The organism is Citrobacter freundii complex sp. CFNIH9, assembly GCF_002903305.1.
Lineage (GTDB): Bacteria > Pseudomonadota > Gammaproteobacteria > Enterobacterales > Enterobacteriaceae > Citrobacter > Citrobacter portucalensis.
In genome coordinates, this window is the sequence record NZ_CP026242.1 from 57,672 (window position 1) to 111,600 (window position 53,929).

At 48.9% G+C, this 53,929-nt stretch carries 71 protein-coding genes and 4 pseudogenes (2 of these 75 only partly in view); 27 read left to right on the top strand and 48 right to left on the bottom strand.

The genetic code is table 11. The features are described 5' to 3' along the window. The 6 genes in view from mobH to C2U43_RS27535 are tightly spaced (at most 12 nt apart) and all read left to right on the top strand, a layout consistent with a single transcriptional unit that may run on beyond the window. Positions 1-1,244, top strand: partial view of a MobH family relaxase gene (mobH, locus tag C2U43_RS27510; protein ID WP_103286030.1) — the final stretch only. 1,792 nt of this gene lie to the left of the window's left edge; the window shows 1,244 of its 3,036 coding nt (coding positions 1,793-3,036); its start codon lies off the left edge, out of view; its stop codon occupies positions 1,242-1,244. Further along, positions 1,244-3,328: a conjugative transfer system coupling protein TraD gene (gene traD / locus C2U43_RS27515; protein ID WP_040113316.1), complete on the top strand. Its 2,085-nt coding sequence runs from the start codon at positions 1,244-1,246 to the stop codon at positions 3,326-3,328. Before mobH ends, traD begins: the two co-directional genes overlap by 1 nt. Next, complete coding sequence (locus C2U43_RS27520) at positions 3,328-4,431, top strand: hypothetical protein (RefSeq protein ID WP_015063006.1); 1,104 nt, start codon at positions 3,328-3,330, stop codon at positions 4,429-4,431. Before traD ends, C2U43_RS27520 begins: the two co-directional genes overlap by 1 nt. After that, positions 4,418-5,080, top strand: coding sequence for a DUF4400 domain-containing protein (locus C2U43_RS27525; protein WP_015063007.1), 663 nt, complete (start codon positions 4,418-4,420; stop codon positions 5,078-5,080). The genes C2U43_RS27520 and C2U43_RS27525 overlap by 14 nt, the downstream gene beginning before the upstream one ends. A gap of 12 nt (positions 5,081-5,092) precedes the next feature. Beyond that, the gene (locus C2U43_RS27530; RefSeq protein ID WP_040113315.1) at positions 5,093-6,274 is read left to right on the top strand and encodes a S49 family peptidase; all 1,182 of its coding nucleotides are present in this window, start codon (positions 5,093-5,095) and stop codon (positions 6,272-6,274) included. Between the two features lies 1 nt (position 6,275). Beyond that, on the top strand, positions 6,276-7,004 hold the full coding sequence (locus C2U43_RS27535; RefSeq protein ID WP_015063009.1) for a nuclease-related domain-containing protein: 729 nt from the start codon (positions 6,276-6,278) through the stop codon (positions 7,002-7,004). Between the two features lie 32 nt (positions 7,005-7,036). Here C2U43_RS27535 and C2U43_RS27540 read toward each other — a convergent pair whose 3' ends face one another. From C2U43_RS27540 to C2U43_RS27585, 10 genes are all read right to left on the bottom strand, one after another. Then, positions 7,037-7,396, bottom strand: a complete 360-nt coding sequence (locus C2U43_RS27540) for a hypothetical protein (RefSeq protein WP_015063010.1) — start codon at positions 7,394-7,396, stop codon at positions 7,037-7,039. An 87-nt stretch (positions 7,397-7,483) separates the two neighbouring features. Then, the gene (locus C2U43_RS27545) at positions 7,484-7,798 is read right to left on the bottom strand and encodes a hypothetical protein (protein ID WP_015063011.1); all 315 of its coding nucleotides are present in this window, start codon (positions 7,796-7,798) and stop codon (positions 7,484-7,486) included. Between the two features lie 266 nt (positions 7,799-8,064). Beyond that, a complete protein-coding gene (locus C2U43_RS29510) occupies positions 8,065-8,217 on the bottom strand; it encodes a hypothetical protein (protein ID WP_158654571.1) in 153 nt (50 codons plus the stop codon). A 525-nt stretch (positions 8,218-8,742) separates the two neighbouring features. Further along, complete coding sequence (locus C2U43_RS27555; RefSeq protein ID WP_032610472.1) at positions 8,743-8,979, bottom strand: DUF905 family protein; 237 nt, start codon at positions 8,977-8,979, stop codon at positions 8,743-8,745. Between the two features lie 45 nt (positions 8,980-9,024). Then, positions 9,025-9,570 carry a hypothetical protein gene (locus C2U43_RS27560; RefSeq protein WP_032610473.1) on the bottom strand — a complete coding sequence of 182 codons (546 nt, stop codon included), beginning with the start codon at positions 9,568-9,570 and terminating at the stop codon, positions 9,025-9,027. Between the two features lie 81 nt (positions 9,571-9,651). After that, positions 9,652-10,089 (bottom strand): hypothetical protein, encoded by a 438-nt coding sequence (locus tag C2U43_RS27565; RefSeq protein ID WP_015063013.1) that lies wholly within the window; start codon positions 10,087-10,089, stop codon positions 9,652-9,654. A gap of 49 nt (positions 10,090-10,138) precedes the next feature. After that, positions 10,139-10,435 (bottom strand): hypothetical protein, encoded by a 297-nt coding sequence (locus C2U43_RS27570; protein WP_040113314.1) that lies wholly within the window; start codon positions 10,433-10,435, stop codon positions 10,139-10,141. A 378-nt stretch (positions 10,436-10,813) separates the two neighbouring features. Next, positions 10,814-11,095, bottom strand: coding sequence for a hypothetical protein (locus C2U43_RS27575; protein ID WP_032610475.1), 282 nt, complete (start codon positions 11,093-11,095; stop codon positions 10,814-10,816). Between the two features lie 64 nt (positions 11,096-11,159). Further along, the gene (locus tag C2U43_RS27580; protein ID WP_032610476.1) at positions 11,160-12,365 is read right to left on the bottom strand and encodes a DNA-binding protein; all 1,206 of its coding nucleotides are present in this window, start codon (positions 12,363-12,365) and stop codon (positions 11,160-11,162) included. Between the two features lie 497 nt (positions 12,366-12,862). After that, positions 12,863-13,039, bottom strand: a complete 177-nt coding sequence (locus tag C2U43_RS27585; protein ID WP_155034045.1) for a hypothetical protein — start codon at positions 13,037-13,039, stop codon at positions 12,863-12,865. 500 nt (positions 13,040-13,539) lie between these two features. Here C2U43_RS27585 and C2U43_RS27590 point away from each other — a divergent pair, with 500 nt between their 5' ends. The 11 genes from C2U43_RS27590 (at position 13,540) to C2U43_RS27635 (ending at position 17,742) form a co-directional block, all read left to right on the top strand. After that, the gene (locus C2U43_RS27590; RefSeq protein ID WP_050596975.1) at positions 13,540-13,923 is read left to right on the top strand and encodes a hypothetical protein; all 384 of its coding nucleotides are present in this window, start codon (positions 13,540-13,542) and stop codon (positions 13,921-13,923) included. Between the two features lie 10 nt (positions 13,924-13,933). Further along, on the top strand, positions 13,934-14,188 hold the full coding sequence (locus C2U43_RS27595) for a hypothetical protein (protein WP_032610479.1): 255 nt from the start codon (positions 13,934-13,936) through the stop codon (positions 14,186-14,188). After that, complete coding sequence (locus C2U43_RS27600) at positions 14,188-14,604, top strand: hypothetical protein (protein WP_040113313.1); 417 nt, start codon at positions 14,188-14,190, stop codon at positions 14,602-14,604. Before C2U43_RS27595 ends, C2U43_RS27600 begins: the two co-directional genes overlap by 1 nt. Then, positions 14,598-14,735 (top strand): hypothetical protein, encoded by a 138-nt coding sequence (locus C2U43_RS29650; RefSeq protein WP_163181309.1) that lies wholly within the window; start codon positions 14,598-14,600, stop codon positions 14,733-14,735. The genes C2U43_RS27600 and C2U43_RS29650 overlap by 7 nt, the downstream gene beginning before the upstream one ends. Beyond that, positions 14,722-15,003 (top strand): hypothetical protein, encoded by a 282-nt coding sequence (locus C2U43_RS27605; protein WP_032610524.1) that lies wholly within the window; start codon positions 14,722-14,724, stop codon positions 15,001-15,003. The genes C2U43_RS29650 and C2U43_RS27605 overlap by 14 nt, the downstream gene beginning before the upstream one ends. Positions 15,004-15,188: 185 nt before the next feature. Next, positions 15,189-15,743 (top strand): hypothetical protein, encoded by a 555-nt coding sequence (locus tag C2U43_RS27610; protein WP_052134036.1) that lies wholly within the window; start codon positions 15,189-15,191, stop codon positions 15,741-15,743. A 59-nt stretch (positions 15,744-15,802) separates the two neighbouring features. Then, the gene (locus tag C2U43_RS27615; RefSeq protein WP_050596976.1) at positions 15,803-16,051 is read left to right on the top strand and encodes a hypothetical protein; all 249 of its coding nucleotides are present in this window, start codon (positions 15,803-15,805) and stop codon (positions 16,049-16,051) included. 124 nt (positions 16,052-16,175) lie between these two features. Then, positions 16,176-16,508: a DUF5417 domain-containing protein gene (locus C2U43_RS27620; RefSeq protein WP_032610481.1), complete on the top strand. Its 333-nt coding sequence runs from the start codon at positions 16,176-16,178 to the stop codon at positions 16,506-16,508. Positions 16,509-16,552: 44 nt separating this feature from the next. Continuing rightward, positions 16,553-17,122 carry a hypothetical protein gene (locus tag C2U43_RS27625; protein ID WP_040113312.1) on the top strand — a complete coding sequence of 190 codons (570 nt, stop codon included), beginning with the start codon at positions 16,553-16,555 and terminating at the stop codon, positions 17,120-17,122. Positions 17,123-17,145: 23 nt separating this feature from the next. Then, positions 17,146-17,496 carry a hypothetical protein gene (locus C2U43_RS27630; protein WP_032610485.1) on the top strand — a complete coding sequence of 117 codons (351 nt, stop codon included), beginning with the start codon at positions 17,146-17,148 and terminating at the stop codon, positions 17,494-17,496. 39 nt (positions 17,497-17,535) lie between these two features. Next, on the top strand, positions 17,536-17,742 hold the full coding sequence (locus C2U43_RS27635; RefSeq protein WP_044713525.1) for a hypothetical protein: 207 nt from the start codon (positions 17,536-17,538) through the stop codon (positions 17,740-17,742). A gap of 232 nt (positions 17,743-17,974) precedes the next feature. Here the strand turns inward: C2U43_RS27635 and C2U43_RS27645 are convergent, their stop codons facing one another. The 4 genes and pseudogenes from C2U43_RS27645 to relB form a co-directional block, all read right to left on the bottom strand. Next, positions 17,975-18,097: a type I toxin-antitoxin system Hok family toxin gene (locus C2U43_RS27645; RefSeq protein WP_223203173.1), complete on the bottom strand. Its 123-nt coding sequence runs from the start codon at positions 18,095-18,097 to the stop codon at positions 17,975-17,977. Then, positions 18,042-18,173: pseudogene (locus C2U43_RS30285) on the bottom strand (hypothetical protein); the annotation flags it as partial. The gene C2U43_RS27645 and the pseudogene C2U43_RS30285, both read right to left, overlap by 56 nt. A 30-nt stretch (positions 18,174-18,203) precedes the next feature. After that, positions 18,204-18,491 (bottom strand): type II toxin-antitoxin system mRNA interferase RelE, encoded by a 288-nt coding sequence (gene relE / locus C2U43_RS27650; RefSeq protein WP_000323025.1) that lies wholly within the window; start codon positions 18,489-18,491, stop codon positions 18,204-18,206. After that, positions 18,491-18,730, bottom strand: coding sequence for a type II toxin-antitoxin system antitoxin RelB (gene relB, locus C2U43_RS27655; protein ID WP_000534858.1), 240 nt, complete (start codon positions 18,728-18,730; stop codon positions 18,491-18,493). Before relB ends, relE begins: the two co-directional genes overlap by 1 nt. A gap of 24 nt (positions 18,731-18,754) precedes the next feature. Here relB and C2U43_RS29945 point away from each other — a divergent pair. Beyond that, positions 18,755-18,871, top strand: a pseudogene (locus C2U43_RS29945) (hypothetical protein); the annotation flags it as partial. Between the two features lie 121 nt (positions 18,872-18,992). Here C2U43_RS29945 and C2U43_RS27665 read toward each other — a convergent pair. The 3 genes from C2U43_RS27665 to C2U43_RS27680 all read right to left on the bottom strand — a co-directional run bounded on the left by C2U43_RS27665 (position 18,993) and on the right by C2U43_RS27680 (position 22,402). Next, a complete protein-coding gene (locus C2U43_RS27665) occupies positions 18,993-19,916 on the bottom strand; it encodes a cation diffusion facilitator family transporter (protein ID WP_000167917.1) in 924 nt (307 codons plus the stop codon). Between the two features lie 199 nt (positions 19,917-20,115). Further along, a complete protein-coding gene (locus C2U43_RS27670; RefSeq protein ID WP_001515348.1) occupies positions 20,116-20,688 on the bottom strand; it encodes a cytochrome b/b6 domain-containing protein in 573 nt (190 codons plus the stop codon). 475 nt (positions 20,689-21,163) lie between these two features. Then, complete coding sequence (locus C2U43_RS27680) at positions 21,164-22,402, bottom strand: IS110 family transposase (protein WP_003030308.1); 1,239 nt, start codon at positions 22,400-22,402, stop codon at positions 21,164-21,166. A 284-nt stretch (positions 22,403-22,686) separates the two neighbouring features. On the opposite strand from C2U43_RS27680, the gene C2U43_RS27685 reads away from it, so the two are divergent. Continuing rightward, positions 22,687-23,847 (top strand): IS30-like element ISCfr4 family transposase, encoded by a 1,161-nt coding sequence (locus C2U43_RS27685; protein WP_000830285.1) that lies wholly within the window; start codon positions 22,687-22,689, stop codon positions 23,845-23,847. A gap of 198 nt (positions 23,848-24,045) precedes the next feature. Here the strand turns inward: C2U43_RS27685 and C2U43_RS27690 are convergent, their stop codons facing one another. From C2U43_RS27690 to C2U43_RS27730, 9 genes are all read right to left on the bottom strand, one after another. Then, positions 24,046-25,386, bottom strand: a complete 1,341-nt coding sequence (locus tag C2U43_RS27690; protein ID WP_000589001.1) for an ISNCY family transposase — start codon at positions 25,384-25,386, stop codon at positions 24,046-24,048. A 433-nt stretch (positions 25,387-25,819) separates the two neighbouring features. Beyond that, positions 25,820-26,425, bottom strand: a complete 606-nt coding sequence (locus tag C2U43_RS27695) for a hypothetical protein (protein ID WP_015063019.1) — start codon at positions 26,423-26,425, stop codon at positions 25,820-25,822. Positions 26,426-26,661: 236 nt separating this feature from the next. Further along, complete coding sequence (locus C2U43_RS27700) at positions 26,662-26,943, bottom strand: hypothetical protein (protein ID WP_040113311.1); 282 nt, start codon at positions 26,941-26,943, stop codon at positions 26,662-26,664. A gap of 120 nt (positions 26,944-27,063) precedes the next feature. Continuing rightward, positions 27,064-27,240: a hypothetical protein gene (locus C2U43_RS29655; RefSeq protein ID WP_162859439.1), complete on the bottom strand. Its 177-nt coding sequence runs from the start codon at positions 27,238-27,240 to the stop codon at positions 27,064-27,066. 10 nt (positions 27,241-27,250) lie between these two features. After that, on the bottom strand, positions 27,251-27,604 hold the full coding sequence (locus C2U43_RS27705; protein ID WP_022652347.1) for a hypothetical protein: 354 nt from the start codon (positions 27,602-27,604) through the stop codon (positions 27,251-27,253). A gap of 229 nt (positions 27,605-27,833) precedes the next feature. Then, entirely contained in the window at positions 27,834-28,040 is a 207-nt protein-coding gene (locus C2U43_RS27710; protein WP_040113310.1) for a hypothetical protein, read from the bottom strand. A 34-nt stretch (positions 28,041-28,074) separates the two neighbouring features. After that, the gene (locus tag C2U43_RS27715; protein ID WP_022652349.1) at positions 28,075-28,299 is read right to left on the bottom strand and encodes a hypothetical protein; all 225 of its coding nucleotides are present in this window, start codon (positions 28,297-28,299) and stop codon (positions 28,075-28,077) included. A gap of 49 nt (positions 28,300-28,348) precedes the next feature. Beyond that, positions 28,349-28,552, bottom strand: coding sequence for a hypothetical protein (locus C2U43_RS29660; protein WP_022652350.1), 204 nt, complete (start codon positions 28,550-28,552; stop codon positions 28,349-28,351). A gap of 569 nt (positions 28,553-29,121) precedes the next feature. Beyond that, positions 29,122-29,613, bottom strand: coding sequence for a DUF3085 domain-containing protein (locus C2U43_RS27730; protein ID WP_040113309.1), 492 nt, complete (start codon positions 29,611-29,613; stop codon positions 29,122-29,124). A gap of 128 nt (positions 29,614-29,741) precedes the next feature. Here C2U43_RS27730 and C2U43_RS27735 point away from each other — a divergent pair, with 128 nt between their 5' ends. Further along, positions 29,742-30,773 carry an IS630-like element ISEc33 family transposase gene (locus C2U43_RS27735; protein ID WP_001395480.1) on the top strand — a complete coding sequence of 344 codons (1,032 nt, stop codon included), beginning with the start codon at positions 29,742-29,744 and terminating at the stop codon, positions 30,771-30,773. Positions 30,774-30,778: 5 nt separating this feature from the next. Here the strand turns inward: C2U43_RS27735 and C2U43_RS27740 are convergent, their stop codons facing one another. From C2U43_RS27740 to C2U43_RS27820, 17 genes are all read right to left on the bottom strand, one after another. After that, entirely contained in the window at positions 30,779-31,084 is a 306-nt protein-coding gene (locus C2U43_RS27740; RefSeq protein WP_103286031.1) for a DUF957 domain-containing protein, read from the bottom strand. A 199-nt stretch (positions 31,085-31,283) separates the two neighbouring features. After that, positions 31,284-31,664 carry a hypothetical protein gene (locus C2U43_RS27745; RefSeq protein WP_015063021.1) on the bottom strand — a complete coding sequence of 127 codons (381 nt, stop codon included), beginning with the start codon at positions 31,662-31,664 and terminating at the stop codon, positions 31,284-31,286. A gap of 84 nt (positions 31,665-31,748) precedes the next feature. Further along, entirely contained in the window at positions 31,749-31,997 is a 249-nt protein-coding gene (locus C2U43_RS27750; RefSeq protein ID WP_022652354.1) for a hypothetical protein, read from the bottom strand. Between the two features lie 33 nt (positions 31,998-32,030). Then, positions 32,031-32,267 (bottom strand): hypothetical protein, encoded by a 237-nt coding sequence (locus C2U43_RS27755; RefSeq protein WP_022652355.1) that lies wholly within the window; start codon positions 32,265-32,267, stop codon positions 32,031-32,033. A gap of 44 nt (positions 32,268-32,311) precedes the next feature. Beyond that, positions 32,312-33,009 (bottom strand): IS1-like element IS1B family transposase gene (locus C2U43_RS27760; protein WP_103178130.1). Its coding sequence is split into 2 segments (ribosomal slippage): positions 32,312-32,760 and positions 32,760-33,009, totalling 699 coding nucleotides; the frame shifts between segments, so codons are not numbered across the junction. Positions 33,010-33,199: 190 nt separating this feature from the next. After that, positions 33,200-33,808 carry a DUF6012 family protein gene (locus tag C2U43_RS27770; protein WP_040113308.1) on the bottom strand — a complete coding sequence of 203 codons (609 nt, stop codon included), beginning with the start codon at positions 33,806-33,808 and terminating at the stop codon, positions 33,200-33,202. Between the two features lie 30 nt (positions 33,809-33,838). Beyond that, entirely contained in the window at positions 33,839-34,363 is a 525-nt protein-coding gene (locus C2U43_RS27775; protein WP_040113339.1) for an HNH endonuclease, read from the bottom strand. A 33-nt stretch (positions 34,364-34,396) separates the two neighbouring features. Next, positions 34,397-34,705, bottom strand: coding sequence for a hypothetical protein (locus C2U43_RS27780; RefSeq protein WP_040113307.1), 309 nt, complete (start codon positions 34,703-34,705; stop codon positions 34,397-34,399). After that, positions 34,702-35,400 (bottom strand): hypothetical protein, encoded by a 699-nt coding sequence (locus tag C2U43_RS27785; protein ID WP_187116898.1) that lies wholly within the window; start codon positions 35,398-35,400, stop codon positions 34,702-34,704. The genes C2U43_RS27780 and C2U43_RS27785 overlap by 4 nt, the downstream gene beginning before the upstream one ends. A 138-nt stretch (positions 35,401-35,538) precedes the next feature. Next, positions 35,539-35,763 (bottom strand): hypothetical protein, encoded by a 225-nt coding sequence (locus C2U43_RS27790; protein ID WP_022652360.1) that lies wholly within the window; start codon positions 35,761-35,763, stop codon positions 35,539-35,541. 57 nt (positions 35,764-35,820) lie between these two features. After that, the gene (locus tag C2U43_RS27795; protein WP_015063025.1) at positions 35,821-36,315 is read right to left on the bottom strand and encodes a hypothetical protein; all 495 of its coding nucleotides are present in this window, start codon (positions 36,313-36,315) and stop codon (positions 35,821-35,823) included. Between the two features lie 181 nt (positions 36,316-36,496). Next, positions 36,497-37,447 carry a hypothetical protein gene (locus C2U43_RS27800; protein ID WP_230145864.1) on the bottom strand — a complete coding sequence of 317 codons (951 nt, stop codon included), beginning with the start codon at positions 37,445-37,447 and terminating at the stop codon, positions 36,497-36,499. Beyond that, a complete protein-coding gene (locus tag C2U43_RS29950; protein ID WP_233899737.1) occupies positions 37,402-37,902 on the bottom strand; it encodes a hypothetical protein in 501 nt (166 codons plus the stop codon). The genes C2U43_RS27800 and C2U43_RS29950 overlap by 46 nt, the downstream gene beginning before the upstream one ends. A gap of 153 nt (positions 37,903-38,055) precedes the next feature. Continuing rightward, positions 38,056-38,385 carry a hypothetical protein gene (locus C2U43_RS27805; protein WP_000140246.1) on the bottom strand — a complete coding sequence of 110 codons (330 nt, stop codon included), beginning with the start codon at positions 38,383-38,385 and terminating at the stop codon, positions 38,056-38,058. Positions 38,386-38,589: 204 nt separating this feature from the next. Then, positions 38,590-41,304: a P-loop NTPase fold protein gene (locus tag C2U43_RS27810; protein ID WP_157843391.1), complete on the bottom strand. Its 2,715-nt coding sequence runs from the start codon at positions 41,302-41,304 to the stop codon at positions 38,590-38,592. A gap of 124 nt (positions 41,305-41,428) precedes the next feature. Continuing rightward, positions 41,429-42,579 (bottom strand): IS3 family transposase gene (locus C2U43_RS27815; RefSeq protein ID WP_087855188.1). Its coding sequence is split into 2 segments (ribosomal slippage): positions 41,429-42,321 and positions 42,321-42,579, totalling 1,152 coding nucleotides; the frame shifts between segments, so codons are not numbered across the junction. Positions 42,580-42,623: 44 nt separating this feature from the next. Then, positions 42,624-43,112, bottom strand: coding sequence for a P-loop NTPase fold protein (locus C2U43_RS27820; RefSeq protein ID WP_023280967.1), 489 nt, complete (start codon positions 43,110-43,112; stop codon positions 42,624-42,626). An 858-nt stretch (positions 43,113-43,970) separates the two neighbouring features. Between C2U43_RS27820 and C2U43_RS27825 the strand changes: the two genes are divergently transcribed. Continuing rightward, complete coding sequence (locus tag C2U43_RS27825; RefSeq protein ID WP_017384073.1) at positions 43,971-44,267, top strand: helix-turn-helix transcriptional regulator; 297 nt, start codon at positions 43,971-43,973, stop codon at positions 44,265-44,267. 423 nt (positions 44,268-44,690) lie between these two features. Further along, positions 44,691-45,347, top strand: coding sequence for an acrylate utilization transcriptional regulator AcuR (gene acuR, locus C2U43_RS27830; protein ID WP_023280966.1), 657 nt, complete (start codon positions 44,691-44,693; stop codon positions 45,345-45,347). A gap of 62 nt (positions 45,348-45,409) precedes the next feature. On the opposite strand, the gene acuI is transcribed toward acuR, so the two are convergent. After that, on the bottom strand, positions 45,410-46,393 hold the full coding sequence (acuI, locus tag C2U43_RS27835) for an acrylyl-CoA reductase (NADPH) (protein WP_023280857.1): 984 nt from the start codon (positions 46,391-46,393) through the stop codon (positions 45,410-45,412). Between the two features lie 400 nt (positions 46,394-46,793). Between acuI and C2U43_RS27845 the strand changes: the two genes are divergently transcribed. From C2U43_RS27845 to fghA, 5 genes are all read left to right on the top strand, one after another. Further along, positions 46,794-47,491 (top strand): IS1 family transposase gene (locus tag C2U43_RS27845; RefSeq protein ID WP_223195083.1). Its coding sequence is split into 2 segments (ribosomal slippage): positions 46,794-47,043 and positions 47,043-47,491, totalling 699 coding nucleotides; the frame shifts between segments, so codons are not numbered across the junction. A 113-nt stretch (positions 47,492-47,604) separates the two neighbouring features. Next, positions 47,605-47,880: a formaldehyde-responsive transcriptional repressor FrmR gene (gene frmR / locus C2U43_RS27850; protein ID WP_017384071.1), complete on the top strand. Its 276-nt coding sequence runs from the start codon at positions 47,605-47,607 to the stop codon at positions 47,878-47,880. 34 nt (positions 47,881-47,914) lie between these two features. Then, on the top strand, positions 47,915-49,024 hold the full coding sequence (gene frmA / locus C2U43_RS27855) for an S-(hydroxymethyl)glutathione dehydrogenase (RefSeq protein WP_017384070.1): 1,110 nt from the start codon (positions 47,915-47,917) through the stop codon (positions 49,022-49,024). A gap of 43 nt (positions 49,025-49,067) precedes the next feature. Beyond that, positions 49,068-49,466: a VOC family protein gene (locus tag C2U43_RS27860; protein WP_012561111.1), complete on the top strand. Its 399-nt coding sequence runs from the start codon at positions 49,068-49,070 to the stop codon at positions 49,464-49,466. Between the two features lie 64 nt (positions 49,467-49,530). Then, positions 49,531-50,367, top strand: a complete 837-nt coding sequence (gene fghA / locus C2U43_RS27865; RefSeq protein ID WP_012561110.1) for an S-formylglutathione hydrolase — start codon at positions 49,531-49,533, stop codon at positions 50,365-50,367. Positions 50,368-50,566: 199 nt separating this feature from the next. Here the strand turns inward: fghA and C2U43_RS27870 are convergent. From C2U43_RS27870 to ltrA, 4 genes and pseudogenes are all read right to left on the bottom strand, one after another. Continuing rightward, positions 50,567-50,843, bottom strand: a pseudogene (locus tag C2U43_RS27870) (IS3 family transposase); the annotation flags it as partial. Positions 50,844-50,859: 16 nt separating this feature from the next. Further along, positions 50,860-51,936, bottom strand: a complete 1,077-nt coding sequence (locus C2U43_RS27875; protein ID WP_000227969.1) for an IS110 family transposase — start codon at positions 51,934-51,936, stop codon at positions 50,860-50,862. 224 nt (positions 51,937-52,160) lie between these two features. After that, positions 52,161-52,397 (bottom strand): annotated as a pseudogene (locus C2U43_RS27885) (DDE-type integrase/transposase/recombinase); the annotation flags it as partial. An 80-nt stretch (positions 52,398-52,477) separates the two neighbouring features. Then, positions 52,478-53,929, bottom strand: the 3' portion of a protein-coding gene (gene ltrA / locus C2U43_RS27890) for a group II intron reverse transcriptase/maturase (protein ID WP_001189111.1). The gene runs 57 nt beyond the window's last position; the window shows 1,452 of its 1,509 coding nt (coding positions 58-1,509); the start codon falls outside the window, past its right edge; it ends in the stop codon at positions 52,478-52,480.

The following is a 53,929-nucleotide window of genomic DNA, read 5'->3' on the forward strand; positions in this document are numbered from 1 at the left end:
ACCTTAATCTCGATGCTGCTATTGCGTTAATCCCTGGTATTGATGAGGCGGCATTTTGTGATGGGCCCTTTTTCCAGCTGACGTACCGTGATGGATCACTGGATGGTATGTGGATAGTCCGTGACGTAAACAATCTACGCCTGATACAACTGGGGGATAACTGTGCTGGTATTCAGGTGAGTACCTCGGAACCCCGAACCACTTCTACGCTGAAGTCGCTTTTTGATACGTCAATGTACCAGCCGTTGGATATCCCTGAAAGTCCATCATTAAACGAAGCGGTTTCGCCCCCACAAACACCGCTTGATCTCCCTCCGGCGCGACTGAATACCCCCCAGGCTGTAGAGGCCAATTCGGTAGCTGAACAGATTAACGCCCACTCCGAACCGGAGACCGTCACTGCTTCTGAGTATGAGCAATATGGCCACCTGCTGGAAGAAACCCTAGATAGCGATAGTGAGGCATATTCTGACTTTATAGTCGCCGACAACTCTGTGGTTGAACCCCCCCAGCCTGAGGCGAAAAATAGCGATGTCGCCGAATTCCATGATGAAACAGACCAGGTCGTTGCGCCCGGTAAATTGAATGATCCTGAGGATACCAGAGAGCCACCAGCTCCCAATACAACCGGGAAAGAAGTAATTTTAACAAGTCCTGTGTCATCACAGGACCCTATAAAATCGGAACCCGCCGGGGAGAAAGCGAACCATCTATCTCCGGCCCTGGCTCGTCTGTTTGCGGTAAACACTCAAGCAGAGAAGAAGCATGAAAATCCGCCGGTCACGACTCCAGTGAAAGAAGCCTTTAATCGATCCAACTCTGCCACAGTTCAGGCTCCTATTGCCGTTGACCAACCTGGTGCAGAAGAAAAGGAGACACTGGAAGATTTTACCCTGCTAAGTGGCGGTGAAGTTACAGAACTTGAATACGTCGAAATTGCCACAATGCTTCACCACATTCTGACTAAGTTATCTGGGTCGTTTAAAAGAAAGCGGAAAAACCGATTCATGGTTTTGACCCAGAACACCTTTTTTCTGACCCAGTCATGTGTTGAAAAATACGGGACGCAGTTAAATGCGCCTGAGCTTTTTAACCAGCTTCCTCAATACCAGGTCACCTCCGGCGCCATAGTCAATACAAAATGTTTCGCATTCAACATGCCAACTCTGGTAGCCGCATCCGACCGGGCAAAGGTCGATATTGAGTTAATCATTAACACACTTAAAGATGTAGGGAATCTATAATGGCAAAATCAAAAAGGACCAACCTGCACGCCCAGGAAAACTTTTACAGGCCGATATTGGAGTACAGAAGTGCCTCAGTACTTTTAATTTGCGCCATAATAATGCTGTTTATGGGGTTTCGATCAGATGGGTTGAATATTGCCCCCATCATTTTGTATACCGCTGCCTTCATGCTTTTGGTTTGTTTGTACCGCTGTAAAACGGCATACCCTTATTTGATGGCGCACTGGCGCGTGTTTCAGCGCCAGATTATGTTTATTAGCCTTAAATCGCTCAGGTCGATCAACAAAAGTAACTTTTTCTCTAACGAGCGAAAGTACCGCCAGCTGGTACAAGAGTATAAAAAATCCAACCGTCAGGTACCGGACAGAAAAACCTACTTCTGTAACGGCTTTGAATGGGGTCCCGAGCATGCAGATCGCGCGTATCAAATTGCCAATCTCTCAAGCGATAAAAGAGAGATAGCCCTGCCATTTGCCCTAAACCCCATAGCGCGGCATTTTGAGGCGATGGCCAGATCCATGGGTGGCAGTAACGCCATTTTTGCTGTTGATAAACGGGCGCCAATTTTTGTTACCGAAGATAACTGGTTCGGCCATACCCTCATTACCGGAAACGTCGGTACCGGTAAAACAGTCCTTCAGCGGTTATTGAGCATCAGTATGCTGCATTTAGGCCACGTCATTGTGGTTATTGATCCAAAGAACGACGCAGATTGGCGGCAGTCACTTATGGATGAAGCGGCGGAACTTGGGTTGCCATTTTATAAGTTTCACCCTGCCCAGCCTTCTTCTTCAGTGTGTATTGATGTCTGCAACGCTTATACCAATGTTTCGGACCTCACCTCACGCCTTCTTAGTCTGGTTTCGGTTCCCGGGGAAGTTAACCCATTCGTACAATATGCCGAGGCTCTCGTTTCAACTGTGATCACCGGTCTGTCTTACACGGATAAAAAACCGTCGATATATCTCATTCATAAAAACATGAAAAGCCACATGGCAATCCTGAACCTCACCGTAAAAGTTCTGGAATGCTGTTATGCACGGCACTACGGGCCCGATGTATGGATGGAAAAGGTGAAATATTCTTCGAATGATACTCTACAAGTCCGCTTTAAGCGCCTTGTTGAATGGTTTTCTGCCCACTTCTTGAATTATGAAGGTGCCGAGCCCATTGATTGGATTGATACCGTCGGCCGGTTAGTAGATTATTCTTTGTCTGATCCTGAGCACATGTCAAAAATGACAGCGGGTATTATGCCGCTGTTCAGTCGTCTGACCGAACAACCACTGAATGAATTGCTTTCGCCGTCACCTAATTCACTCACTTCGCGTGAAATAGTCACTTCAGATGGAATATTCAGTACCGGAGGTGTTCTCTATATCTCGCTCGATGGTCTTTCCAACCCGGAATCCGCCCGGGCTATTTCGCAGTTGATAATGTCAGACCTGACGTCCTGCGCGGGTAGTCGCTATAACTCTGATGATGGTGATATGTCCTCACATTCAAGGATCAGTATTTTCGTCGACGAAGCACACTCCGCAATCAACAATTCAATGATAAACTTACTCGCTCAGGGTCGTGCCGCACAAATTGCATTGTTTATTTGCACGCAAACCATTTCCGATTTTATTGCAGCAGCAAACATTGAGACTGCAAATCGTATTACGGGTCTGTGTAACAATTACATTAGCCTGCGGGTAAACGACACCCCAACGCAAACGCTGGTTGTAGAAAACTTTGGTAAAAGTCCAATTAGTACAAATATGGTCACGTATACGACAGGATCAGAAACCACTTTGCCGCATAATAACTTCTCTGGTTCGATATCAGAAAGAAAGCAAACAACGCTGGAAGAAAGTATTCCGAAAGAGCTTTTAGGCCAGGTTCCAAAATTTCATATTGTGGCCAGACTTCAGGATGGTCGTAAAGTCGTCGGGCAGATCCCGATTGCCGTAAGTGAAAACTCGATGAGACCCAATACAACATTATTGGAGATGTTCCTGAAACCCGCCGGAAAAGTAACTTTGCGTCAGAATGTGGGTTTAGACTATTTAAATAAACATCTAAGGAAATTGCATTGATGGACGAGCAAATTACTCTGACACAAAATCAAATTTTCAGTTCATCTCTGAAAGTCAGTAAAAGCCGTTCGCTTGTTAAACGGCGTATGCAGTCATTAGGCCTGAAGTTTGCCGATTCGCAGGATGTTCGTGACCGTCTGGCAGGGATTGAAAAAGGTGCTTTGAAATCTGTGGGGCAATTTTGCCATGACAACGATGCTGAGTCTTTATCAGCGCTGGCTATTATCCTTTCCGAGCTTTTTCTGCTCCAAGGGGAACTGTCCACCAGCAATGAATACGGTGACCATGAAACAAGTTACTGGTCCGTAGCTCAGGGACCTTGTGATGAATGGGTTCAGTCTCTTCTTACGAGCGAAGACGGACAGCGAAAATTTATTGGTTTTCGCATTACATTCGACAATTCTGAAGAGCGCCGCCGCCTTGTTGATAAAAATTCAAAAATGCTGGGGAGTTATTTACTTCCCTATTTTGTCAATTTTACGAGTGCTGCATCGGCGTTTATTACGCTGCCTGACAGCGTCACGTTTAAACAAGTACAACGCAATAAGCCACTCATTCACCCTGAAACCACATTAAGTCACATTCTTACCATAGAAGACTCGGCGTTTCTCTCTCGTATCAAATTTAAACTAATCTCGGCGATTGACCGCCTGCCCGACCCGACCGGGCTATATGCCAATATGTTCAACCACATTATGGACCGGGCACTATTAACACACCTCGACCGGGAGCAAATTGATAGCCCTTGTGTGTGCAAAAAGGTCATCTCAACCTACGCAGACACCATGCTAACGCTCCCGGTATTTAATACAGGGATCACCGGGAGATACCGACACTGGACGCCCTGGGGGATTAATTTTGTTGAGTTTAGCCGTCAGGCTGCAAAGGAAAAAGCCTGTGTCTATGTTCCTGAACCCGGTCAAATTCATTGGAAAAGTCCGGAGCATAAGGAACTGGCTGAGTTCAGCCTGATCAACCACATAATCCCGCAGCAATACCACTGGTTGCTGGGTGTGCCAACAATCTGGCGAAGCCACTACCGTGACCATGGCGACCGATTAGACTTATTCAGGGAGTGGAGGGACGCAAATGGCTGCGGATAATTCTGCACGGGCAGTATTCATCAGAGGACTGCTTTTTTTAGGGATGATGCTTTATCTTATTTATAGTCTGGGCTTCCAGAATACTGACGATCTAAAGCAACAAATCACTCAGGAGGTGAACGCCAGTCGTAGCCTCATTTCTAATGACCGGTGGTTGTCGGTTATTGCAAATAGTGAAGCTACTTTGTCGACTCTGATTAATGACTATAAGCTGATCGAATATCTGAATACGATACTGATCCCGGAAACGACGAAACCTGCGCGTGGGCTGAATTACGTTGCAGAGAAGATGTCATCGGTAAACTACACTGTGGCAAAGAATCTCCCCTTGCTCATTTATCAGTCCATTTTCCGCTGGAATCTGATACTCGGCTGGCTGATTGTGTTTTCACCTTACTTAATTGCTATGCTCGCTGACGGCATGTATCAATGGAAATTAAAACGTTACGTTTTCGGTAATGTAACCGTTCAGTTTTACAGGATCTGGTTCAGAGCCTTCTGGATAATTGGTGCATTAACCTTTGTTTACCTCTCAATGCCTAATATGTCTCTTTTTAACAATATCGCTCAACTGTTCCCCCCTGTCGCATTGCTGATATTGGGAATTGCACTCAACCGCTTGTGGTCTAACTTTCAAAAACTTATGTAATAAGGTGGTCAGATGTTTAACCGTAAAAATAAGAAGTCACCTGCCAATATCAAAGAATCGCTTGATGAGAACGCTGACCGTTTTTATAAGATGTTCCGAATCCATACCACCTCAAAAGTGGTTATTTCCCTTCTGGCATTAGCAGCAGCAGGGGTTTCGGCCTTTAATATTTACGATAAGTATCAGGAATCAGAAGGACGAATGGATCATATTGCCGTCGTGCGCATATCGGGAGAAATGGGCACCGGGTCAGAGGCCGGTGACGGTTCTGTGATAGCCGCAGCACTGGCAAAAGCGTACAACAACCCGCATGCCAAAGCTGTCATTATCGAGGCGGAGTCAGGTGGTGGCGGACCTTCAGACGCGATTATTATTTATCGCCAGATTAATGCACTTCGAAGCCACCAGCAGAAGATTGAACGTATTTCACATGCGGAATCCGCAAGCAAGACCCGTAATACGGGTGATACCAGTGCTTCACGCTCGCAGGACGATATCAATGCCGAACAATCGAAACGCAATACCCTGGAGGTCCTCTCCGCCGGGAGTGGCCGTTTCATTGCCGATATGGAAACCAGCTATAAGCCTATTATCGTTAGCGTCAAAGGCATTTGTGCTTCAGCGTGCTACTACGCCGTGTCCCCTGCTGACGCCATTTATGCAGATAGCAGCGCTCTGACCGGCTCGATCGGCGTACGAATGGATCACTGGAACCTGTCCCGCGTCATGGATACGGTCGGTGTTAAAAATGAGCCGCTCACAGCAGGGGAATTTAAAGCTGCACTCGACCCTTATCATCCGCTTTCCGAGGCCACCCGGGATTTTATGCAGAAGCAAATCCTGGATTCCATGCATGAAAAATTTATTTCGGACGTTGAGCAAGGCCGGGGTTACAAACTAATTAGCCGCCCGGAGGCAAATGCTGTCGCTCTGTATTCCGGCCGGGTATGGACAACGCAGCAAGCAATCCAGTACGGTCTCATCGACGGTGACCTGACACCAGTCGAGGTCCGTTCGCGTCTGTCTCAAATGTATTCGACCACTACATTCAAAACGTACAACGAGCCGCAACGATCGCTTCGCTCCGCGCTCGGTATGTTAATGAGCCTGTCAACCAACATCGAAACGCTGGCGGGCACAACCTCCCGGTTACTTGATTCTGTTCAGGCCACCAGCTATCCGACGGTGAAATAAGATGGACGTGATCCTGATGGCGTGGCGGGTGATAGCAATAAGTATTATTGCCCTGGTACTCATTGTGCTTTATTGCTTGATGGGATTCGTATCGTCAGCCATTGCTGAACGCAGGACGGCCAAGCAAATTGAAGCGTACCTTCCTGATGATGCAGAAGGCCTTCTGAGCGATTTAACTCTGCCGGTTAGTGCCACTGGCACCACGCAGATTGATCACGTCCTTATCGCCTCTCATGGGCTCTACGTCATCGAGCAGAAGAACTATGCTGGAAAGCTCTATGGGAAGCTGGATGAAAGCCACTGGCGAAAATGGAAATCGTCAGGGACACTAAAGTTACAAAACCCGTTCAGGCAAAACTACGGTCACATCAAGGCCATTCAGTCTACATTACGCGCCAGCGAACTGGAGTGTATCAATGTTGTCATCATTAACGGGCCCTGCAAGTTTGAAGGTGAGAAGCCAGACTGGCTTTGCATGGGTATGGGTGATTTTGTTCGGAAAGTCACTGAGCGGCGCCAGTTAACTGTATTCAAGCCTGAGGCAGTAAGTTATATCCGTGGGGAGCTGAAGTTAAAGAGAAAGCCTCCTGGCCTTTATACTGATCTGGACCATATCCACAACGTTACCACCAGATACAAAACAACTATGCGATTGGAGCAGCGTATTACCTATAACCTTTTGCGCTTTCTTCGGAATCTACCGGGTAAAATATTCGGTTCGACAAAGTAAAAAAAAGCCCTGCTAATTTATGCGGGGCTTTTTTATGGATTCAACACCGGAATATTTTGCCATGCTTCCTGCATAATTTGCATGACCTCCCCAATGGGTAGCGACGGCCATAAGACTGTGTCAGTCATGATTACGCCAACCGGCTCACATTCAATGGGAACCAGAATTAAAATCACACGAGTCCCTTTAACCTGATACGCAAGATTAACTACCGCCTGTCTGTAGGTTGCCAGAACACCAGAACCGTACTCCGCTGGTTTGCTGGCCCAGTTCCGTACCAGAGCATAAGCCTGCGGCATATAACGATTATCCAGAACGCCCTGTGGCCGACGAAAAGGCACAATATCATCGGAGCGGTAGATAGTAGTGGTGGTTACGTTGGCCGTTGTCATTATTAAACTCCTCCCGTCCAACCCTATTAAATCTGAATGAATAGGGTTCAACTAACAGTTCCTAGTCGTGAAAACTGGCTAGTGTAGCTAGAATTTTTGTTCCATTTGTTGAGCTTCAAAATCTCTCGTTGCCTTCAATAATGAAGCGCCACTGTAGTACTCCGGTTCAGTAATATCATCCTCTTTATTCAACCATTGCGAGGCTGATTCATTGCCTGTCTTAACTGTACTCACATCGCTGCCTTGGTATTTGGGCAACATTACGGCATCCACTTCTTGATAAACGCCATTGCGTTTCACCAGGATTTTAACCGCTTTCGCTTTGCTGCGTTTTTCGCGCACTTTATTAACCAGATACAGCACGACAATCCAGCCTACCAGTACGTAAAGAAAAGTATTCATAATGCCCTCCTTTGTATGTGTCCATTATACCAGGTTCCGTCCCAGCCCAAATAGGTTCGGTGCATGAAAAATAGACTTTCCCGCTTGAATCTGCAAATCACCTCCGGCGTGCCTTTGCTGCCCCGAGAGATATTTTCTTTCCGGATGCGTCTGACAGATTCAGAAAAGGTACTTTTCTGCACGACGGATTTAATTTAGATTCTCTGACTTCACGCCCCACCAGCCAGAGCCCACGGCCGCAACCTTTACGAAAAAAACCGTCAAAATTACCAATGTCGATAGCTCCCCACCAGCGGACGCCTGCGAACAGCATCAATCACCACCACCCCCACATCCGCCACCAGCGTCACCACCACCCCCACATCCACCATCACCGCCTGAGGTATCGGGGGTAAAGAAGGAACCATTTCCGTCGGCAATCCCCCCTCTCTTACTATCCTGCGTATACCGACGCCCTTCGGTCTGGGAATGGCAAAGTGCCTTTTTATTACGGGCTCTCAAAAATAGACAGCAGAAAAGACATACAACCACATAGAGGGTTAAAACAATATGGAGAATCATAAGCACCAGTGAAATCCTGTGAGTCATCGTTAATTGTCTGAGTATTTATATCAAAGTCCCTCGCGCTTAATTTTTGCTAGCACGTCCCTTTTCTCTCGATCGCGAATTAAGATGGCTCAGTTCAGTTACAGACGACACACCGCAGGCATCCGCCAGGCATATCTACACGCAGGTCGGGAGGTCACGACGATTTCTTTCCGGATGCAAGATACCTTTTCAGTTCCCCGGCGCCATCTCGGCACCGGGCGAAACCATCTGCATGCGGGTCAGACTTATACCACCAGCTGTGGGCCCCGGGCAGACCCAGACTCCCTTCCCCGTTTGCCAGCACTGACAGCTGAGTCCATAAAAAGAAACCCGGAGTTACCGGGTTCTTGTGCTGATCAGCTGGCCTTCAGTCCGTGGCTTTGCAGGTGGCTATTGAGCGCATCATAGGCATCGGGTTCATAATTCCAGTTACGCCAGATCAGCTGGCGATCGTGGTCGCGATGATTACGGATGGCAATCTGGAAATGGCCTGCTGGCTGGAGGTTTTCGATAAAGACGTTCTGGTAACCGGCGGCAACGGCGCGGGCTTGAGCCAGTGATAACGGTGATTCGTTGCTGAAAAATCCGCTCATGGGCATTTCCTTCATAATGGCCAGGCCTGAGCCTGGCACTGGGTGTCAGGCCACAAGGCGTTTCGCGAGTTTAACGAAGTGATCTTGGTTGTTGTAGAGCGGCATCTGATAGGCCCGGTCTGAAATAAACATCCGGATCTGGTCAAACGTCATGCCGCAGTTAAAGCCGGTTTCGCTGACATTAGCCCGGGGAAAATCGGCGCAAAATTCGTTTAACACCTTCTCATGGACAATGCCGATATTAAGGAGTCCGGCAGGTCCGTTATCACGGAAAGACACCACCCGGAATGCACCGTACCAGCCCGACTGGCAGAAGAAGGTAAACGCCTGGTTCGCAAGTCCGTTAAACAGCTCGTAACGCAGGCTGGCACTTAGCGATTGACTGTCCAAGCAGTACACACGGTTGATGAAGACGCCTGGGTCGATATTTGCAGGGGTCTGCCCGTAAGCAATACACGGCATAGGCATTTCCGCAGTGTCTTTGTTATCACCAATTACTTTATATTGGGTGGCGATGATATCCGCCAGCATTGATCCACCAAGTGTGTTAATTGCTGCGATGTCGTTAATCTGAATATTAAGATTTTTCATATTTCACCTCGTCGTTTTTTATTATTATTCCACAATCGGTTTCGTGGCTAATAACCTGAAGTGAAATATTTAATAAATAATTCAGTACGACAGACACAAGCCGGTTGACCGTTCAAAAATGTCCTGTAAATGAATACCACAGACATCCAGATTAAAGCGGACAAGCTCTGCTTCATTATTTGAAGTAGAAAATAAATAAAAATCAAATCCACCTGTATTATCATCTTTGAAAATTCTGAAGGAATTATTATCAACAGCGTCGGCCAGTTCAACGTGAACGCCATAGCGCACTTCACCGTCGTCAAACTGTGCAATTCGGCGCACAGATTTAAGACGGACAAATTTCGCCAGCTCCAGTTCGGGCGCCTGGGAAAACGTCAGTGCCTCGAAGATGAGATCAGCCGTTTCATGTTGCTTCCTGCGGTCGAACTCAAACAAACCGCCACCGTTGTTGCGATAGACCGGCTGAAGCGCATTGACCAGGTTGAACGACTGCCGGTTCCTGTCATATCTGTACATTTAAAGGTACTCCAGACCTGCCAGCATCCACCAGCAGGACATAATGTGATTAGTGCCAGTCGGCGATCAGTTCTTCGCACTGCAAAAAGGATAAGCACTGCTGTGCCAACACGGGCAGTACGGCAATGTTGGGTAGGCGGTTGTAACACCAGGCGTTAAACAGCATCTGCCACGGACCGGCGTAGTAACCGGCCATTTTCTTTTTTTGCTTCGGAGTACGGCACGCTGAAATAGCCTGCTGATAGAGACTTTCATTTTCGGCACCTGAGCGTTGTTGCAGTGCCTTGTAAATAAAGGAATAGAGAGAGTCGGAACAATTAGATGCGTAAGCCAGACTGGTTTTCATAATACCTCCTGTTTTTTGGTATTATATAAAATTCGACCTGCTAGCTAATAACCTACACTGAATATATTTTTAAATTCCCATAAATATTAAATATGGACGAATGTGGATTTAAGCGTTGTAAATTATTAAAACCATATCTTATTCTACCATTATGTATTCCCTACAATACGCTTGCTAATTCGTAATTTTGCAGTTATTTGAATATCACCATCCTAAAAGCTGGTAGCCACCTATTTTCCCTCGGATGTAAGTTCACAATAACTCTGTTTATTGCCTGTTCAGTGGCGGTTAAGATTTATAAATGGGTGTGCCATTCGTCAAATCGGTATCCATGGGGTTTGCAGGTACTTATTAAAACGGATCATTCACCTTTTACGTTTACTGCAAACGAGCGTAAGAATTCAGTTGCAGCTCTGCGTCCGCCTGCTGTTGCAGCACGTCCATCACCCGGCTGAGCATGGTCAGCGCCTGGGAGGGGGAGCCGCCAAAAGTCACTTTAATTTCGTTGGTGGTGTGGTGCTGCTCCAGATCGAGAATATTCACTTCCACGTCTTCGCCCTTCTCATCCTTCGCCGTACACTGAATGCTGACCCGGGTCACAGGGTCCTTAACTGTCTGCAATGGTGCCTTCGTGCTGACGTTGATCGCGATATTCTTCATTACCCTGTTTCTCCTTGACCTGTGGTGGTAACCGACCCTACCGGGTGGAGGGTCGGTCAGAAAATCATGCCTGGCCCTGTTGCTGCTTTTCGGCATGCTTACGCAGGTACTGCGTGAGATTGCCGTGGGCTTCACAGATGGCATTCATCTCATCATTGGTCAGCACTAAGGTGTACGTATCGTCGCTGAGGTTCTTAGCGGCACGTTGTTCTGCTTCTTCCGCAATACGCGAAAAAAGCGGGATTGCCGTGTCCGCAATCGTCGTCACGGTCTTTTTGTTGAGTACGCTGGAGACCGATACAGTTTTAGGCTCTGGCGTTTTGATCGGATCTTTCGCCTTCGGCTCCGGGGTGTTTTCCGGAGTTGGCTCCGGGTTGGTCCCAACATTCCCGTCCACCAGCTGCGGCGGGGTGGTCTCATCCGTAGTACCTTCGACGGATGTTTGTTCCGTCACGGTGGTTTCAGGGGTGTTTGCGTTCGTTTCCTGCACGACCGGCGCTTTCGGCTGCATGGCTGCATCAATGTTGCCAGCTTTGACGAATTTAAGGGTTTTGGCCGTCGCCTTGCCATAGACGTCGATGGCTTTGGTGATATTATTCACGGCCTTATCGCCGCTGTAGAGATATTCATCCAGCGCGACATACATGCTCACTTCCCCTGTCACCAGCATAACCTGGAGGGCTTCAGGCAGGTCCAGGACGCGAACCATCTGACGCAGGTGCTGTTCTGTTTTACCGCGACGCTTGGCCAGTTCTGCGAACGTTTTAGGTTCTTCAGCATCTTCGACCATCCGTTTGATGGAGAGCGCCTCAGCCACGACAGACAGAGCCAGATTAGAGTTACCGTCCAGCGTAAACTGTTCGGCACTGGCGCGGCTACCGCGAAACTCCTCGCAGCGAATTAACGAAATCAGTTCACGCCCTTCCTCTGCCAGCTCGATGTTTGCCATAGCGGCGGCGCGGATACGACATGCCCCCTGACGCAGAACAGGACGACCATTCAGAACCTGCACGACGATAGCTGGTACGCTTAAAGGCTCAGACTTATAGGACTCTTTAAGACTGTTCAGGTGGGCTACCACGTGGGGTAAGGAGTAGTAGCTTTCTCCCATGCCAGCGGTACGGGTGTTAAAACCTTCTTCCTCTTCGACCACTGCCGGGTTGATGACCAGACCATTGCTTTTGCGTGCGCCGTTACCGGAACGCTCCAGGTAAGTGCGCAGGCTGATATCGTTGTTAGCGGTTTTTACATCATTTTCGATAGTGGACATTGTGGCCTTCCTTTTAAATTTTCGTTTAGGGTGGTTGTTCGCTACAACACAACAATACCAGGTTCGATTCATTTCCTAATAACCTGAGGCGAAAAAAAAAGTAACTTTTTTTCCCGGGGTAATAGTACGTGATCCGTCCGTTTTAATTTTTCGCTAAGGAGGCCAAATTTAACTTTAGTGTGAAATCGGGTACCAAAAAGCCGGAATTTATCGAAAAAGTTACTTTTCCGTCTGCAAGAACCCACAATAATGCAGAACCGTCAGCATGAAAGGTGTTACATGCGCTGAAGGGAAGATGAGTAAGAGGGGAACTGCGGCGTCACAAGGCATCTAAAGTTACTTTTCCAAAATATGGAATGGCAATCTATCTATCGCTATAAAAGAATAACCGGGATCACTGTCGAACATCTCAACGCGGGGCAGGTAGAATGAGGGAATTAAAATCGGGCCAGGCTAAATCTGCCCGGCCATCGGGAAAGGATACGGCGGCATGGGTCTTACACGAGATAATGCGAATGTATGGTCTTTTCCGGTTGCGACTGTTGGGTTTCTTTCTCACCTGTGGCTAACCGTCGGTATTCGGCGTCACAAAACATCCGTAAGTTGGTAAAGACTTTCTCCATAAACTCAGCGTGAGCAAACGACTCACCCGGGGATTGTGTACGTTCTTTCATACATTCCTTTTTAATCATGTCGACACCTTCGGCACAGGTTGCAGCGGGTACGTCAGCGGGTCACCGGCTGGCGCTGATAATTCGTGAATCCGGAATAGTATTCTACCCTGTTCGCATGCCACATCTGGTCGATAAGCGGGGAATTTCAATCCTATATTGAACCCAGCGACCACCGCAGGGAGAAGGGGCACATTCTCCCCCGCTCTTCTTCCGTCTGCGGGAGGTCACACTCGGCGCGGTGTCCCCGGGCAGAATCATGCTGTGACGGCTGGCGTCCATATCAAGATGTCAGCTCCTGGATTAAACCGCCTCCATCTTCTGTAAATGCAGGGGCTAATGACTGTGTGCAACTGAATTTACCGCAGCATCCGTCCTGTATAAAAAATCCTCAAAACGTTGTTTTCTATTGTATTGACAATAGAAGTTCAGAAGATCATAGTAATCCCATGGCGCGGCATCCGCACCAACGCCCCGGCGTTTCCGGGCATAAGGTAAGCATCATGACCCACGATATCGACACCCTCATTCGTCTGTCCCAGCATAAGTCCCACATCGTCGCTGTACGCCGCCTGCAACTGGCCTTTGAGCTAGAGCTGCGCGACGCAAAAATCAACTCACGTGACGTCGCTGATGCGCTGGCTACCTTGAATGCGGCTATCAGTCTGGAAGAAGAGCTGAACGGCTCTGCGTATGACGATCTGCATTTTGACCTGACCGATGGCGCGAAAGTCGACGCAGCCGAACTGGCAGCGTACCGGGCACAGAAACCGGTGGCTTCCTGCATCGTGGCCGATGGCAGCATTGTGCCAGACGGTTTCGGTGATTACTGCGAGCCGCTGGCAGATGGGGCGCATGACTTGTTTGTCCGTCCGGTCTCGGCATAAGGAGCGATCCATGAGCAAAGAGACTCTGTCACTGGCAACCCGTTACGCAGGCAACTCCTCTGTGATTTCGGAAATGCAGACAGCGCTGGACGTAATGCCGCTGGTGACGGAAGCCGTTCAGAGCGTGTGCGAACGGGTTGAATGTGAGCCCACTGAATTTCTGGACGCGATGGCGCTTGTAAAACGTTTCCTGCTGGCAAAACAAGATGAACTCCGTGCGGAAAGCGTTTCAATCCGCAAGCAGCTGGGTGAGATGGGGGAATAATGATGATTAAGGCTACTATCAGCAACGATGCGCTTCGCACCCGTATTCAGGCGCTGCGTAAAACCAGTGCAAACACCCTTGTCAGCACGACGAAATTCGACGCTGATGCGCTGGAGGAGCTCCTGCGCCTGCGTACCGCAGTGAAGCTGAGACGAGTACGCGTGGTCCAGAGTGGCACCTGCGACTGCGAGGAGCCCTGTGAATGCATGCCCGGGCTGTATGTAACCGTCGACTCCGGCGTGGGTCACGGCCAGGCGGTCTGGACTTACCGGGACGACGGAAAATCCGGTCTGGCGTACTGGTGCGAATTTATGGGACTCGCTCCATTCTGGGCCGAAGACCAGATGCATGCCGCCGAACTGCTTCGCGAGAAGCTGGCCTGGCTGGGTGAACATGTCGAGGTGGTCCCGTGGTAATGAAGCTGTATTGCCCCGAGTGCCTGGCGTACCTTGAAGGGGGGGATGGAACGCTACAGGACTGTCACTGCGGCTGGAAACAGCCGGTCAGCTCTTCCACTGAAGAGGGCGATGATCATGACGCTGACTAACGCCCAAATTTATACTCTGCGTCGGCTGAATACCGGAACCCGCTACCTGATGCAGGGCAACGGAAAGAAAGGGATGGAGCAGCGTCCAGATTGCCTCAGTACGCTGGGATATTTTCCGGTTAATGCCCCCAGTCTGCCACCCCTCTTCCGGCTGGGCCTGATTGAGTTCACTCTGAAAAGTGGGTTAGAACAGAGCTGTTTCTATCGCGTACGGCTGACCGGGCGTGGGCAGGAGTTAGCCACAACGGCGGTGATCTCGGTGGGCTGACTCAGCCCGCTGCTGCACTGCTCATTACAACTTTAACAGTCTGATTTAAAAAATAAATACAGCTATCAGGTGGAAAAAGCACCCGTTGTTTTGTATTGACAAAACAACTCTGATTCTGTATATTTAATCACACAGCGGCACTCTGGCCGCACGCCCCGGCGTTTCCGGGCATACAGGATAACCCCATGAAACCGATGCTTAAATCCGCTTTCTTCTCAGCTGTTAAATCACTCCTCACCAACGGCTTCAGACCAACCTTCTACACCGTTAACTGTGGCCGAATCGGCATTATCGCCTTTACCGATAAAAACGGTTCTAAGCAGGTTGAACAGGTCTATTCCTGTACCTCGCTTGCCGTGAAGACCATTGCTCCCCGTTTCGAAAAGTGGTTTGCTGCTGCCGTGGCGGAATTTCATGCGGCCGCAGCTGAGACTCTGGAGTCGGGCCAGCGGGTCCTGGACAAGGGTACTGTTCGTACCGTGACGGGATTTCGAAGTGCATTCATCCGCAGCGCTAACGGCACACCCCGTGCCCAGGCACGGACTGGCATAGTCATGCTTGATCATCGGCACGAAGTTATGGCCGGTGATCTTGTTCGAATGGCTGACAATCCATCAGACACCGTCGTCCATAATACAGACCAACAGCCTGACCAGACAATTCATTCTAACGTGCAGAACGTTTCCGTAAACCTCGCCACAGGACTGGCCCCTGACCCGACGGTTTCAACAGCGACATGACACGGCTGCACTCTCCCCCTGGGAGCCGCACTACGCGGCTCTGTTTGACCGAGAACACTATGACCGATAACAATGAAAAGCACGTTAACGCGATCCATATGAAGGGCAACGATAACGCGAAAAAAGATGAGGCCGACAAAGCAACGGCACTGGTCCAGATGCGTATGACCCCGGAGAAAAAATCACGCTATGTCCGTGAGGCGAAGCGTAATGGCCTGACTATCTCGGCATGGATTCAGCGTCATATGGATCAGGTATGTGATGAGTCAGACGTAAACTATCTAAAGAAAAAGGCTGGCGAGCAATAGGCGACAGTCCACCAGCAGCAGCGAAAAGTTACTTTCCCGGTTGCCTGAAAAGGACCGCATACTGCAAACACAAGGTGTGAACATCACACCCCCGCCCCGGCGGCTCCGGGCAAAGGAGTATCCAATGAAACTTTCCCGCCAGACCACGAACGACACTGCTGTAATCGAAGGTACCCGCAGCCACTTCTGGGGTCGCTCGCTCTACTTCATCATTGAGAATGCGCCCAGGGCACACCTCGTCGCTATTGATGAATTGCTGGATGCAGCGGGTTGGGAAAGCGATCACTGTCCAAACTACGAAGATGACGATGCGTTTGGGCATGCCGGTTACAGCTGCGGGTACATGATTGAGATCGATGACGTGGCACGCTTCAGGGCTGACTATAAGCGCCTCAAAAAGCAGATTGCCGCCCATATCGCCGCCCAGCGTAAAGCCGCAGCCAAACAGACGGCATGAATTTTAATGCAAGCGTTGAGCCTGCATCTAAAAGGAACTGTGCAATGACCGAACAACTATCGGATGAAAAACTGCACCAGCTGGAAGGTGCTGCCGCAAATTACCGTACGACATACCAGGCGCACCTCGCTAATCCACTGGATGGCTCCGCAGTACAGGACTGGGATGAAGCGACCCGTCAACTAATGGCGGTCATCAATTACGATGAAGCCAATATTATCGCGCACCTACTGGCTCGCCGGGATGCAGATCTTGCCAGGCATGAAAGCGACATGACCCGGGCTATCGCAGCTTGGCAGACGGCATCCGTGAAGCTGTCCGAGCAGGCCAGCCAGCAACCAGAATTCCACCTCCGCCGTGTTGGTGGGGACGAGGAGCTCTATGCCCCTTGTGGAAAAGATTATCCACGGGGAAGAGCGTACTACGTTAAGCCGGTAGTGAGCCTGGTTACCGTAAATTCTCCGCCCTGCGACCAATGCTTTGATTCTGCCGACGCCGCAACGGCCTACCGGGATGAGCAGTGGAGACATGTGCTGAGTGAAGCTGGTGTGCTGGTTACGCCGGGGGAGACAGCCCCGGTTCAGCCCACTGAAGACAAGCCGCTTTCCAAATAGTGCGATTGAAAATGAAAACGAAGATGAAACAGCCCAAATCTGCACTTCAGAATGCGATGAAGGGCGAAGAGCCTGCGAGCGTACAAATTCAGATGCGTGCCACTGTAACAAGAAAAGAACGCTATAAGGCGCAGGCAATTCAGGAGGATCTGAATTTAACCGAATGGATGGCGAATCATCTGGACGCCGTCTGTGACGCCGCCGAAGGAAAGGCATCCGTCAGCATCTTTTCCCCGGTTGTACCGGAGAAGATCCCAGACAGCGTCTACCAGGTCATCTATCAGGAATGCGGCGGGTTCGTGGACTGCGATGCGAATGCCCAGACGATCTGGAATGCCTGCCGCCAGGCCATTCTGAAAAACGTGAAAGACTGAATACCCGGCGTCATTTTACCGGATGCAGCAAGGACAAACATGACCATAATTGAACGCCGTGCAGAGATGCGCCAGACGGCCATTAAAGCTCTGCTGGATGCTGAAGAAGCACTGACCGCACTGGCTATGTCCTATGAGCTACAGCCCAATGAGAAGACCAGTGCATGTCATCCACAAACCAGTACTCTCTCCACGACCAGCCAGGTTCGGAAAATGCGGCGGGTCCTCGAAAAATTGAGGCGTTGAGAATTAAACAGGACGCAGGAGGAGGTACCCAGTGCGAGCCGCAGCCGTTCTGGGGAGAATTTTAATCCGACGGTATTCCACTGAGACTGTTGAATGCCTTGGGTAATTGAGTGGCGGTCTGCCACCGAACGGAAGGAAAAAAGGGTTTCCCCGACCGGAGAAACCCTTTTCTAAAGGTGCTATTGGCTTGCTGGCCACATCTGAATCGAGGGGGGTTACCCCCCTCTTTCAGCTACTTACCGGATTCGTAGTCCATCACAGCCGACACTTCCCGCGTACCGTCTTTCAGCCGCAGTTCGCAGAGCGAATTGCGCGTAAGCCAGGTGAATATCAACAGCGTAAGACATACTATCAATACGCACAAAACAACGGGTTGGTTCGGCAGTTTCATGGCTTCTTCTCCTGTCAACGCAAAGCAGAAGTGTCACCATCGGTGCGAAACAGAGATGTCATGCTTTGGTTCAGAGAATGCGTTTGACCGCCTCGCTATATACTTCCGAGCGTTCTCTTTTCCCAACAGAAATCACGAAAACGACAACTTTCTCGTCTATAACCTGGTATACAAGGCGATAGCCTGAAGACCGGAGCTTAATCTTGTAACAATCAGGCATACCACGGAGCTTGTTTGCTTCAATCCGGGGTGACTCAAGTACTTCAACCAGCTTCTTTTTCAACTGTTCACGTACCGTCGAGCCCAGCTTTCGCCATTCCTTTAGTGCCCGCTCGTCAAAATCCAGAAAATACGCCATCAGAGTTCATCCAGCGTCACACGTACTGGCTTAGGATTACGAAGTCGTTCTTTCACTATCTCCACAAGTTCAGCATCTTCATCACTCAGGAGTGTCTGTTTGAACGGCAAGCGTTCATTGTCAGCGATATACTCGAGCATGAGACGAAGCGCTTCAGAAGGAGTTACGCCCATTTTTTCAAGCGCGGCGTAAGAACGCGCTTTAAGTTCATCGTCAATACGTAGGTTAATGCTACCCATGTCTTACACCCCTTGTAATTACAAATGTCATTACAAGTATCGCACTACAACATGCTTAGGGCAAGTCACGAAGTAAGTCAGAAAGTAGTCGTAAGAACGGTGATCACTGTCCGCTTTGTGCCAGAAGCGGACTTTTTAAAAATATTGCGTGCCCAACAATTGGGCGCAGGTCACATCAAGTACCCTCAGAATTATAGAGAATACCTGAAATTTTTGTAGAGCGAGGTTTGTTACCCTGCCCGACCAGCGACATGTGGTTAGTTTAGTGATCAGAAATGTCGAGCGTTTGGTCGTTCATTGACGCGGGATCTTCCAACGGTTCCACATGAGTGGTGATATGGATAAAAGGCAGTGCGGTGCGGATATCATTCTCTATACGCTCGGCCCAGTCGTGCCCATATTGAACAGTCCATCGCCCAGGAACTAGGATGTGCATTGTCATAAACGCCCGCCCGCCAGCCTGGCGTGTACGTAGTGCATGGAAATCAAGCCCCTGTTCACGATATCCTGCCAGCAGTGACTCGATTTTTTTGAGTTCTTCCGTGGGTAGCGATACGTCCATCAGACCTGCAGCTGAACGACTCATAAGCTGATAACCAGTCCAAACGATGTTGGCTGCGACCAGCAATGCAACGATCGGATCGACCCAAAACCAGCCGGTCAGATAAACCAGTCCGACACCAAAAATGACACCGACCGACGTCCAGACATCGGTCAGCAGGTGATGAGCATCTGCCTCAAGAGTGATAGAGTTGTGCTGCCTGCCAGCCCTTAACAAAATGCGAGCCGTCACAAAATTAAGGATTGATGCGACTGTTGAAACCAGTAATCCGAGACCAATCTCCTCAAGCGGCTGTGGAGTTAACATCCGCTCAACTGCGGTATAGGCGATACTGGCTGCCGCCAATAGGATCAGAAATCCTTCGAAAGCACTCGAGAAATATTCGGCTTTGCCGTGCCCATATGCATGGTTCTCATCGGCCGGAAGCGCAGCCAAGGTCAGCATCCAGAGCGCCATTAGGGCTCCTGCGAGGTTAACTACGGATTCGATGGCATCAGATAGCAGACCGACCGAACCGGTCATTTTCCACGCCACACCTTTGAGTCCGATAGTGGCAATAGCCGTGGCAATGGAAAGCCAAGCGTAGTGCGTCAGCGGACGAGGTAACCCTTTTGTTTTAGTCATTATTAACTTCCTAAAATAGGACGACTAACTCACATTTCTATCCATGATAGATAATTAAACAATCATTTCGCCATGAATATTTTTTCGTTTTTATTAAATTTAATTAAAAAGTCTCTGCAAGTGCTGTTTCATCTTCTAGTAAACTAAATTTTATTTTTAGGGTTTTCTTCAACTTGAAGTAATATTATCTCACAACAGATTAGTCACTTAGGTTAACTGAGCGGCTTTTATATTTTTCAATTAAAATATGCAAAACTCCCATTGCACCATGTGCATAAAAATAGACCTCAATGAAAGTAGTAAAGAACTTATGCCAGTGGATTACTGTTTCAGCCAGATTTGACTGCATGGTATTCAACAAGAACCATAGGCCACCTGAAAGTGCTACAATTAGCAATGCTAGAACTCCAAATCCTTGGATTGTACTGGCAATACCTCCCGAATGTGCATCGGGCAGTCGGAAACTAGTCAACGTTTTTATATCTTGCTTAATACCACTAAAGTCAAGCCCTACCCATGAAAAATAATAAGTAAAACCTCTTTGAGTAAGCATCCAACTTAACATAATAAAACCACAAATAATCAGTCCTAACCCTGAAATAATGTGCATCCAGGTTATAACTCCTTCAAGACTATGTTCACCAATTGCTTCGGTCTCTGTCAGATTAGAGTTAATAATTTGTGATAATATTAGAAATGCCACAATGATGTGAAGAATACGAAAAAAAGGAGCGTAATCATGGGGTAATAGATTCCAGAGTCGCAATTTCATTAATGAGTCCTTAGTAAATTTATCGATGATCTTAATCATACAAAAGAATTATTAGGATAACCTTAATTCTTAAAATTGCAGCAGGCATTAGTTCACCTCTGATATGGCCACTTGCGAAATGGGAATGGTAACTGTTATTACTATGTATTTACTTGCTGTTCTTGTTACGCAGCCCCTTAAACACATTACTTTCAAATATGATTTCCTGCTGGGTTTAAATATGTGTCTTTCTATAGTGCGGCAACCTATTTTTACACCAACTCATGAATTAAATAAGAATCATAAATTAAATGAGAGGTTTAATTCTCTTGCTTAACGCGATGATATTAAATGGAAATTTTAATTTTTGTAATTTATTAAACAGTTAGAATGAGACATGGTAAATACGATCTTCCTTTAGATAATTCTGATAGCACTTTTTCTACTGGGCAGTCTGCAATGTCCGCTTCACGCCCTGAGACATTCGACAAGCTTTTTATGGCTTCAGTAAGGGCGAGTGGCGCGCTTCGAGAGCCAGCAAATATTTTGCTTCATCGTACTGGGTTCTGGCCTTCCAGCAGCGGTAAATGATCCTTATCCATTTGAACGCCAGTGCCCGGATCGCAGACTGATGAGATTTGCCCTTCTCTCTGAGGCCCTGATAATACAGTCTGGCCCAGTATGATGAATTAACCGTCTTGGCAGCCCATTCAACAAAGGTTTGCCTGACGAACTTGGCACACTGCCATCGCCAGTGAACCCAGGATTTCTGGCCACTTCGTTCTGTCACCGGTGCAATACCTGCGTAGTTTTGAATTTCTTCAGCGCTGTTAAACCGGTCACGGTTATCACCAAGTGCAGCAAGCATTCGTGGGCCCATACACGGCCCCATGCCCGGAAGTGATTTGAACAGCTCCGCATCTGGCAATGTGTCAAACAACGCTTCGATTCGTTCGTCATAGGTTTTGATGATTTCACTCACGACTTTAATTTGTGTCGCCAGTGCTGTTGCCATCAAAGCATTAGCCTCTATAACGCTCGGGTCTGTAGTCAATGGGATCGCGTTATCAATACTCGCAACACGTTGCTCGGTAAGAGCCATTGCGCGGCCACCTTTGGCATTCAGAAAGTTGCGGATCGTGTCGCGCCTCGCTCGTTTCAGTTGTTGCAGACTGGGCCACCGGATAATCAGCTCACACAATAGTAAGCTACCCCGATGTGAGAACCACTCCAGTGGCTGAGGATAATACTGTTTAAGTGTGTTGATTATCCGGTTCACAAAACGGCGTTTATCTTCAACCAGCTGACGGCGCTGCTCAACCAGTTGCTGGAGTAACCGGATATCCGCATTGTCGGGTTCAATGGCTTTTATCTTTTGGGGATAACGCAGCATTAACTCTAATGCCAGCTCGGCATCCTGCGGGTCATCTTTAGCGCCGCTGGGCGAGAAGGCCTGCCGGTAACGAGCCAGGGACAAAGCGTGGACGGGGAAAACGGTGATAAATGGATATTTCTGAAGAGCATACACCACGGGACCTTTCTTCAGCTCAACGGCGATAGCGATCCTGCCTTTTACCTTCTGGTGTAACTCGGTAAGCCAGACATCAAGTGCTTCCGGCGTATGTTCAATCACATGGAATGTGCGTTCACCGTTTTTAAACTGAACACAGACATCGTGCTTTTTATCTGCCCAGTCCAGACCAACGTGCGCAGCAAATTGATTAGTCGCAGTCATCACCAACTCCTTTTTATCGGGGATTGGTATGCATTCCACGCTCTTCGAAAGAAATATAGCCAGCAGTTTATCTGCATGCCCTGAGTATTCGTTAGCGAACGTGGAGCACCCACTGGCTCGAAAGAAAAGCGGCGATCATCACGTGATTCTCGCTCAATATTCGTAACCAGTAAGCGCATACCCTGAATCACTTAAAGTGTAATTCTCAGGGTGCGAATGACTATATCTCGCTGTGAGTTCAATGGGTCGATGCAACGCTATCCTTAATCAAGGGGGACGTTGTCATGAAACGAAGAACTCGGATTAACTACACGCCAGAGCAGAAGGCAATTATCTGGGACAGATATAAGCAAGGTGATTCTCTACATGATATCGCCAGAATGTTCGACAGATATCATTCTTCCATTATGCCCACTATCCACCAGACAGGCGGCTACCGTCCTCCCGTGCGAAAACGGCACCGATTAGCGCTTTCGCTTGATGAAAGAGAGGAGATATCCAGAGGGCTGGTAGCAAAACTCAGCATCAGGGACATCGCCGCCAAATTATCAAGAGCGCCCTCAACGATTAGCCGCGAGGTCAGGAGGCACAGTGGTGCAAAACAATACCGAGCAGCAAAAGCCGATGCTACTGCGTGGGAAAATGCGCTGAGACCAAAACCGTGCAAGCTAATTGAAAGCCCCGCATTGTGTAAAATCATTGCAGAGAAGATGCATCAGGACTGGTCGCCGGAACAGATCGCCGGTTGGCTGAAACGTTGTTATCCGGATAATCAGGAAATGCATGTGTCACACGAAACGATTTATAAAACGCTTTTTATACAAACCCGGGGAGCATTAAAAAAAGAGCTGCAGCAATGCCTCAGAAGCGGAAGAGCAGTGCGTAGATCCAGAACGTCATCGCTTAAAGGGAAAGGATTAGGGTCAATCCCGAACACGATACCTATCAGCGAAAGGCCACCAGAGGCGGCTGACAGAGCCATTCCAGGTCACTGGGAAGGTGACTTGATTCAGGGCTCGAAAAACTCCTATATAATCACCCTCGTAGAACGTCATTCCCGTTTTGTTATGCTGGCGAAGATCAGAGACAACAAGACCATAACGGTTATATCTGCACTCATCAGACAAGCCCGGGAATTACCTGCTGAACTTTATAAAACATTAACCTGGGACCGGGGCGCTGAAATGACCAGCCACACCCGGTTTACTGTAGCCACAGATATTCAGGTTTACTTCTGCGATCCTCAATCCCCCTGGCAACGTGGCTCAAATGAAAATACGAACAGATTGCTCAGACAATATTTTCCAAAAGGAACTGACTTATCGGTTCACAGCCAGCAAAGACTTAACAGTGTTGCCAGACAGCTCAACGAAAGGCCGAGAAAAACGCTAGACTATGAATCACCCGCAGAACGGTTCAATAAGTGTGTTGCGTCCATCAGTTGAACTCACAGCTCTTAGCGGACATTAGCATAGGCTATTTACCATAACGCCGCATTACGCGTACCGCTCAGACGGCCTGAGCGCGTTTCTGACGTGTCCCCGTTAAAAACAGTAACAAACCACCCGAAAATGCACGCCAGAAACGCTACGTAAGAATCTATCCTATGACTGGATATGCACTCAACTGAATAACGCCTGGTTTCAGTCCATTTTATCGGGATCAGCCTTCTTTCTGGGTAATTTAGGGGGCTTCACTTGCTGATTACTTTGCGTGCGGCGCGTGAGCCAAGGATGGTCAGCTTTAGGTTTTACGTAGAATTTTGAGCGTAAATCAAAACGGGCATTATCCACACGTTCATGGACACTTTTTTCATCATCCAGTGGTATAGGCTCCGGGCCATCAACATATTTTTCCCATCCCAACGCTTTCCCATCATACAGAACCTTAATTTCACCGTTAAAGCTTTCGCATACCGTGACAACCGAATGCCGAAGTCGATATCCCCGGCCTTCACTGCGAATCTGAAACGCACTGCTTTTGTACTGGAAAGTGAGATTTTTGGAGAGAACGCGCTTCGCCTGGAGGCTGAAGATATAACCCAGTTCCTCTTCAGAATGGTGTACATCAAGATGGGCGTTATCAGCAATACGAGGCGGCGTAGCAAACCGGTTGTTATAGGCTTCAATAAAGGTCGGCAACCATGCGTTTGCTGTTTCAATATCACTGATACCCTGAAGCCGCATTTCTTTGACCAGCCTGTCCTGCAGTGTCTGATTGGCACGCTCTACCCGCCCTTTTGCCTGCGGGCTGTTGGCATGGATTGGCTCGATGCCCAGTGTCTTTATCGCACGTGTGAACTGAGTCAACTCTCCTTCCCGCTCCGGGTTATTTACTCTGAATATACTGTGTCTGTCAGAATAGAGAGCCAGTGGTACGCCATGATCATTAAGGTAACCCCGGAGGGTTTCCATGTAAGCCCGGGTTGTTTCTGCAGGAGCGAATCGTAGCGCCATCAGAGCGCTGGTAGCATCATCGATAAAGACTATCAGTGTGCATTTGGGGCCCCGACCTTCAAACCAGTCATGAGGCGAGCCATCAATCTGGATGAGTTCACCGTAGGATGGGCGCCGCATCCGGCGCTGATAAATTCGGGCAAACTTACGACGACGTTCGCGCCATATGCCCTCCTCTACCATCCACTTCCTGAGAGTTTCAATGGATAAACACAAGCCGTGTATCTCGCGCAATTTTTCGCACGCAAGCGTAGGTCCAAAATCAGCGTAGCGGCCTTTGAGGAGTGAAATTACTGTTGCTCTGAATTCGGTAGAAAAGGAATTATTGGGACGCTTTCCACGTCGGCGGGAAACTAGACCAGAAGGCCCTTCATTTCTATACCGTTGCACCAGACGTTTAACCTGCCGAATAGAAATGCCAATGCGTGCCGCAGCTTGTTCCTGAGTAATATGGCGATTAAGTGACTCCTGAATAATGTGAAGTCGGTCGAGTTCCTTATGACTCATCGTAACAGTCTCTTTGATCATGAAAAATCCCCCAGAGAATTGTCTGGGGACATTTTAGAATGGTTCAAAGGGGACATTACAGCTTGGTGTTAACACATGGCTTCTTCTCCTTGCATTTTTGCAGGTAAGAGGCTAACCTTTAATGTGACTAGCATCAGGGGCCTCGGGTTAATTTGAAAAAATTACTCGGGGCTTTCTGCTTTTTACCACAGTCAAACAGTGATTCTGCTGGCTGGGGCAAAAGCCTCCAGCACCGAAGCCATTATACCACCCAGCCCCCTTCAAACGAACAGGTCGACCGCCTAAATATTTAATAAGTAAGTATTTCAGGTTTTGCTGCCTCGCAGGCCGTAACAGCGGACGGCTGACGTAATCGCTGACGAAACAGACGGATGCAAATCTCTACACTCAACGCCGCCAGCCCGTCCGGTCCCCCGCTTCTTTCCGGCTGTAATCAGTCAGTCTTCGAACCCGCGATCAGTGACAAACGGTGAGCACGAACACAACTGTGCATTAGGCTATCCGGGTAATGGGCGATTTTCTCCAGTTTCTCATCGAGGCGGGTATACGTCAGTCGCCTGATTTTCGTTAGTTCCTCGTGAAGCCAGCGTTTGATAAAGGGATTGCTGGAAAGCAGCACCAAATCGGAGTCCTCCACTTCATCAAAAAGCCAGACGGGTTTTGCCGGAGTAAGACGATAGAGCCAGGGACGCGAATAGTCCCCCGTCGCAATCAGGAACCAGACAACAATGCCAAGTGCGAGCTCCATGACCAGCATCAGGGTAAACTGAATATCCCGGACGTCAGGCTCTCCGGTAAAGCTCATCAGTCGGTCGCCAGTTGCCACACGCTGGATAATACATACCAGCATCAGCAGAGCAAGCAAAAGCCCCATGAGCAGCCCGCCATTCACCTCAAAAGTAGCTTTCTGGACGCGATCAGGCGGTACCTGTCTACGGTAGCGGCCGACCACTTCGCCGATCAGTTCCCTGATGGCCATGCGTTCTTCATCGACCGTTGTTGCGGTATATCCGGACGGGTCCGATTCAGTTTGGTTCATGTACCCTCTCCTCACTCTGAAAATTAATGGTCACAGACACGCTGATCATACCCGGTGAACGGGAGCTAGTTTGCGGGTTAAGGGCTCGAAAAAAACGGGAATAAAGAGGGAAATGACAGCAGGAAGGTGGGATGCAATGAGCTGTTTTGTTTCCCTACAGTTAAGTGGGGGGGAAAACTGCCATCACCGGAATACGCTGAGAACGGAACGGGCCAAACCGATAAGATGGACGGGCGCTATTTTGATTCCAATATTCGGGATTTTTCTTCCCGCGTCGCCAAACGGACACTTCCGGAACGGTCGCGGATGAGTAGCGGCTTATCTTTTTTCCAGCTACTTATCGCCGTTTCCCCGAACCGACGCGGCGCATTGCGGTTCCAGCTGGCGATAACGTGGTTATCGTAAACCTCCTGAATAACGACAGAATGAAGAGTTACTGTCTTAATGGTGGTATTGCCCATTTTGGTTCGGAAGAGTGACCAAACGGTCATCCCCGCCTCCAACTGACTGAGTTTCATCTTTGCTCCGGTGATATCGGGGAAATCGACGTGGTGACGTATTTAATCATAATCACTCACAGCGGATAATGCCGCCAGGTAACAGGGTACTGTCAGCCCAGGCATGAGCAGTCCTTACGGCTATCGTGATTCGGCCAGTGTGCGGGTAATAGTCGCACGCTGACGCTGACGCTCAGCCTTACGCTGGCTGCGGCGGTAAAGCGGTTTCGCAGCAGCATAACGGCAATCCTCCGGGTAGTACCAGCAGCAGCCACAGGGCTCAGGCTGCGGTTTTCCGGCAAGTCCAAATGGTTTCATAATGTCACCTTTAAATGGAAATATTGTTCAGTTCCCGGCCTTCAGACACGGGTTCATTAATGAAGCGGCGTTGCATAAACAGGTACAGATAACCCTCTGTCGAGAACATACAAAGATTCTCAGTAATACAGGCATCGAGATATTCTGTGTCGCTCTGGAGTCGTTTAATGACGCTCATCTGGTTAGCCGCCGACTGAATCAGCGGATAGCCATTAACAGCACGATGAATACCTGAGCGGAATAACGAACGAGCCTTTCCAATCTTTTCCCGGGCAGCGGTCATTTCCATCTCGATAACCGACTGTCGCGCAAGATTAATAGCATCGCCAGATAATTCCGCAAAGCTGACCAGAGACTTATTCATCTAAAACTCCTTTCAGAAATGTGAGCTCATTATATCAATACGGCCTCTGGCCCAAATAACCCGTGGTGAAATATTTTGACGAATATCTGAAAAGTGAAAATGGCAACCGGGAAAAGGACGGTTTTTATTTTAAGTGTGCCGATGACGTCTGACAGGGGAATTAAATTTGACGGTCTTTGATTTAAAAAAAGGTAGAAGGAGGTCACCTGGACACCTCCTTCTCCGGCGCTCAGTTTGAGAATACGTTAACGCTGTAGCGTCTACCGAGCACCTCGGCAGTGGTATCCACAATTTTCTGAATATCATCGGTAATCGTGGGTTTACTGAATGCGACAGTATGCAGTTCGCCAGCTTGTTCCGCCGTCGCGCCATCATGAAAGCGGCTGGCATCGTACAGCTGGACCCGGAGCGTCCGGGTGTGATCAACATGGGGCAATGTTCTTCTCCTGTTCAGCCAGTCGCCATAAGCGTTAATAATCACTTTCTTCCGGTTGCGGCTGAGTGACAAACTGGTACTTTACTCCATTAGGGACACCAACGGCTTTTGCTACGGATTCACACAGCAGCGACAGGTCATTCAGCGTCATCGGATATTCGATGTCGACTGAATATAGGGCCCCGGCATTCTCGGCGTCTTCGATGTTTTTAAACTGGGCGCTGAAAATGGCGACGGTAGAAATTTCAATGTTGTGCATGAGTCAGTCCTTATGAAAAAAAAGCCACCGAAAGGTGGCTGAGTAAAAGTTACTGCGCCTGGCTGGCCTTGTCCGCATTTTTGGTGTAACCAACTCGGGCAATGACGACGGCAATTGCAAGGAGAGCAGCGAGACCGCCGTAGAATACAGATCGGGAAACATCGGCGAACATATCGCTCAAGTTATCAACGCCGAGGAGAAATACACAGATAATGACGATAAAGCGAACTGGTTTGCTATAAAACAATTTCATCAGTAGCTATCCTTCTGGGGTGAAATGACAACAGCATTACACCACATCAGATACCGTTTTTTTTTCGCTAACGGGCCTATTTTGACCAGAAAAAAATAGCGCCTCAGGGTTGGCAATGGCGAGGTTCTTTTCGAGGTACCTGTGGTCATCCCGTCCTGATATCAGAGAGAAAAACGGTTCCAATTGAAAAATTTAGTCGCGTTCGATGGACCTCAGGAGATCACTCCCAGTGGCGCTCAGCTTGACCTGATAATAACTTCCCGGTAAAGGCCGCTGGGACGGATTAACCAGCTCAACCAACCCAAGCCGAAAGAGGACCGGGGTGCTACGGCATCGCACATCATCCGATGCCCCCCTATACATCCGGCATTCCCGGGCCCGACGAAATTCACCGCAGATCTCATACTTCGTTCCGCTTGCCAGACGATGCAACACATAGATTTGGGCCTGTGTAAGCGGGGAAATAGGTCGCTTTGTGTCAGCCATAATACTCCTTTTAAGGTGGGTCTGTTCGGCTGGCTGAAAGATCAGGGACAGACCATGTTAGACCGATACAGCCTGTGACTCGTTTATCCATTCACCAGCGTTATTTTTGTAGGGGATACTTTGAGACTAAAAGCCTTAAGTTTCTTTTCGATTGCGAGTTCAAACCACTCAAGCGGTACAGTAACTGTACTATCATCTCCTCCCATAATCTGATCAGACTCATAATTCCAATCTTCATCAAGCGACGGATTCATTCCACGGGCATAGATAGCTGTATCTCGGGAGACAGGACTTCCATCCAGAGAAGCATTGGTAATCAGACAGACGCCATGGCCTTTTACCAGAGTAATCTGAGGGGTCAGACGGGTCTGAACCATATGCTTTGGCGATGGCCAGAAAACTTCCCCTGCCAGGCAAGCTTCTTTTTCCGTCTTACCAGCTTCGTTAAGAGGCACCCCCCCCGGATAATTTGTTGGCTCAAAAAGCTGATCAACGGTTGCAAGGAATTGCTCCGCTGACTGGATTTCTTTAAGCAGTTTTTTTACCCCTGAAATCTCGAATGTTAATCTGCTCATCTGATTATTCTCCGCAATCCGGCGCTAAATAGCTGCGCGGAATAGTAGATCACTGAAAGGGAACTCAGCCCGGATTGTGCGATCTGATCAATCGCCAAACCAACCAAAATCACCAACCGGACTGAGCGATGCCGATCATAGTACCAATACCCCGTGGCGAACGACGCCTGATGCAGAAAGCTATTCATAAAACGCGTGATAAAAATCATGCCCGCAGACTCACGGCCATGCTGATGCTTCATCGGGGTGAACGGGTCAGCGATGTTGCCAGAACTCTCTGTTGTGCCCGTTCATCCGTTGGTCGCTGGATTAACTGGTTTACGCACTCAGGTATTGAAGGCCTGAAATCCTTACCCGCAGGGCGCTCCCGACGCTGGCCTTTTGAACATATCTGCACCCTGTTACGTGAGCTGATAAAGCATTCTCCCGGCGATTTTGGTTATCAACGTTCACGCTGGAGCACCGAATTACTGGCAATAAAAATCAATGAGATAACCGGTTGCCAGTTACATGCAGGAACCGTTCGCCGCTGGTTGCCATCTGCGGGGCTTGTATGGCGCAGGGCCGCGCCAACTCTGCGTATCCGTGACCCACATAAAGATGAAAAGATGGCGGTAATCCACAAAGCGCTGGATGAATGCAGCGCAGAGCATCCGGTATTTTATGAAGATGAAGTGGATATCCACCTTAATCCTAAAATCGGTGCGGACTGGCAGTTGCGCGGACAGCAGAAACGGGTAGTGACGCCGGGGCAGAACGAAAAATACTATCTGGCCGGCGCACTGCACAGTGGCACGGGTAAAGTCAGCTACGTGGGCGGCAACAGCAAAAGTTCAGCGCTGTTTATCGCTCTGCTGAAGCACCTGAAAGCCACTTACCGGCGGGCGAAAACAATCACGCTGATCGTTGATAACTACATTATCCATAAAAGCCGCGAAACACAGCGCTGGTTGAAAGCAAATCCCAAGTTCAGGGTAATTTACCAGCCGGTTTACTCGCCGTGGGTGAATCATGTGGAACGGCTATGGCAGGCACTTCATGACACGATAACCCGTAATCATCAGTGCCGCTCAATGTGGCAGTTACTGAAAAAGGTCCGCCATTTTATGGAAACCGCCAGCCCATTCCCCGGAGGAAAACATGGTCAGGCAAAAGTGTAGCGGTATTAGGCGCAGCTATTTAGCATCAAATGCTTGGTTGCCAAGAGCAGCTCTTTGACGTCAGCAGGAGAAACCTCCCCATTGCCTTCGACAGCGTCCTGTAAACGCTGACGCGTCGCCTGAATCGTATCAGACGACAGAGATGCAAGTTTGCTCAATACCGCGTTAGCTTTTTCCACTGCGGGATACAGGGCTTCTGAGGTGGTATTGTCTACATCATTATCGAAGACCAGCTCAGACTCCATATTAATATTGTCTTCAAGCCAGCTAGAAAGAATATCAAGAAAAGACATGACTTTATTAATCTGCATTTTTTTGCCCTCGGTTGGTGTAAACCCAATATAACAAACCGACTCTCCCGGCTAATAACCCAAAGAGCAAAAAAATAGATAAATTAGATAGGACAGAATTTAGTTTAAAAAGGTGTAAAGACAGACCCGCTATAAATAAACTCAGCACTGAAGGAAAAAACCTTCCATATCGGAAGGCTTATGGTGCATCAGGTAAAAACTACTGCTGCTTCTGGAACGCGACGAACGTCGCAAAAACAGCTATCAACACTGCCATGAAGTAAACCAGGTATGAGCCGGATTGCCAGATATTTACGCCGAAAAAAGAAAGTAACTTTCCGTCCGGGATAATAGAAAAAGCCAGGTTCCATAATCCGGTCAGTACAACCTGAGCGATAATCATTTTTCCCAGCGCACCCAGTTCCTGAGTTGCATACATTGCAGCCATTACAAATGTCAGAACTACCACAAGGAGAGCAGACAAAGCCACAACCGAAATGCTCAGTCCGACGGACGTAAATATAATGGCTTCTTTAAAAGCCAGACCTGTAAACCCCCAGATCAGAATGACTAAAATGAAAAACAACAGGATAAATTTCATTAAAATTGCGTCCCTCTTTCAGTGGTAGAATCTGGCTACGATGTCAAAGGCCAGCCTACCACTCGCAGAATGTATAACATGAGGTTAAATACAAATCCGTTCACAGGCCCGTTTCAGTGTTTCTTTGGTATGACATTGTGTGGCCTGATTTAACTGTGTCCGGATATGCTGCTCATCATGGCCGTCAGCAACAAAGAGTTTGATTTTACTTTCAAGACGGCTCATTGCTTCGTACAATTTCGCTTCTTTATTGTTCTTCATGAAGCGAAGAACGTAATCCGCAATAATATGCACAGGCGGTGTTTTGATTTCACGGGAGCGATTGCTGGTCATGATTCTTTCCAATTTTTTGTATTGAAAATACCGTTATACGGTGCCACCACATTTAAGCCAACCTTTTCCGGTTGTATAAGAAATGCGACCGTCCTTAATTAGCGATTGCAAACGGCGGTCAAGAATCCGCAATGGTTGCGGATTGCTTTCCCTAGCGGCAATCCTGTGACACTCTGCTTTGATTTCTCCGGCAAATAATGTCGCGAACGGCTTAGGAACCGGGGTTAGAACTTCGATGAGTGCCTTGTCCAGCGCCAGATATTCATCCATGTTTATGTCCTTACACATAATAAACTAACGGTAATGACTCCAACTTATTGATAGTGTTTTATGTTCAGATAATGCCCGATGACTTTGTCATGCAGCTCCACCGATTTTGAGAACGACAGCGACTTCCGTCCCAGCCGTGCCAGGTGCTGCCTCAGATTCAGGTTATGCCGCTCAATTCGCTGCGTATATCGCTTGCTGATTACGTGCAGCTTTCCCTTCAGGCGGGATTCATACAGCGGCCAGCCATCCGTCATCCATATCACCACGTCAAAGGGTGACAGCAGGCTCATAAGACGCCCCAGCGTCGCCATAGTGCGTTCACCGAATACGTGCGCAACAACCGTCTTCCGGAGCCTGTCATACGCGTAAAACAGCCAGCGCTGGCGCGATTTAGCCCCGACGTATCCCCACTGTTCGTCCATTTCCGCGCAGACGATGACGTCACTGCCCGGCTGTATGCGCGAGGTTACCAACTGCGGCCTGAGTTTTTTAAATGGCGGAAAATCGTGTTGAGGCCAACGCCCATAATGCGGGCGGTTGCCCGGCATCCAACGCCATTCATGGCCATATCAATGATTTTCTGGTGCGTACCGGGTTGAGAAGCGGTGTAAGTGAACTGCAGTTGCCATGTTTTACGGCAGTGAGAGCAGAGATAGCGCTGATGTCCGGCAGTGCTTTTGCCGTTACGCACCACCCCGTCAGTAGCTGAACAGGAGGGACAGCTGATAGAAACAGAAGCCACTGGAGCACCTCAAAAACACCATCATACACTAAATCAGTAAGTTGGCAGCATCACCTAAACTAACTATGATTTAACTAATTATACCGAATCGGGGTACGAACCGAATAACCTACAGGTTGGAAAATCAACTTCCCCGGTATATCCATTGAGAGTCTGTCAGCCTGTGCAACGACATCAGGCTGATCGCCACTCACCCGCTAATAACAATGGCCTGCTCCGGTTGTGGCTGGCGATCCCCCCGCAGTGCCTCAGACTCCCTGAGACGGGCTGATGGCATCGTCATTGCCTTAAACCCCTCTTCCCGCGTACGCACCAGCATCCCCCACGAATAGGTTTCACAGACATCGTTCTCTAAATTGGGTTCGGTCGACAGCAGGGACTCCATCTTCGGTTCGATGTGTACCGGCGCAATGTTTTTATAGACAGGGTGAACACGATACTCTTCAGACGCCTGTGCCCGGTAGCTCCCTTGCGCCAGCAGCACGTCATGGGAAACCAGGTCATATTCCGTATCTTCGACAAAGGTCTTCAGGGTGTGCGTTATTTTGCCGTATCCTTCAATATTCCAGACGGAGACCATCGTAAACTCTTCTAACGCTCGGGGAATTTTGACCAGAAATCCATTCAATGCCTTGCGACCCTTCAGCATACCCACCAGGTATTGCTTGTTCGGATAAGGGCGCATCGCAAACAGGTCATTTCCTGTCAGGTGAAGCGACAGTTCCGTGACGCTCACGGAATCCAGCGTGCAGAGATTTCCCATCGGATGCAGGATTTTAGGTACCAGGTGTAAAAACATCGTCATTATCCTCGTTTATTATGGTTTCAATTATTTCGGTGTCGCTTGATACATTTCGAACCAGAAGACAATCGGCTTCTCCGTGACTTCAATTAATCCAAATCGCTCTGCGGTCCTGAAGTTGACGCTGTATGCCCTGGCGCGTTCTACCTGGCGGCTTATTTCTTTCCGCATTCCTTCAACACTCAATGCACCTTTAAAGAGATTGCAGGGGGCGCAAGCCGGAAAAAGATTTTCGCTTGCATGCAGTTCAGGATGCATGACCTTACCGGTACTTCGAGCCTGGTGTGTCACTCGGCTTCCAGCGGGGGCTCTGACCATTTCAAAATCCCGCCTCACCGGTTCAACATGATCGGCATGCCAGCCTTTTTCCGGCAGAGTACAGCCGCAATAGGCACACCGACCACCAAATTTCAAACGCAGTTCGGCTCGTTGCTCTTTGGATATTTTATTTTTGGGCTTTGAAAATCGCCCATCATCAGATTTAACCTTCGGGAGGAGTTCTGAAAAATTGGGTAATTCGATTACTGAGCCTTTGTTATTTAGAACTTTCACCGGACCTCCCAACCATATTAAGACGGTTTTTTATTAAATTTCCTGAATTAGTTTTCGGATTTTAATCAGGTGTGGTCGGCTTAATTTACATAGCTGTTCGGTCGCGGCATCCAGAGTGGGGAATACATGGGCCTCATTAATATCCACTGTCCAGCATTTCGCCTTCCCTTCCCCCAGATCAGATTCAAAATAATTTCGCTTTACTCCGACCTGCTTTGGTCTTCCATTTATCCTGATAATCTCGTGCCGCTCATCGAAGATAAAACCATCACCGACTAACGTCAGAAGAACAAAAGGACCTTCGGGTTTTTCCGTACCCAGCGAACTCACCTCATTATTCATGCGACTTCCCCAGCAATGCGCTCAAAATTGATTACCCACACCCACGGGTTGGCCTGCCAACTGTCTTCTCCATAGGTGTCTTTCCAAAGGCTGCGGAAGCCAAGAAAATGCTTATCGCCAATAACACAACATTCGGTTGGGGCTCCTTCAGCTTTCGCATCCTCTTCGCTGATGCAGTTTAACCGCTCTACTCGCAAATCGGTGATTTCCAGTACTATACGGCTGGCCCAGCGAGGCATATGGATAGAAGGTGTCCACGCACCTTCGAACTTCATATTTTCTGTACGGGGCTTCCAGTCGGCCTCATCAGGGATCGACCACAGCCCATAATCCCCCGAACGCTGTTCACAGCTCGCACGGTAAATGCGGGCTGCTTCAGATCTGTCCATCACAATGTTGTCATTCCAGTCCACCGCGCACGCATCTTCATTCCCGAGCAAGGAAAACGCTTCACGTACAGTAATACGGTCGCCAACTACACCGTACGGACAGGCGCGAAGCGCCGAATTTGGCTGAGTTCCTGTTGGAAGCCACCAGTCATGCGTATGCCCACGATGTCGCGGTGTTTGCGCAGGCCTTACCGACCATTCAGGTGAACTGTACTGAGGCTCTATAATCCGCCGCGTCTGTGTTTTCTGGTTTGCCAGAATTGCCCTGACCATTTCATCTTTAAAAAGCATTCCACGTGTCTTCACTGTGGTTTCTCCTTTCACACATGGTTCACACATTGAGAAGCCTATCCATCTTTATTCGCCCATCCCTGGAAACGACAGTCGTTACACGGTCGCGGGACTCTACATCCCTTCCTGAAAACGTGGTGTACACACCCCGAATTAATCTTCATCCGCTTCCACTACCGGCTCGGTCGTAATTTCATATTTCACGCAACCAGGTGCATCCAACGCTTTCGCGACAGACTCACACAGCAATGACAAATCATTCAGGGTCATCGGATATTCAACTTCCAGGCTGTAAAGTGCATTGGCGCTGGAGGCAGTGGCCTTGTCAGCGTGGCAGGCATTAAAAATGAAAACGGTATTTTTTTCTTGAATAGTCATAGTGCAATCCTCTGGATAATTAGCCCTGTTTTCAGGACGGTTTTCGATTAAAATTATCTATTCTTTTTTATTACTTACTGAAATCTGTTGAACAGGTTCTGACTGATCATTTTCTCCGACCGGTGTTTTGTCGACAAATGACCATTCTTGTTTGGGTTCTTTATATAAAGCACTAGCCTCAGTATTCATCCATGATTCAAAAGCAACATAAGTCATGCCTTCCTCACTAACGCGGGCCTTAAAAACCTCCCAAGCTTGCAGATCAAGCGGCTGGTACTCTTTCAGCGACTGGTCAAGCCATCCCTTCCAGATTTCCTTACGATGTTTAAAATGAGGTATAGCCAGGTATGCATAACTACCCGCAACACAAATTAAATACAGGAAGCCGCTCCATAGAGAGGAATTGAAAAAAATCTGACTAGGGAAAATACATGCCACTATGGCAATAATTAATAGCAGGTGTTCCTTACCAGTGGGCTTATTAAATTCCCAGTTGATTGAAATGCCCCTTATCTTCCTTAAGTTCCTTTTTTTATCCTCTTTATCGGTCATATATCAGTCCCTAATAGTTTTAAAATGGATGTTGTTAGTCTGATGAAAAAAGTTACTTTTCAAACCCGCACCGTAACGGACTTCACCCCTGCGAGCATTACACCACACACATTTCATCTATTTTTCCGTTAACGGGGCTATTTTCACGCTTTTTTAGGTCTGTCTGATTGTGCTAATTGCCTCACGCCAGCAGGCGGACCAGACGATTCAGCAGAGGCCTTAACAGTGCCGCAGTACTCTCCCGGCAATCATCCACATGCCGGAATCCCGTCTTTTTCGAAGACTGGGGACCGGACAGCATCCTCAGCGCCCAAATAACCTCCCGTAAGGTTTCGTCGTACTCCTGGGAAATACACCTGGCTAACGTCGTCAGAAAGCGTTTTCTGACAGCCCGGTAATACAACCGTTCCTCCGGTTGCATTGATTGAGGCTTAATCCGCAGGTTACAGAGAGTCAGTACAGCGTCGAGCAGACCGGCTTTCAGTTCGTCACCCGTCCGGGCCAGATGTTGCTGGCGTTCGTTCTCCAGTTGCGTCGTGATCCATGCCCCAAGAGGCGTTCGGTTGTGGGTGTGCAGCGCCACACAGGCCGCAACACAGCACCAGAAGCGCAGTTTCTGCCGCTGCCCCCGCAGTTTACGGGCAACGAGCAGGCGGTAATCGCAGTCGGTCAGGATCTTGAAACGGTGGCTGACGAGCAGGGACGGCAGCGGCGTCTGGTCGTTAATGCCAAGACGTGAAAAGGCCTGCCCGCGTTGAGCGAGGCGGTGGTACACCGCACCTTTCCCCCGGGAAATTCGGACGGCGCCGTATCTAAGCAGGTACTGTGCCGCCGCCACGGGGGTAAACTCACCGTCAGACACACGCTGGCGTAATCCGTCATATTCATGCCAGATAATCCAGGACGCAGTGTCTTCATCGACCGTCAGCTCATCCTCTTCTTCGAATGCAACGATGTTCAGGCTTTCCCCGCTGCTCAGCAGGCTGCGGGAAGCACGGTCATCCTCCCGACCGTCAAAATAGGCCATTTCGGCAGACGGATCAGACAGCCCGTCAAATGACGTCCCGATACGGCCTTCCGGCAACTTCATCCAGCGTGGTGCTGGCATCGGCGTGCGGGGTACGGGTTGCATAGCTGGCTCATCGTCGAGCAGATCCAGTGCCCCCCTTCCCACACCTGGCGGTAAAGTTCGATGGCGCGAAATGGTCGCGGGTTAAAGCAATGCAGTGACCAGAGAAAGTCGATATGCAGCACGTTGGCTTCCTGCACCAGTCGAAACTGCGGCTCCGCCATGCGGCGGTTATGCGCCGTATCTTCGACCTCGCCAGAAAGTAACTTTTCCCGCACCGCTGCGGCCCGCTGGGCCTCCACGTAATCGAGGCTGCAACAGATATGGAACAGTCGTTCGGTCAGGGACGACGAGAAAACATTGGGCTGAAGACGCACATACCCGCCCTCAAACACTTTGCGGCCGATATAATCCCGAAGGCTCCAGTCGTACTGGATTTTGGTCAGGAAACGCTGAAGGCGGTTTAGACCAGCCTGGTAGCCGTACTTCTCAGGATCAGTGCGGAGTAAGGTTTCCATCGAGTGGTCAATGCCGACGGCGCAGCATAAGGAGCACCCTATAATTCTGATCATTTAGAAATTTTTTTGCGTTTAAAATCAATGAATTGAAAGATTTCATTTTTCTAAGTCTGATAAAACAGATGAAAACCCAACTGACTATACTCATAAAACTCAATCTTTGCGCTGCTGTACGATACCAGTAATTACAGGCGCCGAGTTTAACATCATGAAAAGTAGCCCAATAATGAATGACGCAACGCCAGCTGCGGTGCCTAACTTCTGACTGAACACCATTGAAACAAAGTACATATTTGGGATAAAAACGGACATAGCAATCACGAAAAGTAACTTATTCAGATAATTATTTATTCGGGTCTTAACCTCAACTCTATCATAAAAAGCCATCGAAACGTAAGCAGTTATCAGTGAATAAAAAGACCATGTCATATAGTTAACCGATTCATTAAATGCCTCTCGCAAAAGCAAAGCACTTTCTGTCATTCCCTACCTCATTAAATCAATAGAAAATAAATCTGAATAATTTATTTTTAAAAGAAAAGAACACAACATAACTTCAGTAGTTATGATTAATCCCTGAATGATTATTTCTTAGCAAGATATAACATGCTTAATGTATATCAGGCAATAAAAAAACTCCCAAAGACCACCGCTGTGGTCTTCAGGTATAGGATTTAAAGAACGAACTCAGTCCGGAAACGTATCACTATCTTCTGTAACGTCCGCTTTCTCTGGTAACATTCTGTTTTTAATATACTGTGAATTCCTGCAGATGAGAGGAAAAATCTCCGAGTTATTCATTATACAACTCGTTGCCGTACGGGCGTCCTCCGGAGACCATGATGAAAATGAAAACGTCTGACGGTCAAGCCATTGAGACAATAATACATTATCAACAGAAGCGCTAAACAGCGCCGCAATAGCCCTGCGTTCAACGGCCTTCTCAGGTTCAATAAACGACAACTCATTATGAAAACGGGTAATAATCGCAATACGGCTGTCAATACGAATATGTCTTTCAAGTAAGACATCGTGCAACTCATCAAGTACAGTCTCTCTCTGGGTATCGTCGAGGCAAGACCACAGGAAATGAATGTTCTCGGCATTTGTGACAACGTCTGGCTCTGCATCACGGAACCATGATGCAAAGATACCCACACTACCTTCCATCCGGATATGCTGCCCCTGAAGTTGCATTTGTTCAAGGATAAAGCGCATGTTCACAGGAAGAACCGTAAAACACTCAATAAGCCTTTCAGAAGAACTAAATACTCCACATGCCAGGGCGTTCAGCTTTTTCTTCAAAATATCAAACTGCTCACCTGACTGATATACGTCATGGAGAAATACTGGACCCATAGCATTCACATCAGACTCAATTATTTTCTCTGACAGTGCTTTTTGACGCTCTCGCACAAATATTAAAAGAGAGGTTGCATTTGTAGCTTCTTTGATGACGTCATACTGACCTTTAACAAAGCTCAGGACAGGTATATTCACCAGAAGACCTAAATCAACAATCCTGCCAACAGCATTTTTGATGTACGGCAGAACATTTTTATCCTTAAGTGCTATAAAGATACTCTCGGCAGTACGTAGATAACGAAGATATGCAGCCAAAGCCAGGTCAAACCGTTCCTCACCAATATGTTCACTGTACGACTCGATACCGGCATAGTTACCATGGAGCACCATGTGAGCAACAGCCTGTGCAGCAAATTCCGCAGGGAAGAGATTCCTCGTCGCCGTATTATTAAGATAATATTGATTTAAAACATTATTATTCCAGTCCGGGCTCAGAACAATTTTTCTGAAATGGATAACGTCCTCAACAACCTGACGATTTTTAAGCGTCATTATTGCAGAGCTAACCTGAGCCCCACCTGTACCATCATTCTTTCCAATTACGTTCTGTACCGCCTTCGATGCAATATTGATATGCCGGATAATTCCCGGATTAAAAAGGTCTATCTGAGGTTGCTCAGCTCCATAGCGTAACATCTCCTCCCGACCGTGATTTCCGATATCTAGTGTGCCAATTTTCAGGTTTGACAAGGTCTCTTCATTATTGACAAGGTATTCCACATAAAATACGCCATCTACAAAATTCTCCATTTTATTCAGTAGTGATTCACCGGCCAGAACAGAGTATGAATCAGCTTCCTGCAGCAACGTCTGCGTGGATTCAGCCTCCAATTTTTCTGAATCCTGAATTTCATCAAGTTTACTCACAATAAACGATATTTGCCTTTCGACGAAAGGCTCTAGGCTTATCCGCCCGTCAGCCATCAGTTTCTGCAGACTCAATACGAAACCTTCATCATTCTTTTCTCTGAGTGAAACAGCATAACTCTGATTCAGCATTTGCACTGCGACTTTGAGTTGCGGTTCGGCGAGAGCCTGACACTTCTCATCCATCCGGCTATAAGAAACCAGCCAGTCTCGCATCTGAATATGTGGTGCCACTCGCTGCCATGCTTCAGCGAAACCCCACAAGGCCGTCAGTTCTTCAAGCCGTGGGATATTTATAGCACCAATCGCGTCTTTAAGAGGCGTATCAAGCAACTCGCTCCTGGCAAGCTCCACCGTGGACTGATAGTGGATGCTCATCAGAAATTCGCTCCATCTTTCTGTATCGTTATTAAAAATTCGGGATATTTGTTGATAAGTTAGCGAGAGCATCTCGTCAAAATCATCCGGAGCAATACCGGGTTCGGTCTGACTAGCTTTGGGATCGCGAAGTAATACTTTAATATCTCGCTCCCCGTATCTGACCACCAGTAAGTAGAGAGCAATAAGAATATGGCGATGATCTTCTGTTGCAGGAACGGTAAGGTTCAGAATATGAATATCATTAACAAACTTCTTCATTAATCGCGGTGTGATACGAGGATACTCAGAGGGTTTCCAGCGCTCAAGCAACACCGTTGCTTCCCGGCACGCTATCCCTGCATCCTCATTTACTGTTTCTTTCCAGTACTGCCTTAACGCTTCCTGCCATCCTGCCGAAATAAGAGGAGGAACCTGAAAACTTACAGGAATCCGCTTTGCAATAAACTCACGCCCGCTGAAACCCGCCACAGAAAGTGAGGCTGAAACCTGTCTTGCCGAATAGGGCACCACTATCCTGAAGTGTTCATGAGTGGCTCCGGCAATAAGCTCCATATCACTCCAGAGCTCTTTCACTTTGTCTGCACTGATTCGGTCCAGATTATCAATGATAAGGATGAAGCGATCTCCATGGGAAATGACCTCTTTGGAGGTAAATCCCTGCAGAGCTTCAGCCAGCTCAATAGCTCCGACCTCCTTATTAACTAGCCAAGTCTCTTCAATCCTGTCAGTACTGTTGCGTTTGAACAAATCACCAATACTCGAATACCCTTTCTTTCTGTACCATTCCATGTTCTGCAGGCATGCCAGTCCTGCGACCATAATGGCAGGAGAAAGAAACGCGGCCACCTCAACATAAAAAAGCCACCCTAATAATGACTCCTTGTGATCCTACCCACGTAATGTGGACACGGCCCTAAGCGAGGTTCTGGTTTTCAAATTGTTCGGGACTGAGTCCGCCACAGGCACTGTGTCGGCGCCACCGATTGTAATCACACTCGATATAATTAAACACCGTCATCCGCATGATTTCCCGGCTGATAAGGCGTTCCCCGTGGATACATTCCACCTTCAGCGAGTGGAAGAAGCTTTCCGCGCAGGCATTGTCGTAACAACATCCTTTGGCACTCATGCTACCGTGCAGATTATGCCGCTTCAGTAACGCCAGATAGTCTGCCGAACAGTACTGCCCGCCTCTGTCCGTATGCACGATGACATTTTCCGGGCGCTTACGTCGCCAGAGTGCCATCTGTAGCGCATCGCAGGCCAGCTGCGCTGTCATCCGCGACGACATCGACCAGCCGATGACAGCACGGGACCACAGGTCAATGACCACCGCCAGGTACAACCAGCCTTCGTCCGTGCGCAAGTACGTGATGTCACCCGCCCACTTCTGATTCGGGCCACTCGCGTAAAAATCCTGTTTCAGCAGATTTTCAGACACCGGCAGGCCATGTTCGCGGTATCGGACCGGGCTGAACTTCCGGGCCGCTTTTGCGCGAAGCCCCTGACGCCGCAGGCTGGCGGCAATGGTTTTGACGTTGTACTCAGGCAGTTCGTCAGCGAGACGAGGCGCACCATAACGCTGTTTTGCCTCAGTGAATGCCTGACGGACAGCAGTATCACAGACGAGCCGGAACTGCTGACGTGGTGTTATCTGCTGACGACGCAGACGCCACGCATACCAGCCGCTACGGGCGACCCGCAGTACCCGGCATATGGCTTTGACGCTGAACTCAGCCCGATGTTTTTCAATAAAGACATACTTCATTTCAGGCGCTTCGCGAAGTATGTCGCGGCCTTTTGGAGAATGGCCAGCTCCTCTGCCTGTTCCGCCAGTTGGCGCTTAAGACGGGCAATTTCAACGGACATTTCCTGCTCACGTTCGGAAGAGCTGCGGGCATTGTTAATCTTACTGCGCCATGCGTAGAGCTGGGATTCGTACAGGCTGAGTTCCCGGGCAGCGGCAGCAACACCGATACGTTCCGCAAGCTTCAGGGCTTCGTTGCGGAATTCAGGCGTGTACTGTTTGCGGGGCTTCTTACTGGTTGATGCTGGTTTTGTCATGAGTCACCTCTGGTTAAGAGTTTACTCACTTAGTCGTGTGTCCACTATTCGTGGGTAAGATCATTGTTAGTAAAATATTGATTAAGGTCTGTTAGCACATAACGAAGCATCTGCACGGAAAGCAATGACAGTAAAATAAAAACGACGGTCAACCAGCTTAGCCTGCTGCTGACCCTCTTGTCGTATTCAACGATGTTACCCAGAGCCAGATTTTTATACTTATCCAACACATCCCGGGAGCCCGGACATTGTAGGCTGACCCCGTGGTGGATGACATCGATAAGCGCTTTTTTAGTTGAGCCATGATGGTAACGTTCTGCATCAAAGTTAATGAACGTAAAATCATCTTTAAGCTTTTTCTGCAGGAACTTCAATATTGTTGACTTACCTGAACCCAGCTCACCTTCCAGACCAATAATATTGACATCAGGTGTCCTGATGATCTGAGCCACATTCTCTGCAACTTTTTCATGACTGCTGCCTCTAAACATATCCTGGTCAGCGGGTGATTCCGTCTGCAATCGTAGAGTCATTCAGCAATTTCCTTCGTTATAACGTAAGATTCTTTCACTATTAGACACAGTACAGAGCCCACAGCAACCAAATGACTGCAGCCGGGGCAGTTTAGTTTTAAGCATGCATAAGCCGATTTCGATGGAATCCCTTTCACACAATAATATTGAATTGAAGCAATGAAAACATTAATGTGTTTGTTGTGACTAGCTGCAGGGGCCTGGAAGAAATTCCAAAGCCTGACAAACCGGAACAGGGCTTGCTCTGCTCCGGTTTTATCCAGTTCATCTTGAAGCCCTTGTTTTTGTTACATATCCCTGCTCACTCTTTCAGCCATTGTTAAGCTTCTTGTGTGTAATCTGCGAATAATACGGATGCAAAATTGATGCAATGGATTATACATACCTACAGCGCACGTTACGCTGAGCTGAATCGAATTTCAGAGAACGTTCTTCGCTATTACCCTGCCCAGCCAGTTGAACACATTTTATCATCCGGCCCCGAGAGTGACATGTTCTCTGCCTGGTACAGCCTTCATCAGAGTCAAACTAGACGTTATTTACAGGCAAAAGAAGACAGCTACAGAGTTTAAGTCTGACATTATTCGTGGCTGTGTCTGCCTTCGGAGTTTTCAGCTTATCCCGATAACAGCGGTTTTGAAAAATTGACGTTTTTTACACCGGTACATTGCCCGAACGCAATCTCCCCCGTAGCGAAATACCGCCCCGCAGAAAATCGTCCATGCTCGGCATGCCCCTGGAACATCAGCATCTTTTCAATAAAGGTTTTACAGCCTATAGTCTGTATAACACAAAATACACCTTACCTGCTGTATTACAGGGCGGTACTCCCTACTCAGTCTGCGAGGCAGGTCACTTATGAATAATCAGTTCCCGATAAAAACGCTGAACCAGCTCAGACCTGTGCTAATCGGGTTTCGCAAAATCAAGGGCTTCACGCAAAAAGATGTGTCTGAGAGGCTTGGCGTAACGCAGCAAACCTATGCCCGCCTGGAAGCAAACCCTGCTAGCGCCAGTATTGATCGTCTGTACAAGGTATTCAGTATTCTGGGCGTAGAAATAACGCTGTCATCTATTTCCCCTTCACCCTTCATTTCCCACACAGAGATGAGGGGGGCATTTGACAGCACTCCCGCCAGACGGGAGAAATGGTGACTATTAGAAGTTTGCTAGTTTTGTCGAATGACGCCAACTACATGTCCGCATCCATCGAGTAGTGGCTTCAAGCCACGATTGTCACTGCCTCCGCTGCCTTTTTCCAGTAACTCTCTCCTTTTAATTCTAATATTTAGGGGTGTCAACGCAAAGCAGAAACGGCACCTTCTTTGCGAGACAGAAATGACCTGTGATTGCCTGGCCGATTTATGGCAGCTAAGTGCGAGAAGCGGATATAGCGAATTCGCCATTGTACGGGATTAGCAGGTTTACTGAAGCAACCTGCGATGGCGTTATGGCAATAGTCAGTCCCCTGTCCAGTCGGCATAGGTGGCCACCTCGTCACCGCCGGGGATAAACTGATTGAAGCCTCCGCGCAAAATCACTTATTCTTTTCCGTTAATAAAATGCAGGAGCAAAGTCATGACTGGCGAAATTCGTGGGCGAGGCAGGCCACGAAAAACAGAGAGTACCTATACAGATACCCGTAATGACCTGATCCGAAGCGGGCTTGAACTGCTCACGCAGAATGGTTTTCTTTCAACGGGAGTCGATGCCATTGTCAAAAATGCCAGTGTTCCTAAAGGCTCATTTTATTACTATTTCAAGAGCAAAGAAGAGTATGCCCAGACTGTTCTGAGCGCCTATGACAGTTTCTTTGTGCATAAACTCCAAAAACATCTGTATGAATCATCCTTCACACCAATGATGCGTCTGGAAAATTTCATCGACGATGCCTGCGACGGCATTAAAAAGTACAATTTCACCCGGGGCTGTCTGGTTGGCAATATGATGCAGGAGAGTCCGGGTCTTCCACTGTCCTTTATCAAACAGCTCCACGAAATACTTGAGCGCTGGCAGGCGCTTGTGGCGTGCTGTCTGTCCGACGCGTTATCTTCGGGCGAAATCCGTTCCGATATGAATAATACGCAACTGGCGGCCATTTTCTGGAGCAGTTGGGAGGGTGCCGTAATGCGTGCCAAACTTTATTGCTCAACCCAGCCTGTGTACGACTTCTGGAGCTATTTCAAAAAGTCAGTACGCTATCAGCCCTCTAAGGACACGGCTGTTGAAAAGTAAAAAAGGGGCCGCAGCCCCTGATAATAATTATCAAACCCAGGCTGAGCCTGGCTTCCACTTCATTAGCTACACTGAATTACTGCCCGGCCACGAATTCCGCCACTCAGAAGTTTTTCGGCCACATTGATGGCATCACTCAGCGGATAAACGGTGGTCAGGCTATCCAGTCTGGACTCCGGTAAATACTGTACCGCCTGCTGCCAGATCGCCGCTCTTTTTTCCTTCGCGAACATGACACTGTCAATCCCTTTCAGCGTGACGCCACGCAGGATAAACGGAGCCACATTCCCCATTAGTTCCATCCCCTGTGCCATGCCGCAGGCTGCAACAATACTGCCATAACGCACCCCGGCGCATACATTGCAGAGCGTATGGCTACCGACTGTATCAATGGCGGCAGCCCAGCGTTCTTTCTGTAACGGTTTTCCGGGACAGGAGAGCTCGGAACGGTTAATAATCTCGTCCACACCGACCGTTTTATAGAGCCAGGCAGCCTCTTCCGGGCGTCCAGTAGACGCCGTAACGCGGTACCCCATTGATGCAAGGATCATGGCCGCAATGCTCCCGACGCCGCCGCTGGCACCGGTAACAAGTACCGGACCATCTTCAGGCTTAATACCATGATTCAGAAGTGCGTCTACGCACAGCATCGCGGTAAACCCAGCTGTTCCGATTGCCATTACGTGTTTGCCGTTAGCGCCAGCCGGGAGCGGCGTCAGCCAGTCTCCATTTACCCGTGCTTTTTCGGATAGTCCGCCCCAGTGTTTTTCCCCAACACCCCAGCCGGTCAGGAGAACCTTATCTCCGGCCTGATATTCGGGATGTGAACTGGCGGACACTGTACCGGTAAAATCAATGCCGGGCACCATGGGAAAGCGTCGGACGATTGGGCCCCGGCCCGTAATGGCCAGTGCGTCTTTGTAGTTGATGGATGAATAGTCAACATTGACCTCCACATCCCCCTGCGGTAGTTCACTTTCAGCGATTTCAGCAAGTTGCGCACTATAGCGTCCATCTGTTTTGTTGATTAATAAAGATTTAAACACGTTCACCTCGTTTGTCCGGGCGTTTACCGTTCAGTCATTAAGTCGTCAATAAATAATATTGACCGATCGTCTAATAATCAACACTACTATCCCAGTGCTTTGCCAGCATTCAAGAAACATTATTCATTTCATGCACTTAAAGCTGTCTTTTTTGACCGACATCAAACTGTATTCTGGTTTATCTGGTGCAGAGGGAAAATCAGCATCCCTGAAGATACATAGCTAATGCTTCAGAACACGGCTGATGATGCGATAAAACAACCAGGCTTTAATGAGTTAGTCTGAGCGGACCTTCGGCTCAGTAAATAGGTCCGCTCCGTGCCAAGAGCAGACGCTGGTAATTCGGGTAATGGTGCCAACTTACTGATTTAGTGTATGATGGTGTTTTTGAGGTGCTCCAGTGGCTTCTGTTTCTATCAGCTGTCCCTCCTGTTCAGCTACTGAAGGCGTGGTGCGTAACGGTAAAAGTACTGCCGGACATCAGCGCTATCTCTGCTCTCACTGCCGTAAAACATGGCAGCTACAGTTCACTTACACCGTCTCTCAGCCCGGTACACACCAGAAAATTATTGATATGGCCATGAATGGCGTCGGATGTCGCGCCAGTGCACGCATTATGGGCGTTGGCCTCAACACGATTTTACGACACTTAAAAAACTCAGGCCGCAGTCGGTAAACTCACGCATACAACCGGGCAGTGACGTCATTGTTTGCGCGGAAATGGACGAACAGTGGGGTTACGTCGGCGCTAAATCACGCCAGCGCTGGTTGTTTTACGCGTATGACAGGATACGGAGGACGGTTGTGGCGCACGTATTCGGTGAACGCACGTTGGTCACGCTGGAGCGTCTTCTGGGCCTGCTGTCGGCCTTTGAGGTCGTGGTATGGATGACGGATGGCTGGCCGCTTTATGAATCACGCCTGAAGGGAGAACTGCACGTTATCAGCAAGCGATATACGCAGCGCATTGAGCGGCATAACCTGAATCTGAGGCAGCATCTGGCAAGGCTGGGCAGGAAGTCACTGTCGTTCTCAAAATCGGTGGAGCTGCATGACAAAGTCATCGGGCATTATCTGAACATAAAACACTATCAGTAAGTTGGAGTCATTACCGGTGCTCTGATATATTTATTATACTATAGTGGGGTATGTGTTGATCTTAATGTAATACTCCCCTATAGTATAAGAAATACAGAGCAGTGAGGTAAGCAATGCCCAGTACTCCTGAAGAGAAAAAAAAGGTCCTAACCCGGGTTCGCCGTATCCGGGGTCAGATTGATGCTCTGGAAAGAGCACTTGAAAGTGGCGCTGAATGCCGTTCCGTTCTCCAGCAAATCGCCGCCGTCCGGGGCGCCGCTAACGGACTGATGGCAGAGGTGCTGGAGAGCCACATACGGGAAACCTTTGACCAGAATGACAGCTACAGTCATGAAGTCAGTAAATCAGTTGACGATACGATTGAGCTGGTTCGTGCCTATCTTAAATAGGTGAGGCCATTATTACATTGAGGATATATTACGTATGAAATCACGTGCCGCTGTTGCATTTGCACCAGGGAAGCCCCTGGAGATTGTTGAAATTGATGTTGCTCCGCCTAAAAAAGGCGAGGTGCTGATTAAAAACACCCACACAGGTGTCTGCCATACCGATGCCTTTACCCTCTCAGGGAATGACCCTGAGGGCGTTTTCCCGGTGGTTCTCGGCCACGAGGGAGCCGGTATCGTCGTTGAAGTTGGTGAAGGCGTCACCAGTGTGAAGCCGGGTGACCATGTTATTCCGCTCTACACCGCTGAATGCGGGGAGTGTGAATTCTGCCAGTCCGGTAAAACGAACCTCTGTGTATCGGTTCGCGAGACTCAGGGCAAAGGACTGATGCCTGACGGGACCACTCGCTTTTCATACAACGGTCAGCCTCTTTACCACTACATGGGATGTTCCACATTCAGTGAATACACCGTTGTGGCCGAGGTTTCTCTGGCAAAAATTAACCCGGAGGCGAACCATGAACACGTCTGCCTGTTGGGTTGTGGCGTGACTACCGGTATTGGCGCCGTCCATAACACGGCTAAAGTGCAGCCGGGCGATTCAGTTGCCATTTTTGGTCTGGGGGCAATTGGTCTGGCTGCGGTACAGGGGGCCCGTCAGGCAAAAGCGGGACGTATTATCGCTATCGATACTAATCCGACAAAATTTGACCTGGCCCGTCAGTTCGGGGCCACTGACTGCATTAACCCGAATGATTATGACAAACCGATTAAAGATGTTCTGCTGGATATCAACAAGTGGGGTATTGACCATACCTTTGAATGTATCGGTAACGTTAACGTCATGCGTGCAGCGCTGGAAAGTGCTCACCGTGGGTGGGGGCAGTCCGTTGTCATTGGTGTCGCAGGGGCCGGACAGGAGATTTCCACCCGTCCTTTCCAGCTGGTCACCGGGCGCGTATGGAAAGGTTCCGCGTTTGGCGGAGTAAAAGGCCGCACTCAGCTCCCCGGTATGGTCGAGGATGCCATGAAGGGGGATATTGACCTTGAGCCATTTGTAACCCATACGATGACACTGGATGAAATCAATGACGCCTTCGAGCTTATGCATGAAGGCAAATCTATCCGGACAGTGATTCATTACTGATCCCATCAGAATTTTAATCAACTCAAACTGAAGGAAGTGGAAAATGACAACTCCGGTAATTTCTGGTGACGGCATCTTTTCTCATGTGTTCATTGGCGCAGCCGATGTCGAGAAATCCTCCGCATTTTACGATGTCGTCCTGGGCACGCTTGGTATCAATAACCTCGGCCCGTTTGGCAACGGCTGGGTACTCTATGGCCGCGAAAAGCCGGCATTTATCATTGCCCGTCCGGGCAACGGTGAAGCACCTTCCGCTAACGGGGTGACTGTCGGCTTCGCTGCTGCCACCCCGGAAGAGGTTGATGCTTTCCATGCTGCCGGCCTTGCCGCCGGTGGAGCTGATGAAGGTCAACCTGGCCCGCGTGGTCACCTTCCCGGGGCCTATGCTGCCTACCTGCGGGATCCGGCGGGTAACAAAATCACGGCGTATACGTTTATCTGACGTCCGGATTTAAAGATACTTCCCCTGGCTTCGGTCAGGGGAAATAACCATGAGATAACGGCTGATGGAACTCATTGAGCAGCATGCCAGCTCTGGCGGCTGGCAAAACGTGTACCGGCATTATTCACAATCCCTTAATTGTGAAATGAATTTCGGTGTGTATCTTCCTCCCAAAGCAGTAACAGAAAAACTGCCGGTACTATACTGGTTGTCGGGCCTGACCTGTACTGAGCAGAATTTCATCACCAAATCAGGTATGCAGCATTATGCAGCCCGGCATAACGTCATCGTTGTTGTCCCGGATACCAGTCCCCGGGGTAATAATGTCCCGGATGCCGACAGTTACGATCTTGGCCAGGGGGCCGGTTTTTATCTGAACGCGACGGAACAGCCGTGGAATGTTCATTACAGGATGTATGACTATATTCTCAGAGAGCTTCCGGATGTCGTCATGAATCATTTTCCTGCAACGGCAAGAAAATCTATATCCGGTCATTCTATGGGAGGGCTGGGTGCTCTGGTGCTGGCTCTGCGAAATCCTGGTGAATATGTGAGCGTATCAGCATTTTCCCCGATAGTATCGCCTTCTCAGGTGCCATGGGGGCAACAGGCATTTAGCGCTTACCTGGGTGAAAACAGAAAAACGTGGGAAGCCTACGATCCAGTCAGCCTCATTTTACAGGGTGAAAAATTACCAGAAATCTTCATTGATCAGGGGCTGAGTGACGCCTTTTATGAAGAGCAACTGCGCACCAAAATCCTTGAGAGAGTATGCAATGAGATGAACCTCAATGCGTCGTTCCGATATCATACTGGATACGACCACAGCTATTATTTCATTTCCAGCTTTATTGGTGAGCACATTGCTTACCATGCCAACAGGCTCAGGCTGTCAGCATGAGTTGATTTCCAGCCTCAGAAAATGTGCTTAATTTTCAGGCCTGAACAGGGCCTGAACCCTGCAGACCTGAGATGTACTGTAACTGAATCGCCACGGATAATCTAGACACTTCCGAGCCGTTGATGGACTGACCCCGCCCCGGTAGACGATCCTGCCCTATAGTTTGGACTGACCCCACGCCTGTAGACAAATCCTGTCCTCACGACGAGGCCTGTTCGAAGGCCTCCGGACTGACGTCGCCGAGGTGGCTGTGGCGCCGGGACCGGTTATAGAAGACTTCAATGTAATCGAAGATCCGCCCGGGCCAGATCCCTGGTTTTATATATGCGTTTTCTGATCCGTTCTTTTTTCAGCGAACTGAAGAACGATTCGGCCACCGCATTATCCCAGCAGTTGCCACGCCGGCTCATGCTCGGCGCCAGGTTATTGGCCCGGTAGAAGCGCTGCCAGTCGTCACTGCCGTACTGGCTGCCCTGGACGCCCTTCTAAGAGTCAAGCTGTTATCGGGATACTGTTGATCCGCCTGTTTTGATTGCGCAGTAACGTGTAAACTTCGCGGGAGATATATCGCTTTAGACAGCGTATCGCTTCCATTTTTGTATGTCCTTCGGCTACACGCCTGGCGACATATTCCTTTGTTTTTGCGTCAGTTCGTAAGCGTCCGATGGCGATGATGTGAAGTGCACTATTTGCAGCACGATCTCCACCACGATTAAGTCGGTAACGGTTCGTTTTTCCAGAAGAAACGGGGACCGGGCTGACACCACACAGTGCCGCAAATCCTGATTCTGATCTTAACCGTTGAGGATTGTCTCCGGCAGTGATCAGCAACTGTGAAGCGCTTTCGTATCCGATAGCATTACGTTTAATCAGCTCAGGTGCCAACTCGTCGACAATTGCCGCAATCATGACATCCAGATCAGCGATTTCGTCATGTAACTCGAGATAGCGTCGGGCAAGGGACTTTAATGAAATGCGATAAACGTTGGTTACATTGCGGTATTCACTGGCATCAGGTCTCCAGGAACCCAGGGTCCTGATGAGCTGCATGCGCGTCATATTTCTGAGCTGTTCACGTAATTCATCCGGGGCAGAGATAATATTTGAATGGATAATCTGGAGAGCGACTCTGCGGGCTGATATTGCTGTTTTTCGGCAAGTTTTTAATACCCGCAGGGACTCAATCATGCCATCACGCGTTTTGGGAGTAACTGTCCTGATGCCTGAGAATGCTGCATGAGCGGCACATTCAGCATCAATTGTGTCACTTTTACCCCGTTTGCGTCGCTCCATCCGGTCTGGAGCAGTCACCTCAAGAACTTCTAACCCGGCGTTCTGAAAATAACGAAGCAAACCGGAACCATAGGTACCTGTGCACTCAACACCAATTCGCTTTAATGTCCCAAACGAGGTCATCCATGCCAGCATCTGCCGGTAACCTTGTCGTGTTGTGGAGAAATACTGAGTCCCAAGGACTTTATTGTTCTGATCTACGACAGCGGCAACGTGCAAATCTTTATGTGTATCCACGCCACCCACAACGGCAGCTTCGGTAACTTTATCAACCATGACAGAGCTCCTGTGAGGAAACAGAGTTGAATCTCCAGACAGATAACCCGGACAGGACAGTAACGAGACAAGCCGTCAGGCCCTTCTTGAGTCACGCGCATCGGTGAGGAGATGCCTCGCATGAAGGCGCTTCCGGCAACCGACGGGTCCAGGGCAGGACACAAAAGGTCGATCGCTGTGTGAGTCAGGATGCGGGAAGGTCTTCACTGCATCAGTAATCACACCAATCTGGTTAAACGGCAAACTAAGTGGTGGTAAAGACTGACATCGGCATTATTACTATCGCTATGTACGATAACCTCGCTGTCTGGTTTTCGGCGCCAGACCGCCATCATCAGCGCGTCGAGCGCCAGTTCGCGTGAGAGAGTGGGTTTCATCGACCAGCCGACCACATTACGGGCGAAGAGATCGATAACCACCGCCAGATACAGCCAGCCCTGCCAGGTGCGGAGTAGAGTAAGAGGCAGGGCGTAGTCGGACTATTTCCCTGCCTCTCCTCCCCGAACCGGACGTGCACCTTTCAGCGCATCCGGCTCTCCATTTAAATGCTGGCGAACGCCATTGCCACTTCTGTAAAGCGCGATGTATACGTGTTTCTGGTCTCCGTCCTCAGATAGGGATTACCTTCGGGTAGCCGCCAGCGGAACAGCTTCTTGCCTTGCCCCACCAACCGGTACAGTATTTCGCCGCTGAGCTTGCCGTGATTGGTTTTACCAAATAAAACCCACGTTTTGCTCTGACCCGGTTTCGGTGATTTACACCACCACCTCATCAGGGAAGCGATACCTGTACGGTATTTGCGGGCCAGCCAGTGAGCCAGCTTCCAGAACACGACACGGTCGATATAACTGAAGACTTTGGCCTTAAAATCAACGAACTGATAGAACATGGCCCAGCCTTTCAGTTTTCGGTTGAGTTGTTCAGCCATATCGACTTTGCTTTCACTGTAGTTGCCTGATAACAGTGCTGTCAGCGATGCGGCGAAGTTTCTGGCTTTCTCCTGCGGGATCGTTGAGACCACTCGCATCTCGCCATAACGACTGCGTTTGCGAATGATCCTGTGCCCCAGAAAGATAAAGCCGTCATTAACATGGGTGATTTTAGTCTTATCCATGTTCAGCCTGAGTTTCAGACTGCCTTCGAGCACACCCCGACACTCCTCCCTGATGGCTTCCGCCTGTGCTTTGGTGCCTTTGACGATGAGGACAAAATCATCGGCATAGCGGCAGTACGCCACCGCGGGTTTCCACTGCCAGTTTTCTCTGACCGCCGTACTTCGGCCCCGTTGGATACTGTTATTCCAGTACCACCGATCTTTTCTGGCTTTCCCGCTCAGGTAGCGCTCATGCAGGTATTGATCGAACTCATTCAGCATGATGTTCGATAATAGCGGCGATATAACACCGCCCTGTGGTACACCTTCACTGGCCGCCCGAAAGAGACCGACATCGATATGTCCCGCCTTGATGGTTTTCCACAGCAGAGTCATGAAACGTGCGTCACTGATCCTGCGGCGTACAGCCTTCATCAGCAGTCGATGATGTACGGTGTCGAAGTAACTGGACAGGTCGCCTTCAATCACCCAGCGTCCCCGGGTTTCACCACAGTCTGTGAGCTGTAATTTCACCGTGCGGATCGCGTGGTGGACACTGCGCTCAGGCCGGAAGCCATATGAGAGCGTATGAAAATCACTCTCCCATATCGGCTCCATCGCCATCAGCATGGCCCGCTGAACAATACGATCCCGCAACGCGGGGATACCCAGTGGTCGCAGTTTGCCGTTGCTTTTAGGGATGTAAACCCGTCTGGCGGGCAAGGGCTGGTAGTGGCCTGAGAGTAATTCATCCCTGAGGATTTGCAGCTCAACAGCCAGTCTGGCCTGTAGCATTGTTTTGTTCACGCCATCAACGCCGGGGGTATGGGCCCCCTTTGATGAAAGCGTGATCCGCGCCGCTTCAGCCAGCCATTCTGGTTGTGTTATCAGACGCAGCAG

What these genes read in the sequence shown, in the direction of transcription:
- traD (WP_040113316.1), top strand. Translation starts at nt 1,244, where the DNA reads ATGGCAAAATCAAAAAGGACCAACCTGCACGCCCAGGAAAACTTTTAC.
- C2U43_RS27520 (WP_015063006.1), top strand. Translation starts at nt 3,328, where the DNA reads ATGGACGAGCAAATTACTCTGACACAAAATCAAATTTTCAGTTCATCT.
- C2U43_RS27525 (WP_015063007.1), top strand. Translation starts at nt 4,418, where the DNA reads ATGGCTGCGGATAATTCTGCACGGGCAGTATTCATCAGAGGACTGCTT.
- C2U43_RS27530 (WP_040113315.1), top strand. Translation starts at nt 5,093, where the DNA reads ATGTTTAACCGTAAAAATAAGAAGTCACCTGCCAATATCAAAGAATCG.
- C2U43_RS27535 (WP_015063009.1), top strand. Translation starts at nt 6,276, where the DNA reads ATGGACGTGATCCTGATGGCGTGGCGGGTGATAGCAATAAGTATTATT.
- C2U43_RS27540 (WP_015063010.1), bottom strand. Translation starts at nt 7,396, where the DNA reads ATGACAACGGCCAACGTAACCACCACTACTATCTACCGCTCCGATGAT.
- C2U43_RS27545 (WP_015063011.1), bottom strand. Translation starts at nt 7,798, where the DNA reads ATGAATACTTTTCTTTACGTACTGGTAGGCTGGATTGTCGTGCTGTAT.
- C2U43_RS27555 (WP_032610472.1), bottom strand. Translation starts at nt 8,979, where the DNA reads ATGAGCGGATTTTTCAGCAACGAATCACCGTTATCACTGGCTCAAGCC.
- C2U43_RS27560 (WP_032610473.1), bottom strand. Translation starts at nt 9,570, where the DNA reads ATGAAAAATCTTAATATTCAGATTAACGACATCGCAGCAATTAACACA.
- C2U43_RS27565 (WP_015063013.1), bottom strand. Translation starts at nt 10,089, where the DNA reads ATGTACAGATATGACAGGAACCGGCAGTCGTTCAACCTGGTCAATGCG.
- C2U43_RS27570 (WP_040113314.1), bottom strand. Translation starts at nt 10,435, where the DNA reads ATGAAAACCAGTCTGGCTTACGCATCTAATTGTTCCGACTCTCTCTAT.
- C2U43_RS27575 (WP_032610475.1), bottom strand. Translation starts at nt 11,095, where the DNA reads ATGAAGAATATCGCGATCAACGTCAGCACGAAGGCACCATTGCAGACA.
- C2U43_RS27580 (WP_032610476.1), bottom strand. Translation starts at nt 12,365, where the DNA reads ATGTCCACTATCGAAAATGATGTAAAAACCGCTAACAACGATATCAGC.
- C2U43_RS27585 (WP_155034045.1), bottom strand. Translation starts at nt 13,039, where the DNA reads ATGAAAGAACGTACACAATCCCCGGGTGAGTCGTTTGCTCACGCTGAG.
- C2U43_RS27590 (WP_050596975.1), top strand. Translation starts at nt 13,540, where the DNA reads ATGACCCACGATATCGACACCCTCATTCGTCTGTCCCAGCATAAGTCC.
- C2U43_RS27595 (WP_032610479.1), top strand. Translation starts at nt 13,934, where the DNA reads ATGAGCAAAGAGACTCTGTCACTGGCAACCCGTTACGCAGGCAACTCC.
- C2U43_RS27600 (WP_040113313.1), top strand. Translation starts at nt 14,188, where the DNA reads ATGATGATTAAGGCTACTATCAGCAACGATGCGCTTCGCACCCGTATT.
- C2U43_RS27605 (WP_032610524.1), top strand. Translation starts at nt 14,722, where the DNA reads ATGACGCTGACTAACGCCCAAATTTATACTCTGCGTCGGCTGAATACC.
- C2U43_RS27610 (WP_052134036.1), top strand. Translation starts at nt 15,189, where the DNA reads ATGAAACCGATGCTTAAATCCGCTTTCTTCTCAGCTGTTAAATCACTC.
- C2U43_RS27615 (WP_050596976.1), top strand. Translation starts at nt 15,803, where the DNA reads ATGACCGATAACAATGAAAAGCACGTTAACGCGATCCATATGAAGGGC.
- C2U43_RS27620 (WP_032610481.1), top strand. Translation starts at nt 16,176, where the DNA reads ATGAAACTTTCCCGCCAGACCACGAACGACACTGCTGTAATCGAAGGT.
- C2U43_RS27625 (WP_040113312.1), top strand. Translation starts at nt 16,553, where the DNA reads ATGACCGAACAACTATCGGATGAAAAACTGCACCAGCTGGAAGGTGCT.
- C2U43_RS27630 (WP_032610485.1), top strand. Translation starts at nt 17,146, where the DNA reads ATGAAACAGCCCAAATCTGCACTTCAGAATGCGATGAAGGGCGAAGAG.
- C2U43_RS27635 (WP_044713525.1), top strand. Translation starts at nt 17,536, where the DNA reads ATGACCATAATTGAACGCCGTGCAGAGATGCGCCAGACGGCCATTAAA.
- relE (WP_000323025.1), bottom strand. Translation starts at nt 18,491, where the DNA reads ATGGCGTATTTTCTGGATTTTGACGAGCGGGCACTAAAGGAATGGCGA.
- relB (WP_000534858.1), bottom strand. Translation starts at nt 18,730, where the DNA reads ATGGGTAGCATTAACCTACGTATTGACGATGAACTTAAAGCGCGTTCT.
- C2U43_RS27665 (WP_000167917.1), bottom strand. Translation starts at nt 19,916, where the DNA reads ATGACTAAAACAAAAGGGTTACCTCGTCCGCTGACGCACTACGCTTGG.
- C2U43_RS27670 (WP_001515348.1), bottom strand. Translation starts at nt 20,688, where the DNA reads ATGAAATTGCGACTCTGGAATCTATTACCCCATGATTACGCTCCTTTT.
- C2U43_RS27680 (WP_003030308.1), bottom strand. Translation starts at nt 22,402, where the DNA reads ATGACTGCGACTAATCAATTTGCTGCGCACGTTGGTCTGGACTGGGCA.
- C2U43_RS27685 (WP_000830285.1), top strand. Translation starts at nt 22,687, where the DNA reads ATGAAACGAAGAACTCGGATTAACTACACGCCAGAGCAGAAGGCAATT.
- C2U43_RS27690 (WP_000589001.1), bottom strand. Translation starts at nt 25,386, where the DNA reads ATGATCAAAGAGACTGTTACGATGAGTCATAAGGAACTCGACCGACTT.
- C2U43_RS27695 (WP_015063019.1), bottom strand. Translation starts at nt 26,425, where the DNA reads ATGAACCAAACTGAATCGGACCCGTCCGGATATACCGCAACAACGGTC.
- C2U43_RS27700 (WP_040113311.1), bottom strand. Translation starts at nt 26,943, where the DNA reads ATGAAACTCAGTCAGTTGGAGGCGGGGATGACCGTTTGGTCACTCTTC.
- C2U43_RS29655 (WP_162859439.1), bottom strand. Translation starts at nt 27,240, where the DNA reads ATGAAACCATTTGGACTTGCCGGAAAACCGCAGCCTGAGCCCTGTGGC.
- C2U43_RS27705 (WP_022652347.1), bottom strand. Translation starts at nt 27,604, where the DNA reads ATGAATAAGTCTCTGGTCAGCTTTGCGGAATTATCTGGCGATGCTATT.
- C2U43_RS27715 (WP_022652349.1), bottom strand. Translation starts at nt 28,299, where the DNA reads ATGCACAACATTGAAATTTCTACCGTCGCCATTTTCAGCGCCCAGTTT.
- C2U43_RS29660 (WP_022652350.1), bottom strand. Translation starts at nt 28,552, where the DNA reads ATGAAATTGTTTTATAGCAAACCAGTTCGCTTTATCGTCATTATCTGT.
- C2U43_RS27730 (WP_040113309.1), bottom strand. Translation starts at nt 29,613, where the DNA reads ATGAGCAGATTAACATTCGAGATTTCAGGGGTAAAAAAACTGCTTAAA.
- C2U43_RS27735 (WP_001395480.1), top strand. Translation starts at nt 29,742, where the DNA reads ATGCCGATCATAGTACCAATACCCCGTGGCGAACGACGCCTGATGCAG.
- C2U43_RS27740 (WP_103286031.1), bottom strand. Translation starts at nt 31,084, where the DNA reads ATGCAGATTAATAAAGTCATGTCTTTTCTTGATATTCTTTCTAGCTGG.
- C2U43_RS27745 (WP_015063021.1), bottom strand. Translation starts at nt 31,664, where the DNA reads ATGAAATTTATCCTGTTGTTTTTCATTTTAGTCATTCTGATCTGGGGG.
- C2U43_RS27750 (WP_022652354.1), bottom strand. Translation starts at nt 31,997, where the DNA reads ATGACCAGCAATCGCTCCCGTGAAATCAAAACACCGCCTGTGCATATT.
- C2U43_RS27755 (WP_022652355.1), bottom strand. Translation starts at nt 32,267, where the DNA reads ATGGATGAATATCTGGCGCTGGACAAGGCACTCATCGAAGTTCTAACC.
- C2U43_RS27770 (WP_040113308.1), bottom strand. Translation starts at nt 33,808, where the DNA reads ATGTTTTTACACCTGGTACCTAAAATCCTGCATCCGATGGGAAATCTC.
- C2U43_RS27780 (WP_040113307.1), bottom strand. Translation starts at nt 34,705, where the DNA reads ATGAATAATGAGGTGAGTTCGCTGGGTACGGAAAAACCCGAAGGTCCT.
- C2U43_RS27790 (WP_022652360.1), bottom strand. Translation starts at nt 35,763, where the DNA reads ATGACTATTCAAGAAAAAAATACCGTTTTCATTTTTAATGCCTGCCAC.
- C2U43_RS27795 (WP_015063025.1), bottom strand. Translation starts at nt 36,315, where the DNA reads ATGACCGATAAAGAGGATAAAAAAAGGAACTTAAGGAAGATAAGGGGC.
- C2U43_RS27800 (WP_230145864.1), bottom strand. Translation starts at nt 37,447, where the DNA reads ATGCAACCCGTACCCCGCACGCCGATGCCAGCACCACGCTGGATGAAG.
- C2U43_RS29950 (WP_233899737.1), bottom strand. Translation starts at nt 37,902, where the DNA reads ATGGAAACCTTACTCCGCACTGATCCTGAGAAGTACGGCTACCAGGCT.
- C2U43_RS27805 (WP_000140246.1), bottom strand. Translation starts at nt 38,385, where the DNA reads ATGACAGAAAGTGCTTTGCTTTTGCGAGAGGCATTTAATGAATCGGTT.
- C2U43_RS27810 (WP_157843391.1), bottom strand. Translation starts at nt 41,304, where the DNA reads ATGGAATGGTACAGAAAGAAAGGGTATTCGAGTATTGGTGATTTGTTC.
- C2U43_RS27820 (WP_023280967.1), bottom strand. Translation starts at nt 43,112, where the DNA reads ATGACTCTACGATTGCAGACGGAATCACCCGCTGACCAGGATATGTTT.
- C2U43_RS27825 (WP_017384073.1), top strand. Translation starts at nt 43,971, where the DNA reads ATGAATAATCAGTTCCCGATAAAAACGCTGAACCAGCTCAGACCTGTG.
- acuR (WP_023280966.1), top strand. Translation starts at nt 44,691, where the DNA reads ATGACTGGCGAAATTCGTGGGCGAGGCAGGCCACGAAAAACAGAGAGT.
- frmR (WP_017384071.1), top strand. Translation starts at nt 47,605, where the DNA reads ATGCCCAGTACTCCTGAAGAGAAAAAAAAGGTCCTAACCCGGGTTCGC.
- frmA (WP_017384070.1), top strand. Translation starts at nt 47,915, where the DNA reads ATGAAATCACGTGCCGCTGTTGCATTTGCACCAGGGAAGCCCCTGGAG.
- C2U43_RS27860 (WP_012561111.1), top strand. Translation starts at nt 49,068, where the DNA reads ATGACAACTCCGGTAATTTCTGGTGACGGCATCTTTTCTCATGTGTTC.
- fghA (WP_012561110.1), top strand. Translation starts at nt 49,531, where the DNA reads ATGGAACTCATTGAGCAGCATGCCAGCTCTGGCGGCTGGCAAAACGTG.
- C2U43_RS27875 (WP_000227969.1), bottom strand. Translation starts at nt 51,936, where the DNA reads ATGGTTGATAAAGTTACCGAAGCTGCCGTTGTGGGTGGCGTGGATACA.